We start from the raw sequence: 53,964 nt of genomic DNA on the forward strand, positions 1-53,964 counted from the left end.
AACCCACGAGGAGCGGAGGCCCCGCTCCTTCATCGCATCAAGAGTCGGAACTTGTTCCGATCCCGAAGCGCGATCTTCGTCCGATGGAAGTGCCGCAAGCCTTTGACAATCTGCCGCATGATCACGGAGTCGCCGGCCGCCAACCGCCTTGTCCAGCGTGGCAGACGCGCCTCGTCCCGGCCGGCCGGCCGGGACGACTTTTGCACCAGCGGCCAGCAACGCGACCACCGTCGCATAGGCCATTCCGCTGCCACGCCCGACCACGAGGACCGAGCGGTCTTGCAAGGAGGCGGTCAGCGGACTGGCGCCACTTCGTCGATGTCGAGGCCGCGGTCGATGCCGTGCGGGCGGACCTGCTGGCCTGGTTCGAGCTTCAGGGTCACGCCATCGAGGGAGACCTGAACCTTGTCCGGCTCGAAGGAGACCAGGTCGGACACCCGGTCGACCTCCGTGTAGGCGTCGCGGTAGGACCAGGCCGCGCGACCCGCAGTACCGACGTCGTAGTAGTCAGCCAGCCCCTTGTAGGGGCAGAACGTCTGACCGCTGACGGCAGTCATCGCGTCGCCGGCGATGTCAGCTCGCCGCACGTACCACCGCGGCGCGAAGCCCGACTCGTAGAGCACCAGTGGCCTCTTCGTATCCGCCACGACCTGCCCACCGGCCCGTACTGCGAGGTGGCGCGAGGTCTGCCGGATGTCGATCCGGTGGTACGCGTCCGCCGCATGTCCGAGGATGCGCTCGTCCTCTTCGTAGAAGCCGTCCATCGCGCGCCAAGCAAAGGCGACCCGCCCGGCCAGCTCACCGGCGTACGCCGGGAGGTCGACGTGCTCCCAGGCGGCGCGTTCCGCCTGGCGGTCGTCGAGGCCCACCGTGAACCACGCGGTGGCACCGAGGTCACGGTGCCGGGTCTGCCGGTCACCGCCGGAGAGTGCGTCCAGCCGGACGTCCTTCCGCGGGAAGTACGCCACCGGGTAGCGGCCGGGCTCATGCAGGAGCAGCACATCCTCGCTGTCGGCGATCCACTCGCCGGCGAATTTCACCCGCATCCGGCGCCGCAGGCGCTCGGCGTACAGCAACCGCTCGGGCAGTGGCTCGGGCGTCAGGAACCTTCCCACCGAGCTGCCGCTCAGCGGACCTTGTTGCCAGGACAGACCCATGATCGTTCTCCTTCACCAGAGGTTCTAACGGATAAATGGAGATTAAAAGCATTAGTCAAACTTTGGCAAGGCCTTGTGTTCTCCGTCTCCTAATGCTTAGGGTGACGCCATGACCATGAGCCCGAGTATCGATGAACTGCTGGCGGCCGGCTTCGCGATGGGCGGGGAGCGGCTGGTGGCGATCGATCTGGTCGACACCCTGATGCTGGCGGTCGATCCGCCTGTGGACCTGCTCGAATCATCCGAACAGCAGGCGGCGTGGTGGGGGCTGCAGGCGCCCCGGCTCCCCGCAGGGCCGGTGCCTGAGGAAACGGCTGTGCGCAGGTTGCGGGCCGCGATCCGCGACGTCCTGGACGCGCGGCTCGAACAGCGGAGCCCCGCGCGGAGCTCGATCGACGACATCAACGCCGCCTCGGCGGCGGCGCCTTCGAGCCTGCGCCTGCTACCGGAGGGCGAGGTCGAGACCCGCTGGCACACGGAGTACGGCGGGAACGCGGCGCTGGCGGCGATTGCCCGCGAGGTGATCGAGCTGATGGGTGACGCCGAGCGGCTGAGCACGCTGCGCAGGTGCGCGAATCCCAACTGCTCCATGCTCTTCCTGGCTGAGCGCTCGCGCCGGCAGTGGTGTATCGGGAGCGTCTGTGGGAACAGGACCAGGGTTGCCCGGCACTACGAGAAGACGAGGCGGTCATGAGCGCCATCGGGTTCCACGAGGGTGAGCTGAGCGTGCAGCGCAAGGCCGGCGTCTCGCACGACGCGGCCAGGCTGGAAGGGATGTTGCGGCCCGCGCTGCTCGAAGGTGGCGCGAAGAAGTTCCTGGGCCAGCGCGAGTTCGCCGCGATCACCGCGCGGGATGCGGACGGCCGGATGTGGACGACGGCGCTGACCGGCCAACCGGGCTTCCTCGACGCCGCGGGCACGACGTTGACCGTGCACACGGCGCCGGGCACGGGCGACCCGCTGCACGGACTTCCTCCTCACCAGCAGGTCGGACTACTCGTCATCGAGCTGGCGATCCGCCGGCGGGTGCGGATCAACGGCGAGCTCGTCAGGTCCGCGAGCGCCGAGCTCGAGATCGCCGCGGAGCAGGCGTACGGGAACTGCCCTCAATACATCCACCCGCACACGATCACGCAGCCCGCGTCCAGCCTCCCAGTGGTCACCGACGGGACGCTCGGCGAAGTGGAGATCGCCCTGATCGAGTCAGCGGACACCTTCTTCCTCGGTACCTCGCACCCGACGCGCGGCGCCGACACGTCGCACAAGGGCGGCGAGCCGGGGTTCGTGCGGATCGACGGCCCGGACCTGTGGTGGCCGGACTTCCCGGGCAACAACATGTTCAACAGCATGGGCAACATCGCCGTTGACCCGACCACCTCGCTGCTCTTCCTCGACTTCGGGACCGGCACCGCGCTGCATCTCTCCGGCACGGCGACCCTCGAATGGGACGCCCCGGGCGAGACCGGCCGGGCGGTCCGCTTCCACCCGACCCGCGCCGTACTGAACAGGTGGGCCTGACTATGGCGACGCTCCGCTCACTCAACGTCGGAATGCCGAAGGACCTGGACTGGCACGGCCGGACCGTGCACACCGGGATCTGGAAGGCACCGGTCGACGGACCGCGGATGGTCCGCCGGCTCAACATCGACGGCGACGGCCAGGGCGACCTGAACGGCCATGGCGGCGAGATGCGGGCGGTCCTCGTCTACCAGCTCGATTCCTACGACTATTGGCAGCGGCACTTCGGCCGCGACGACTTCACCTACGGTCAGTTCGGCGAGAACTTCACGGTCGACGGACTGCCGGACGACGAGGTCTGCGTCGGCGACCGGTACCGAATCGGTGAGGCGGAGTTCGAGGTCACCCAGCCGCGGGTCACGTGCTACCGCGTTGGGATGCGGATGGGCGAGCCCGAGCTGCCCTCGCTGCTGGTGGCGCATCGCCGCCCCGGCTTCTACCTGCGCGTCATCAAAGAGGGCCGCGTCGAGGCCGGCGACGAGATCGTCCGCACGCGCGTCGGCCCGGAAGAGCTGTCGGTCGCGGACATCGACGCCCTGCTCTACCTCCCCGACCGCGACGCGGCCAAGCTCCGCGCCAGCCTCAACATCCCCGCCCTCAGCCCCGGCTGGCAACAATCCTTCCGCGAACTGGTGGAAGCGCTCGAGACCGGTACGCCAACCGCCGACGGCCGAAACGCCAGCCCGTACTCCGAGCCGCAGCCCGGCCCGTCCTCCGGCGCAGCTGAGGGCGACGGCCAGGCGGCGGGCGTGGTCGCCGCCTGGCCGGGATTCCGTCCGCTCACGGTGAGCGCGGTGACCCGCGAGAGCGACACGGTCCGCTCGGTCTACCTCGAGTCCGCAGACGGAGAGCCGCTGCCGGCCGCGCGTCCCGGGCAATACCTGGTGATCCGCTTCGGAGACCAGGGCATCCGGAGCTACTCGCTCTCCTCGGCACCCGGCTCGTCGACGTACCGGATCAGCGTCAAGCGCGACGGCGTGGTGAGCCGCTACATCCACGAGCACCTCACCGCGGGGATGACAGTCGAGGCGGCCGCGCCGCGCGGGGAATTCGTGCTGACGGACGAGCCCGGGCCCGTAGTACTGGTCTCCGCGGGGATCGGCATCACACCGGTCATGGCGATGCTCCACCGACTCGCGGATGAGCGGAGTCAACGGCCGGTCTGGTGGATCCACATCGCGCGGAGCCCGGAGCAGCAGGCGTTCGCGACGGAGGCAGCTGGGCTGATCGAATCGCTGACGGACGTCCATCCGCAGGTCTTCTTCACGGCAGGCGGTCACCGGCCCGGCAAGGAACAGCTCGCCCGGTTGGGGATCCCGCGGGGCGCATCGGCGTACGTCTGTGGGCCGGCCGGTTTCATGGAGGAGATGCGCGTGGAGCTCACGGAGCTCGGAGTCGGCGAGGTCCGGACGGAGTTGTTCGGCGCGCTCCCCTCGATCAACCCGGGTCTGACGGATGCTCGCGCAGTACAGCCTCATCCGCCTGCTGGAGAGCCGGGGACTGGGCCGCTGATCACCTTCTCGCGGAGCGGTCTGTCGGTGCCGTGGTCGGACCAGCACTCGTCGCTGCTGGAGCTCGCGGACGCGTGCGACGTACCGACGCGGTGGTCCTGCCGGACGGGCGTCTGTCACACCTGCGTGACGCCGTTGATCTCCGGCGACGTCAGCTATCGGCCCCAGCCGCTGGAGGTTCCGGCCGCCGGCGAGGTGCTGCCTTGTTGTTCGCGCCCCGTCGGCGACCTTGTGCTCGATCTCTGAGCTCTACCTGGCGTTCTACTTGGCGATCTCCCAGATGTGGCCGGCCGGGTCGGCGAAGGCCGCGGTACGGATTCCCCACGGCCGGTCCATCGGGCCGTTCACGAACTCGACGCCGCGGCCGGTGAGCTCGGCATACAGGGCGTCGACGTCATCCACCTCGACGGTGAGCTGGAACCTTCGGCCTGCGTCGGCGCCACCGACCGGGGCCGGTGCGATCAACCCGGGCGCCGAGGCGACGTCCAGCAGGTTCACCATCAGATCGCCGAACTTGAAGACCGCCGAAGCGTCGTCCTCGTACGCCACCGGCAGCCCGAACGTCTCCCGGTAGAACTGCTTGCAGCCCGCCAGGTCCTCCACGAACAACGTGATCGCGGTGACGCCTCGCGGCCATCCACCCTGCTCACTCATCACTGTCTCCTCTTGAGCCGACTATCGCTTGCGCAAGCCACGTCGGACCGGGCCTGGCGACCTCGACATTCTGCCCCGGCGGCCGCGAGGCATGATGGAAGCGTGAGTGACGAACTGACGCCGGACCTGGCCGCGACCATCGAAGAGGCGTTCGCCCGGCGGGACCGGTCGAACATGCAGCCGACGATCGACTTCTTCGAGAACCTGCTGGCCGAGCATCCCGGCAACCCGTACGTGCTGTACGAGGTAGGCGGTTCGTACGACACCGCCGGGCAGGAGGAGAAGGCCCTCGGGTACTACGAGCAGGCACTCCCGGGGCTCAGTGGTCAGACCAAGCGGAAGTGCCTGCTGCAATACGGGAGCACTCTGCGCAACCTCGACCGGTTCGACGAGTCGCTCGAGGTGTTCAAGCAGGCGTGCAAGGAGTTCCCGGAGTCGGACTCGCTGCGCGTGTTCAAAGCGCTGACCCTGCAGGCCTCCGGCCGCGGGGACAAGGCACTCGCCACGCTGCTGCTACTCGTTGCCGACCGCATCGATACCGCCGAGATCAAGCGCTACGAGGCAGCGATCCGCGGCAATGCCGAATACCTAGCAACCCGCGAACCCTAAGCCCAGCAATCCGGCCACAGCTGGAGCCAGGCCAGGACGTTGCTGCCCCTCCCAGCCGAGTGATGAGGGCGGCGGCGGTTGTGGCGGCGGCGGTTGTTGGGGGTGTCCGAACTCCCCGTTTCCGTCCAACTCCCCGCTTCTTGTCCGAGGTCCCGGATGGTGTTCGGACCCACCACAGGGGCTCGGCCGAGCAGGACCCGGACGGGGGGCTGGGTAGCCCGGACCGCCAGCACTCACCAAGCTCGCCCGACCCGCTGGCGCGGCGTCTGGCGACGCTGGGCGCGTGAGTGATCGGCGAGGTTGGTGAGTGGTGGGCGTCCGCTGGATTACCCCAGCCTGCGTTGGCGGCGGGGTCAGGCGCGGTAGTGGAGGGCTACTGCTCCGTGGTCGAGGGTGGTGGTCTCGGCGAGACGCCACTTCGACTCGGGTAGGTCGTCGGTGAACAGGCGCAACCCGCCGCCCACGATCGTCGGCACCACGGCGACGCGGAGGTCGTCGACGAGCCCCGCGCGGAGCAGCGCCTGGATGATGCTGGCGCTGTTGATCGCGAGGATGTCGCGCCCCGGCGCCGCCTTCAACTCCCGCACTGTCCCTTCCAGATCGTCCGAGACCCGGGAGTTCTCCCACTTCGTGTCGGTCAGCGTCCGCGAGAACACCACCTTCTCCACGGCATCGAGCCACTGACCGAGCGCTCGGGTCCGGTCGTCCGTGGCCGGATCGCGGGTGATCCCCGGCCAGACGGAGAAGAACCCTTCGTAGTTCGTCCGCCCGAGTAGTGCCGTGTCGGCGCCGCGCCAGATCGACTCGAAGTACGCGATGGTCTGTTCCTGCATCGCGTGCTCGTACAGCCAGGTGTCGTGCTCTGTTCCCTTGGGTCCGCTGGTGTACCCGTCCAGCGAAAGGCTTGTCCACGCGACCAGCCGGCGTCCTGCTGTCTTGTCAGACATCCCGATTCCCTTCTCTCGACACCGGTGTACGTCGGAGCCGCTTCGGGTTTCTCGACACGCCAGTGCCCGGCGACGCAGGGAGCTAACCGTGAGGAGGGCTCGACTCAGCAGGCGCAGGCGATGCCGGTGGGCGCAGTCAGCGGGTCTGATGGACGGCGGGTGACACCTTCGGACGTCTCGACGGGCAGACCTTCGCGGGACCAGTATTCGAACCCGCCGATCATCTCCTTGACGGGATAACCCAGCTTCGCGAACTCGAGAGCCGCCCTGGTCCCGCCATTGCACCCAGGACCCCAGCAATACGTCACCACCGCGGTGCCGGCCGGTACTACGGACGCGGCGCGGGCGGCGATCTCGCTGGTCGGCAGGTGGATCGCGCCGGCCACGTGACCCTGGTCCCAACTCTCCTGGCTGCGGCTGTCCACCAGCACCCAGCCGACGACACCGGCCCCGATGTCGGCAGCCACGTCGGACGGGTCGGTCTCGAACGCCAGGCGTCCGGACAAGTGCGCGATCGCCTGGTCCTGGGCGGCGGGCAGGGTGTTCAGCACCGTCGACATACTCGGATCTCCTTCACGGTCAGGTCGGAGATCCCAGCCTCACGGAGCGCACCCCAACCCCACCAGTGGCAGAAACGACCTACTACAACAAGATCATGCCAATGCTGGCTGGGCCTCGGCACTCGGCGACAGCGATCGCCAGAGGAGGGCCGCCGCGTAACTCCGGTATGGCGCCCAGGGAACCGCGAGTGCCTCGACTTCCTTGATACCGGGCAGCTCGGCCAGCCCCCAGGCCTTCTCGACAGCACGGCGGATGCCGACGTCACCCGCGGGCAGGATGTCCGTCCGGTGCAGCTGGGCCAGCAGGAACATCTGCGCCGACCACAGGCCGATCCCCCGGACCGCCGTCAATGCCGTGATCGCCTCGGCGTCATCGAGACCGGTCATGTTCTCCAGGTCGATCCTGCCGTCGGCCTGACGTTGCGCGAGATCCAGCAGATACGACGCCTTCGCGCGGGACAAGCCGCATTCGCGGAGTTGGTCCGGAGTCAACGCCAGCAGCGATTCCGGGACCACCTTGCCGCCGGCCGCGGCGAGGACCCGGTCGAAGAGGACGAAGGCGACCTTCGTGGAGATCTGCTGGCCGACGATGTGCAGCACCATCGCGGCGAAGTTGCTCGCCTCCATCCGCTCGTCGGACCACCCGAACGGGTCGACCTCGCCATACTCCTCGATCAGTCGGGCGAGCACCGGCTCACGCCCGGCCAACTCCTGGTACGCAGCCGTCACCTGGATCGTCATGTCGGATCTCCGGCTCGGGTGCCGCGGCGGCGAATCAGCGGGCCGAGGTCCTCGGTCTTGATGGCGGCGCGGGCGCGTGCCACCTTGATCGCCGTGGTCAGGGTGTCGACGTCGTACGCGCCGTAGTGGCGTTGCCCGTTGATGAAGAAGGTCGGCGTCCCGGAGACGCCACTGAGGTCCGCCGTCTCGACGTCCCGCGCGACCCGGCCGGCAGCTACGTGCCGCTGCACGTCGTCATGGAGTCGCTCGCGGTCGAGGCCCAAGTCATCCGCATAGCCCATCAGGTCGGCAGGCTGGAGCTTCTGCTGGTTCGCGAGGAGCACGTCGTGCATCTCCCAGAACTTCCCTTGCGTCCCCGCGGCCTCGGCCACCTCCGCCGCGATCTGCGCGCGGGGGTGGACGTCGACCAGCGGGAGATGACGCCACACGTAGCGGAGGTCGTCGTCGTGCAGCAGGTCCCGCACCACGGGCTCCGCCATTCCGCAGTACGGGCACTCGAAGTCGCCGTACTCGACCAGGGTCACCGAGGCGGACTCCGGGCCACGGATGTGGTCGAGCTCGGGATCGACCGGATCGCTGAGATCCACGAGTTGGTCGGCATCACCAAGCATGGCGACGGCCTTGCGGGCCGGCGAGAGCAGCGCGGCGGTGCGGAACACGATCCAGGTCACGAACGACGCCACGATCACCGCCGACAGCAGCCCGAGCTTCGCCTCGATGAGGGCAGGCCCTTCGAAGGCCAAGGTTGCTATCAGCAACGACACGGTGAAGCCGATACCGGCGATCGTGCCACTGCCGACCACCGCGGCCCAGCCGACGCCCGGGCTGAGCCGGCCACCGCTGAAGCGGGTCAGCGCCCAGGACGCGGTCGTCACGGCGATCGGCTTGCCCACCACGTAGCCGACCAGGATGCCGAGGGTGATCGGCGAGGTGTAGGCCGTCGCCAGGAACCCCATGTCGATGGTGATGCCGGCGTTGGCCAGGCCGAACAGCGGGACGATCAGATAGCTCGTCCACGGGTGGTAGAAGTGCTGCAGTCTCGCGTTCGGCGAGAGCGTCGAGGTCAGCCCGACCGTCGCCGACCGGGCCAGCTCGGGGGTCGGCTGCTCGCGGAAGAGCCGGAACAGGCCGGTCGCCTGCTCGAGCTCGTCCCGCCCGGGCGAGTACGCCGAGGCAGTCAGGCCGATCGCCAGCCCGGCGACCACCGGATCGACGCCACTGGTCAGCAGCGCGGCCCAGGTGATGATGCCGAAGGCAACGTAAACTCCAGCCTGCTTGACCCGCAGCAGGGCCGCGACGAGGAGACCCGCGAAGGCCACCAGTGCGACCATCAGTGGCATGAGTTCGATGTTCTCGCTGTAGACGATCGCGATCACCAGCAGCGCGATCAGGTCGTCGACGACGAACACGGTCAGCAGGAAGACCCGGACCCGATCCGGCACTCCACGGCCGACGAGCGCGAGCAGGCCGAGCGCCAGCGCGGTATCCGTGGACATCGCGACACCCCAACCGTGCGCGCCCTCGCCGCCGTGGTTGAAGGCCAGGTAGATCAGCACCGGCGCCACCATGCCGGCGACGCCCGCCACCAGCGGCAGCACGAACCGGCGCCGCTCCCGCAGATCGCCGAGGTCGAACTCCCGTCGCGCCTCCAGCCCGACCACCAGGAAGAACAGCGTCATCAGCCCGCTGTTGATCCACTCCTGCAGGTCAAGGCTCAGCTCGCGATGGCCGAGACTGATGGTGAGATCGGTGTGCCAGAACGACTCGTACGACTCCGGGGCGACGTTCGCCCAGAGCAGCGCCAGCACGATCGCGGCCGCGAGCACCCCCGAACTCCCTGACTCGGTCTGCAGGAACGCCCGCAACGGAGCCGCGAACTCCCGTGTCCGGGTCCAGGTGGTCCGCCCACTCAACGCAGAGAAATCAGCCATCCCTCTCGCACCGCCCGCCCGGCTCGGAGTCGACAGAGGCTGCTGCGGCGGACGTTGGCGGGGTGGCGCCTGGGGAGACTGGAGTGGAGGCGAAGGACTCGATGTAGGTGAGGGTGGAGTCGAGGGCGGTGGCGAGGGGGGCCGGGTCGCGCTTGGTCTGGGTCAGCAACAGTCCTCCTTGCAGAGTGGCGAGCAAGGTCGTCGCCAGCTTCCCCGGGTCGGCCTCCGGGCGGAGGTCACCTCGGTCGTACATCGCCTGCAGACCTTCGCGCAGGACGCCTTCCCACCGGTCGAAACCACTCGCCAACTGCCGGCGCGTATCGCCGTCCGACTCGACCAGTTCCCCGGCGAGCGAACCGAAATCGCACCCGCCGGTGCACCCGCGCTCGATCTGCCGCTGGACGTGCAGGTCGGCCCAGTGCCGCAGATCGGCGAAGCTGTCGAGCCTGCCCATCTCCGGCTGCCGGTGCAGCCGGACCACGACGTCGGCCTGGTGACCCACGACGTCGATCACCAGGTGCCGCTTGTCGTGGAAATAGTGCGCCATCTGCGAACCACTGACCCCGGCGGCCCTGCGGACGTCCTCGATGCTGGTGCCGGCCACGCCGTACTCGAAGATCAGGTCGGCCGCCGCGTTGACGATCCGCTCCTTGGTCGCGCGGCCCTTCTTGGTCAGCCGCGCCGCCTCGACAGTCTCGGTCATGGCGTCAGCCTACCTGCAAAACTGGGATCGACAACCCAGAACATCAGGTCTACGCTCAGGGCATGACAGCAGGCGACTACATCGCGCGGATCGTCGACGTGCCCGATCACGGCCTCCGGCTCGAGCCGGCGCCGGACTCGGCCACCCCCGAGCAGGCGAACGAGGTCAACCTCCTCGGCCTGGCGGTCGCGCTCGCCCTGGGCAGCGCCGGATACCACCACCACCCGGAGCCCCGCGATCCGGAGTTGCAGACGCTCGACGCCCTGCTGGCGGGCGAGGTGACGATGCCCTGGCTGAGCGAGACGCCGGCCGGCGACAACACCTACATCGTCTGCGAGTTCGCCTCGACCGGCGCCCCGAAGTGCCGCGTCGAGCAACGCCCGGTCTGACGGCTCCCAGGCCTTCGTACTACGCCTGAACCCCGCTCCAGTTCCCATGCGGGCCAGCACCCGCCTCCTCCCGCCGGACTCGCCGACGGGGAGGCCGGCGGGGGTTGGATCACGACACGGACACGGTGGGGCTGGATCGGCTAACGCAAAGGCGGGGCGAGGTTGCATGATGTCCGCTGAAGGACCACTCCAGCCACGGGGTGCCCTGACTGTGACGTATGTCTGGAGCTCCCGGTATGGCTGATTTCCACCTTGCCGCGCCGACCTCGGCCGACGCGTTCGCGCGGCTCGCGATCGAACTGCACGACGCCCCCTCCGTCGAGGAGACGGTCGATGCGGTCGTCCAGTTCGCGCTGCAGGCCCTGACCTGTACGTACGCCGGGATCGCCCTCAACGTCCGGGGGCCGCGGGCCGAGATCGCGGCGGTCACGGACCCGGTGGTCGCCGACGTCTACCAACTCCAGATCAGTACCGAGAACGGCCCGCTGGTGACCGCGATGAAGGAACGCACCCCGATCCTGATCCGCGACACCGCCACGGACGACCGGTGGCCGCAGTGGGCCGCGAAGGTCTCCGGGCTCGGCGTACGCAGCGTGCTGGACGTCCCCCTGACGACAGGCGACGGCTCCCGCGCCGCGATCGGCGTACTGGGGTTGTACAGCCCCAAGGCGGACGCGTTCGACGAGGACGACGAGGCGATCGCCCACATCCTCGCCCGGCACGCCTCGGTCGCGGTGGCGTCCGCGCGGCACGAGGAGACGATGGCGAAGGCGGTCGACGCCCGCAAGCTGGTCGGCCTGGCGATGGGCATCCTGATGGAGCGCTTCGACGTGGACGACGACCGCGCCTTCGCCATCCTCAAGCGCTACTCCCAGGACACCAACACCAAGCTCCGGGACGTGGCCCAGCAACTCGTCGACACCCGCAGGCTCCCCCACTGACCTGTCCGCGCTGGAATCGATCGGGCCGGAGCGCGCGGCGTAAGCTCAACGCGATGTCGTCGGGGAAGGAGACCCGGGTGGGTGCAGGCACCTGGCAGCCGCTGACCGGGCCGTCGCACCAACTTGCCCTGGAGATCCTGCTCGACGGGCCGCTCTCGCGGGCTGAGCTCGCCCGGCGGGTCGACCTGTCGGCCGGAAGCCTGACCCGCCTGACCAAGCCGATGCTCGAGTCCGGCCTGCTCGTCGAGGTGTCCGGCGGCCCCACCGATCCCCGCGTCGGACGCCCTTCCCAGCCGCTCGACATCGTGCCCACCTCGCACCACTTCGTCGGCGTGAAGCTCACCGCGGACGCCGCGCTCGGGGTCGTGACAACCCTTCGGGCCGAGGTGATCGCGACCGAGGAGCGCCCGCTGCCGGACCACTCCCCCGAGGTCGTCGCGGACGTGGTCGTCGATCTCGCCCGGTCGCTCGCAGCCGGGATCCCCGGCATCACCGGGCTCGGGGTGAGCCTGGGCGGCCACATCACCGGTGCCGGCGATGTACTGCGGGGCGACTTCCTCGCGTGGTTCGACGTACCGTTCCGGCGGCTCCTCACCGAGCGGACCGACGCCCAGGTGGTCGTGGCGAACGACGTCACCGCGGTGACCGAGGCGATCCACTGGTTCGGCGCGGGGCGTGGGGTGAGCCGCTTCTGCCTGCTCACGATCGGCGCCGGGATCGGGTATGGCCTGGTCGTCCACGACAAACTGGTCGACGCCACCGACGTCGGACTCGGCCTGGTCGGACACGTCCAGGTCGATCCGGACGGGCCGCTGTGCGATCGCGGCCACCACGGTTGCGCGAGCGCGATGCTCACCACCGAAGCCGTCACCAGCCAGGTCGGTACCGCGCTGGGCCGCCGAGTCGAGTACGACGAATGCCTCGACCTCGCCAAGAACGGCGTACCGGAAGCGCGCCGGGTGATCAGCACCGCCGGGCACGCGTTGGGGCGGCTGATCGCGGCGGCGACCAACTTCACCATGCCCGAGGCGGTGATGCTCGGCGGCGAGGGCGTCCGGCTCGCCTCGGTCGCCCACGAGCAGGTGCTCGCCGGCATCCGATCCGACCGCCACCCCGAAGCCGCCATTCCGCCGCTCGTCCTGCAAGACCCCACCTTCACCCAATGGGCGCGAGGCGCCGCCGTCATCGCCATCCAGACCTTCGTCCTCGGCCGCTGACGTCCTCGATCCCTGAAGATATGTAACTGACTATCTCTAGATAAGCAGTTACCATCGTTTCCGTGGATGAGCTTGGTCTGGTGAAGGACTTGGTACGGCGGTGGGAGCGGGGCTGGGGTCTGTGCCGAGGGCTTCCGGAGGCGACCACTCGAACGGCGAGTGACGCGCTGGAGGTTGTGCTGGGGTTGCCCGGCCGGGAGTGGGAGTTGTTCGTGGTGGACGCGGACAACGGGGTGGTTCGGGCGCTCGCCGAGGAGGTGCTGGGGGCTCCGGGGTGGTTGACGGTTACCACCCGGCGGGCCGATGAGGTTGCCGCGCTGCTCGAGGACGCCGGGCTGGAGGTCTTCGCCGAGCGGAAGTCGCTGATGTCCATTGACCTGCGGAACCACCCGACGCCGGCCGCACCACCCGCGGAGTACAGGCAGGAAATGAGCGGCAACGGGGCGATTCGAACCGCGCAATTGCTCGACGTTCAGGGCAAGGTCGCGGCGCGGGGAATGGTGGCGGTGGTGGGGACGGACGCGGTGATGCATGACATCCACACGGATCCTGGGCATCGGCGGCGCGGGCTCGGCAGTGTGGTGATGGGGATGCTCAGCCGTCACGCGATCCAGCGAGGCGCTACCTCTGGCCTATTGATGGCGACAGTGGATGGAGCCCATCTGTACCGAAGCCTCGGCTGGCTGCCGGAAGCGACGATGGTGACAGCCACTGATCGCACGGCGACGAACAGGTCGACAGCCGCGTAGAAGGTCAGGCTCCGCGGGCGCGGAAGGCGGCCACCTTGGTCCGGTTCTGGCACGCCGTGGAGCAGAAGCGTTGAGTGTGGTTGCGGGTGGCGTCCAGGAAAAGGTTGTCGCAGCGTTCGGCAGTGCAGACGCGGAGGAGTTGGTGATCGGAACTGCCGAGGAGCATCGCGGCGGCCGTGGTGAATTCGGCGAGCCAGCCGGTGGCTTCCGAGACTCCAGGCGCTGAGAAATGCAAATGCCATGGCGAGCCCTTCTGCCGCAGTAGTTGCGGTGCTGCGCTGGTCGCCAGTAGTAGCTCGTTCAACTCCTGTGCGCTCTCATCGACCGAACCATCGGCGAGCAGGTTCAGCGCTCCATACAGCCGCTTCCCGCCCTCGGCGAACTCCGCCAGCGCCGCGTCGTCGACGACCACCGCCCGGTTCGTGGTCAGCCGGAGCGCCACCTCGACCACCGCGGCATCTCCCGCGAGCTGACGTCGCCCCTGGCTCCACTCGGCGCCGAAGCTGTTCGCCAACGCGATCCCGGCCGCCAGCGATGCCTCCAGGTGCTCGGTCGCGTCCACCCGCCCAGTATCTCTGACGTCGACCGGCTGATCCGCCCGGCGGTCCGCGCGCGTAGTGCCCTGAGCGAAGGGATGAGGGAGGCGCGGGTGGGGTCGTTCGAAAGGACCAGACGGCACGAGGTCACGTGCTACCAGGGTCGTACACGTGCGGCGGGCAACATCCGACCGCGCACCGATGTGCCGGACCGTTGCCGGAAACAACAATGACGGACATGAACCTGGTCCAGAGTCCGGCGCGGAGCTGCGTGGGGTTGGCAGAGGCCGTCATCGACCTGTCCGTTGTCAGGGACAACGTACAAACCATCCACAAACACCTCCGGCCGGGCACCGAGGTGCTCGCCGTGGTCAAGGCGGACGCCTTCGGCCACGGAGCCGTCCAGGTCGCCCGGGCAGCCGTCGAGGCCGGGGCCACTTGGCTGGGCGTCGCCCGCGCCGACGAGGCTCTCCAACTCCGTGCCGCCGGGCTGACCGTCCCGATCCTCACCTGGTTGTACGACGCCACCGAGCTGCTGCTGCTCGCCGACATCGATGTGAGTGTGTCCACTGTCGCCGAGCTGCATCAGGTGGTCTCAGCGCCGAACGTCCACAACGTCCAGCTCAAGCTGGACACAGGGCTGCATCGCGGCGGCAGCGCCCCGGACCAGTGGATCGAGCTCACGCGCGCGGCCGCGTACTACGAGGCGCTCGGCGCGGTCCGCGTGCGTGGCATCTGGTCCCACCTCTCGCACGGCGACGAGCTCGACGCCTCGCACAGCCGCCGCCAGCTCGAGCTCCTGCGCATCGGCGTCACTCTCGCCCGGCGGGCCGGCCTCGTGCCCGAGGTCGTACACCTGGCGAACTCCTCCGGCGCGATCACCCTGGACGCCCCCGACTGCAATCTGGTCCGGATCGGCGCGGCCCTGTTCGGCATCGACGAGGTCGACGCCGGCGTCCGCCCACCGATGCGGTTGGTGACGAAGGTCGCGCAGGTACGGCGAATCCGTGCCGGCGAAGGCGTTTCCTACGGCCACGACCACGTGGCACCCCGCGACGCCACGATCGCGCTGATCCCGCTCGGCTACGCGGACGGGATCCCCAGGATCGCCGCCGGCCAGGCGAGTGTGCTCTGCCGAGGCGTGCGGATGCCGGTGCTCGGGCGAATCACCATGGACCAGTTCGTCGTGGACGCGGGCGAGCTGCCCATCGAACCAGGGGAACCGGTGACCGTCTTCGGTGACGGCTCGGACGGCGAGCCGACGGCCGCGGACTGAGCCGACTGGTCCGGAACCATCCCCCACGAGATCTACTGCGGCCTCGGACCCCGGGTGCCGCGACGCTACGTCGAAGGAGTGCAGCGGTGAAGGTGGTCGTGATCAGTGGTGGCGCGAGCCCGGAGCGCGAGGTGTCACTCGCCAGCGGGCAAGGGATCGCAGATGCCGCCACCACCCTTGGGCACAACGTCGTCCCGCTCGTTATCGATGCCGAGGGCAACTGGCAGGACGGGCAACACGAAGCGATCGCGCTGATGCAGGACGCCGACGTCGTGGTACCGGCGCTGCACGGCGAGGGTGGCGAGGACGGCATCATCCAGGGATTCCTTCAGCAGTTGGGCATCCGGTACGTCGGGAGCGGCGTGGCGGCGAGTGCAGTCGGCCTCGACAAACACCTGACCAAGGCCGTCCTCAAGGCGCACGGCATCCGGGTCACACCGGGAATCACCCTCCGAGGCGAGGAGCTCCGTGACACCGAGTCCGCCATGCAGCAACTGAAGGCGGCCAGGCTCGACTTCCCGGTGTTCGTCAAACCCGGCAGCGGTGGTTCGAGCTTCGGCGTCACCCGCGCGACGGACCTCCCGTCACTGGCGACCGCGCTGGCCGAGGCGGCGGCGCTGGACCCGCATGTCCTGGTGGAGCAGGAGATGCGCGGCCGCGAGATCGACCTGGCCGTGATGGAGTTCCCGAACGGCCGGGTCGACGTGGCGCCAGCGCTCGAGATCCACCCGGACCCGGACCAGCCGTTCTTCAACGCGACCGCCAAGTACGACAACGCGGCCACCCGCTTCGTCGTACCGGCGCCGTTGGAGAGAACGCTGGCCGAGCGACTCCGGCGTACTGCGGTCGAGGTGTTCGAGACGCTCGGGTGCTCCGGACTGGCAAGGGTGGACTTCCTCGTGTCGGCGGACGGGGAGCCGGCGGTCAACGAGATCAACACGTTCCCCGGGTTCACCCCGACCTCGCAGTTCCCGCGGATGTGGGCGGCCGCCGGGCTCTCCTACACCGACGTGGTCCAGAACCTGCTCGAAACGGCGGTGAGCAGGCGATGACCGTGTTGCTGAGCGACGAGCGGATCGCCCGCATCCCGGCGCTCGAGGCCGGTGATCCCCTGGTGGATCTCTACACCTATGGCATCTCCTCCAACGGCCTGCAGTGGATCCGCCAAGGTCTGGCAGACCGACTGGCCGTGGCGAACAGTTTCCTGCCGGTGGGAGTCCGGCTGCACGTGGTCGAAGGGCTGCGGGCGATCGAGCGCCAGCGGGAGATCTACGACGGCTACAAGGTGGAGATCCACCGGCTGAACCCGGGGATCTCCGATGCCGAGGCGCACGTGCTGACCAGCCGGTTCGTGTCACCGGTCGAGGTCGCCCCGCATGTGGCCGGCGCCGCGGTCGACCTGACGCTGATCGGCGAGCACGGGCCGTTCGACCTCGGGACTCCCATCGACGCCACTCCCGAGCAGAGCAATGGCGCCTGCTTCTTCGACGCCGCCAACATCAGCCGCGAGGCCCGGACGAACCGCGTGCTGCTGGCCGACGTACTGACAGCTTCCGGGCTGGTGAACTACCCGACCGAGTGGTGGCACTGGTCCTTCGGCGACCGTTACTGGGCCTACCTCGAACAGCGGGACCACGCCCTCTACGGCCCGGCCACCGCGCCGCAACTGTCGACCTCCGCCTGAGCCTCACCCGCACCAGCCGGAAAATAGCACGGAAATGACTCTGGCATTCGGCAAGGAGAATGTGCACTAATTGTCCCACGGTGATTCCCGGGAATTGATAGAAGCCGCCTATCACGTCATAGGCAGGTTTACTTTGACCTGTGGGTAATGCCCCGCGACAGTCGTTGTATGACGTCCGAGGTCATCACCCCCGTCCCGGCTCCCGGGCGCGCCGATCGCGTCCGCGAGCTCGCCACCGAGCTGCGCGGTCTGCGTGGCGCGCTGATCCCGATCCTGCACGCGGTCCAGGCGGATCTCGGGTACGTCGACCAGACCGACATACCGGTGATCGCCGACGTGCTGAACCTCGCGGTCGCCGAGGTGCACGGGGTGGTCACCTTCTACAAGGATTTCCGCCGCGAACCCGCGGGCCGGACCACCGTACGGATCTGCCAGGCGGAGGCCTGCCGCTCCGTCGGCGCCGAGGAACTCGCCGAGCACGCGAAGCGGCGTACCGGGGTCGGCTTCGGGGAGACCACGTACGACGGCCGGGTGACCGTGGACGAGGTGTTCTGTCTCGGCAACTGTGCTCTCGGCCCGGCCGTCCAGGTCGGCCACAAACTGCATGGCCGGGTCACGCCGGCCCGGCTGGACGCGATCCTCGGGGAGGCACGATGACGCCGATCGGCCGCAGCATCAAGGTCTTCGTACCGCGGGACGCGGCCGCGCGATCCGTCGGGGCCGACCAGGTCGCCGAGCGGATCGAAGCGGCGGTTAAGGCGACCGGTCAGTCGATTGAGGTGGTCCGCAACGGATCCCGCGGCATGCTCTGGCTCGAACCGCTCGTCGAGGTGGAGACGCCGCAGGGCCGGGTGGGCTACGGGCCGGTCGCGCCCGAGGACGTGGACGGGCTCGTCGCTGCCGGGATGCTCGACGGGGCCGCGCTCACCGTCGGCGCCTACCTCGGCCTGGTCGAGGAACTGCCCTGGATGAAGCGCCAGCAGCGGCTCACCTTCGCCCGGGTCGGCGTGATCGACCCGCGCTCGGCGGACGACCACGCGGAGTACGAGGGCAACGCGGGGCTGCGCAAGGCGCTGAGCATGACGCCGGCCGAGGTGGTCGAGGAGGTGGTCGACTCCGGTCTCCGCGGCCGCGGCGGAGCCGGGTTCCCGACCGGGATCAAGTGGCGCACGGTGCTCGGCGCGGAGTCCGACCTGAAGTTCGTCTGCTGCAACGCGGACGAGGGCGACTCCGGCACCTTCGCGGACCGGATGCTGATCGAGGGCGACCCGTTCACCCTGATCGAGGGCATGACGATCGCGGCGTATGCCGTCGGCGCCACCGAAGGCTACGTGTACCTGCGGTCGGAGTACCCGGATGCCGTGGAGACGCTGAACGCGGCGATCCGGACGGCCCGCGACCGCGGCTGGCTCGGCCGGAACATCCTCGGCTCGGGCCTGGACTTCGACCTGCACGTGCGGGTCGGCGCCGGGGCCTACATCTGCGGCGAAGAGACCTCGATGCTGGAGAGCCTCGAAGGCAAGCGCGGCATGGTCCGGGCGAAACCCCCGATCCCCGCGCTGGAAGGGCTTTTCGGCCGCCCGACCGTGGTGAACAACGTGTTGTCGCTGGCAACGATCCCGACGATCCTGGCGAACGGCGCGGCGACGTACGCGGGGTACGGGATGGGCCGGTCGCTCGGGACCAACGTCTTCCAGCTCGGCGGCAACATCGCCCGCGGCGGGATCGTCGAGACCGCGTTCGGCATCACCCTCGGCGAGCTCGTCAACGACCTCGGCGGCGGAACGGCCAGCGGGAGACCGACCCGGGCCGTCCAGGTGGGTGGGCCACTGGGGGCCTACCTACCGGTCGAGCAGTTCGACCTGCCGATGGACTACGAGGCGTTCGCGGCCGTCGGCGCGATGGTCGGGCACGGCGGCGTCGTGGTGTTCGACGAGACCGTGGACATGTCCGCGATGGCCCGGTTCGCCTTCGAGTTCTGCGCCGAGGAGTCCTGCGGCAAGTGCACACCCTGCCGGGTGGGCGCAGTCCGCGGGGTCGAGACGATCGACCGGATCCGCAACGGCGAGGACCGGAAGAAGAACCTGGTGCTGCTCGACGACCTGTGCGACCTGATGACCGACGGCTCGCTCTGCGCGATGGGTGGGCTGACACCGCTGCCGGTGCGCAGCGCCGTCCGCCACTTCGGAAAGGACTTCGGAGCATGACCCTGCTCAAGGAACCCGACTTCGGTACTCCGGCCCGCGACGGCGAGGCAACCGTCGAGCTGACCATCGACGGGGTGAGCGTCACCGTGCCACCTGGTACCTCGGTGATGCGTGCCGCCAAGCACGCGGGGCTCGACATCCCCAAGCTCTGCGCCACTGACAACCTCGAGGCGTTCGGGTCCTGCCGGCTGTGCATCGTCGAGATCGACGGTGCTCGCGGTACACCAGCCTCCTGTACTACGCCCGTCGCGCCCGGGATGGTGGTCCGCACCCAGAACGAGAAGCTGGGCAAGCTCCGCCGTGGCGTCATGGAGCTCTATATCTCCGACCATCCGCTCGACTGTCTCACCTGCTCCGCCAACGGCGACTGCGAGCTGCAGGACATGGCAGGCGTCACCGGCCTGCGCGAAGTACGGTACGGCTCCGGCGTCGAGGCCGGTGCTAACCATCTGGACGCCCCGACCGACAGCTCCAACCCGTACTTCGACTTCGACGCCTCCAAGTGCATCGCGTGTTCGCGGTGCGTCCGGGCCTGCGACGAGGTCCAGGGCACGCTGGCTCTGACGATCGAGGGCCGCGGCTTCGACTCCAAGGTCGCCGCGGGCGCGGGTGTCTCGTTCATGGAGTCGGACTGCGTCTCCTGCGGCGCCTGCGTCCAGGCCTGCCCGACCGCCACCCTGCAGGAGAAGTCGGTGATCGAGCTCGGCATGCCGACCCGTTCGGTGATCACCACCTGCGCGTACTGCGGCGTCGGCTGCTCGTTCAAGGCGGAGCTCCGCGGCGACGAGCTGGTCCGGATGGTGCCGTACAAGGACGGCGGCGCGAACGAAGGCCACTCGTGCGTAAAGGGCCGGTTCGCGTTCGGGTACGCGAGCCACCCGGACCGGGTGATGGAGCCGATGGTGCGCGACGCGATCACGGACCCGTGGCGGAAGGTGTCCTGGGAGGAGGCGATCGGCTTCACGGCTCGCCGCCTGCGCGAGATCCAGGCGAAGTACGGGCAGGGGTCGATCGGTGGGATCACGTCGTCGCGGACGACCAACGAAGAGGTCTACGTCGTGCAGAAGATGGTTCGCGCCGTCTTCGGCAACAACAACGTCGACACCTGCGCGCGGGTCTGCCACTCGCCCACGGGGTACGGGCTGAAGCAGACCTTCGGCGAATCGGCCGGCACCCAGGACTTCAGTTCGGTGGACGAGGCCGACGTGATCCTGGTGATCGGGGCGAACCCGACCGACGCGCACCCGGTGTTCGGTTCGCGGATGAAGCAGCGTCTGCGCAGGGGCGCGAAGCTGATCGTGGTCGATCCGCGCCAGATCGACCTGGTCCGGTCACCGCACATCGAGGCGGCCCACCACCTGGCGCTGGCGCCGGGCACGAACGTCGCCATCGTCAACGCTTTCTCCCACGTGATCGTGACCGAGGGACTGGTCGACCGCGCGTTCGTCGAAGAGCGGTGCGAGGATTTCGACCAGTGGGAGACGTTCATCTCGGGCCCCGAGCACAGCCCCGAGGCAGTCGCCGAGCTGACCGGAGTACCGGCTGAGGAGGTGCGGGCCGCCGCGCGGCTCTACGCGACCGGGGGCAACGGCGCGATCTACTACGGACTCGGCGTGACCGAGCACAGCCAGGGTTCGACCACGGTGATGGGGATGGCGAACCTGGCGATGGCCACGGGCAACATCGGCCGCCGCGGCGTCGGCGTGAACCCGCTGCGCGGCCAGAACAACGTGCAGGGCTCCTGCGACATGGGCTCGTTTCCGCACGAGCTGCCTGGCTACCGGCACGTGTCCGACGACGACGTCCGCGACGTCTACGAGAAGCTGTGGGGCACGCCGCTGCTGAACGAGCCGGGCCTGCGGATCCCGAACATGTTCGACTCCGCGATCGACGGTTCCTTCCGGGCGCTGTTCGTGCAGGGCGAGGACATCGCCCAGTCCGACCCGAACACCGCGCACGTGTTCGCCGCGCTCGGCGCGCTCGACCTGCTCGTCGTCCAGGACCTGTTCGAGAACGAGACGGCGAAGTGGGCGCACGTGCTGCTGCCCGGCACCTCGTTCCTGGAGAAGGACGGCACCTTCACCAACGCCGAACGCCGGATCAACCGGGTCCGGCCGGTGATGGCGCCGCAGACCGGTAAGCACGAGTGGCAGATCATCTGCGAGATCTCCCAGGCGATGGGCTATCCGATGCACTACGACTCGGCCGCTCAGATCATGGACGAGATCGCCATCACCACGCCGACGTTCGCCGGGGTGTCGTTCGCTCACCTCGACAAGGTCGGTTCGGTGCAGTGGCCCTGCAACCTCGACGCCCCCAACGGCACGCCGATCATGCACACCGACGAGTTCACCCGGGGCAAGGGCCGGTTCATGGAGACCGTGTACGTGCCGACGACCGAGCGGTCGACGCGGAAGTACCCGTTGATCCTGACCACCGGGCGGATCCTGTCGCAGTACAACGTCGGCGCGCAGACCCGCCGTACGGCGAACGTCGCCTGGCATCCCGAGGACATCCTCGAGCTGCACCCGCACGACGCGGAGGTCCGCGGCATCGAGGACGGCTCCACGGTCGCGCTGTCGAGCCGGGTCGGGCGGACCACATTGCGGGCGAAGCTGTCGGAGCGGATGCCGGTCGGAGTCTGCTACACCACGTTCCACCACCCGGTGACCGGGGCAAACGTGATCACGACGGACAACTCGGACTGGGCGACGAACTGCCCGGAGTACAAGGTGACCGCGGTCCAGGTGGATCTGCTGGTGGAGCCGGTGAACGCGCAGACCGCCGAGAACCTCGAGCCCGTCGTCGCGGGCCACTGATGAGCGCGACAGGACTCCCGCCGCACGTCCGGCTGGCCAACGAGATCGCCCGCCAGTTCGCCCACCGGGAACCGGCCGACGCGGCGACCCGGATCGCCAACCACATCAAGGCGGTCTGGGATCCGCGGATGAAGGCGGCGCTCATCGCTCAGCTGGACTCCGGCGGAGATGACCTCGATCCGGTCGCGGCTCTCGCGGCTGCGCAGCTCCGCCCTGTCGAAACCCGAGGAGCCCGGTAGTGCAGACTGCGGGGATGCGTCGTCACGCCACGTCGGCGCTCCCCTGGGATGCTGCCCGAGCACTCGCCCACGCTGCTGCGACACCGCTGGCACCATGCTCGCTCCCATTGGCCGATGCCATTGGCAGCGTGCTCGCGACCCCGCTGGTCGCCCTGTCCGCGGTGCCGCCTGTGGACCGCTCAGCCATGGACGGGTACGCCGTCTGTGGTCCCGGTCCGTGGCGGGTGGTTGGCGTGATGAAGGCGGCCTCGGGTCTGGCGAGGCCGCTCCAGGACGGGCAAGCCTGCACCATCGTCACCGGTGCCGCCATCCCAGCGGGCACCACCGCAGTCCTGCCGGACGAAGACGCGGTCGTGTCGGCAGCCGGGCGCGCCGGGATGGTCGCGGGGCAGGTCTCCCCCGGCAGACACATCCGGCGGGCCGGCGAGGAGTGTGCCGCTGGTGAGACGTTGCTGCCTGCAGGCGTGGTGGTTGAGCCGCTGGTGCTCGGGTTGGCGGCTTCGCTCGGGCTCGACCGGCTGACGGTGATTCCCAAGCCCCTGGTCGCTTCTCTAGTCACGGGTGACGAACTGGTTCATCAGGGTCCGTCAGGGCCTGGCCGGGTGCGTGATGCGATCGGCCCGATGCTCCCTGGCCTCATCAGCCGTGCAGGCGCCACTCCTGCTCCGGTAGTGCACCTGCCGGACTCCCGCACGGCACTGGTCGACGCCCTGGCGAACACTGACGCGCACCTGATCCTGGTGTCTGGTTCGTCCGCGTCCGGCCCGGCCGATCACCTGCGGGCCGCGTTGGACGCGCTCGGCGCCGAGTTGATCATCGACGGAGTCGCCTGCCGGCCGGGGCATCCGCAGGCGCTCGCCCGCTTCGCCGACGGCCGGCTCGTGCTTGGGCTGCCGGGGAATCCCCTTGCTGCGTTGACCGCATTCCTCACCTTGGGAGTTGCCACGCTGCAGCGACTCCGGGGCCAGGGGCTGCCGACTCTGCCGGTGGCGCCGGTACCTGGTGGGCTGGCGTGTCACCCGCACAGCACTCGGCTGGTCCCCGTCCGCGTGGACCCGCAGGGCGTAGTACCGGTCGGGCATGGTGGGTCGGCGATGCTGCGAGGTGCGGCAGGAGCGGACGCGTTGGCCGTGGTCGATCCGGGTCCGGCCGCGGCGATCGCGGCGCGGTTGTTACCGCTCGATCCGGGAGCGCGGCCATGGGGCGTCTGATCGCTCGCAAGTTACATCGCTTACGGGACACTAACTTCCGCTGAGGCCGGAGGTGCGGGCGCGGATGATGGCTTCGGCGCGGGTGGACACCTGGAGCTTGGCGAAGATGCTGGTGATGTGGTTGCCGACGGTAGCGGTGGCCAGGCTGAGCCGGGTGGCGATGGCGGCGTTGCCGAGGCCGTCAGCGATCAGGCCGAGGACCTCGCGTTCGCGTGGCGTCAGCTCGGGGAAGAGGGTCTCGTCCGTGCGAGGACGGGACAGGTAGGCGAGCGTCCGGCGGGCAACACCCGGCCCGAAGATCGCCTCTCCCTCGGCGACGGCCGCGATCGCGCGGACCACGGTGTCGCCGACCGCGCCCTTCAGCACATACCCGCGAGCACCCGCCCGCATCGCCGCGAAGACCGACTCGTCATCGTCGAACATCGTCAGCATCAGTACTGCGACGTCGGGCGCGACCCGGCCGATCTCGCGAGTCGCCTCGATCCCGCTCAGGTCGGGCATCTGGATGTCCATCACCAGGACATCCGGCTTCAGAGTCACCGCCGCCCGGACCGCCTCCGCACCGGTGGCGGCGGTACCGACGAGCTCGTACCCGTCGCGGCCGGACAGCAACGCTCCCAGCCCTTCTCGGATGATGCCGTGGTCATCGGCGACCACGATGCGGATCGTCATGACTCTGCTCCCGTCTCGACCCCGGCCGCTCGCCCTGTCTGCGTTGGCACGGTCTCCGGTGGCACGGTCGCTGGTGACACTAGTGGCAATGACACCCGCACCTGGCCGCCGGTGCGGTCGTAGCGGATCTCGCTCGCGCCACCGAGTTCCGCCGTACGCTCGCGGATCGAGGTCAGTCCGACACCCGGCTGCCAACTGTCCTCAGCATTGACGCCGTTGTCCCGCACCTCCAGTCGAAGGGCGGTCTCTTCGACGGTGAGCGTGACGACGGCGCGAGTGGCTGTGGAATGCCGGATCACGTTGGTGAGCGCTTCGGTGACGATGCGATACGCGGCCACCTCGACCGCCGCGGGAAGGTCCTCGATCGCGGTCGGCGCCTCGACGCTGACCGTGAGCGCCCCATCGCCGGCTAGCACCGCCGCATGCTCGCGAAGCGCACCGATCAGTCCCATCCCGTCCAGCACCGGCGGCCGCAGGTCGTAGGCGAGCCGGCGGATCTCCTCGATCGCGCTGATGGTCTGGTCCCGCAAGGTCTCCAGCAGTTCGGCACTCCGGGCCCGGTCGGCCTCGAGCAGGCGCAGAGCCGCATCGGCGTTGAGGACCACCCCGGTGAGCACCGGCCCGAGGCCGTCGTGGAGATCCCGGCGGATGCGGCGGCGTTCCTCCTCGCGACCGGTGATGACTCGCTGCCGCGAGAACTGGAGCTCATCGGCCAGCCGTCCTGCCTGCACCGCCACCGTCAACGGAGCGGCCATCAACGACAGCACTCGCTCGTCTGCCGGGTCCAGCCGATGCTCGCCAGACCGCAGCCCGACCACCAGTTCGCCGATCCGCTCCTCCCCCGAGTGCAACGTGATCGCCTGCCGAGCAGCCGGCAGTTCCCCGTACCCGGCGACTTGACGCTCGCCGACCACCAGAACCGCTGCTGGGAAGTGCATCACCCGGCAGAGCGCCTCCAGTACTCCGTCCAGCCCGGCGCCGGCCGCAGTACCGGTTCCGACCTCGCCGAGTCGCTCACCGATCGCGGCGATCGCGCGCACCGGGTCGCGCCGGGCGCCGTAGAACGCCCGATGGATCAAGCGCTGCAACCACAGCCGAACCGGGTTGAACGCCAGCGCGATCAGCAGCGTGGCCAGTACCGACGAGCCGAGCGACACCTGGCGCCGTACGGCCTGATCCAGCAGGGCCACCAGGCCCAGGTACGCACCGATCACCCCGCCGGTGAGCAGCAGATAGAGCAGGGACCGGGACACCACCAGGCGGATGTCGAGCACCTGGTGGCGCAGTACGGCGATCGTGATCGACAAGGGGATCAGGACGATCGGCAGGATTCCCAGCAGCAGGGACTCGGTCCGCAGTACGGCCTCGAGGGTGAACGCGGTGACCACCATGACCATCGCCATCAGGAGCCAGAGCACCCGGCGGCGGACCACGTCGCTGCCTCGGCGATAGGTGATCACCAGAGCCGCGAACGCGCCCAGGTAACTCGCGACGAGGCCGACCTCCCAGATGACGTGCAACCACATCGGCTGCCCTGGCCAGGGACTAGCCGGATAGGCCTGAATACCCAGCTCTGCAGACATTCCGCCCTTGGGATCGAGGACGCCGGCCGCGGTCAGGAGAACCGTGTTCACCACTAGCAGGCCGACGAACCATCGCCACCGGCGACTCGGCAGCCGCCCTTCGGGGAACAGCACCAGCGTCAGCGGGATGAACAACGCCAGCGCCCAGTTCCAGCCGACCCCGTTCACGACCGTCGCGAACACCCGCCAGGACCAGGAGTCGTCGGCGGCCCAGGCGAGCACCGCCATACCGGTCCCGGTGAACGCGTAGAAGCAGCCGCCGAGCAGGAGGCTCCACCCGATCAGGTTGCGCGGACGGTAGTAGGCGATCGGCCAGCCGGCCACAGCCAGCGCCAGACCGCTGATCGTGTTGCTGACGACCAGCAGGTCCACCAGCCGTGACCAGGGCAATCCGGACAGCACCGAGGCGATGACGGTCAGTACAGCCTCCGCCAGCACCACCCCGAGCAGCACCGTGGCCACCACGCTGCGGCGGCGGTCGTACTGCGCTTCGGGGGCTACGGTCACTTCCTCATCATCAAGACAGCAGGCCACACCCGCATAGGGGCCTGCCCCCAGGCGAGCCAGGAAATTCTCACGAGTCCCGGTGAAGCAGCGCCCTGCGAACCAGGGGTCCGCCGGCCGGACGCTGAAGCCGCAAGCAACCACCGATTCGAGGAGTTCCCATGTCGACCACCCGTACCGAGGCGTCCGCCGAGACCCGGAAACCGCTCCGCGACGTGCGCGGATTCTGGCGGATCCTGCTCGCGGTCATCGCCCCGCTGCCGATGCTGTCCAACGGCATCTACTACCTGCTCAGCCCGACCGAGGGCAACGCGACGTTCGAGGAGAGCGTCGCCGCGGTGATCGCCCACGGCGACCGGATGTCGGCGCTGGAGTGGATCCAGGTGCCGTTCGTGACTCTGCTCATCCCGGCCGCGTTCGCCGTGGCCTGGGTGGCGCGACGCGGCGCACCGAGGTTGACGACCGCAGGCGCTTTGATCGCCCTGATCGGCTTCTGCGCGGGCTTCGGCAACCTGCCCGGCACCGTGTCGTTGGCGAACCTCACGGTCAAGGAAGGCCTGGACCCGGGCACGGTGTCGAAGCTGTCCACGGCGCTGGAGGAGCACCCGATCATGCAACTGTCCGGACTGCTCTTCATCCTCGGGATCACGTTTGGCCTGCTGCTGCTCGGGATCGCGTTGTGGCGCAGCCGGGTCGCGCCGGCCTGGATGGGGATCGCGCTGGCGGTCGGTGGCTTCACCCACCCGTTCCTGCCCAACCACGTGATCGCGGGGATCGGCCTGCTGGTGGCGGCCGTCGGCTTCACCGGGGCGACCTACGCCCTGCTCCGGATGCGCAACGACGACTTCGACCTGCCGGCGAAGTGAGAGACCGCCAGACCTCAGACGGCTTGGCCGGCCCGGGCTTCAGACAGCCTGGCCGGCCTCGTCGGCTGGGGTCTGCGGCAGGGTGGACGGGGCCACCCAGAGGCATTCGGCGGTACCGCGGGCCAGGTGCTCCTGGTAGACCTCGACCTTGTGGCTGATCACGTTCAGGCACTCGGTGAGTTCCTGGATCTGGGCGGTGACGGACTCCTGGTGGCTGCGCAGCAGGGCCAGCCGGTCCTGCTCGTTACCCGGACCCTGCCGGACCAGATCGGTGTACCGGCGGATGGTGTCGAGCGGCATCCCGGACGAGCGGAACTTGATGCACATGTCCAGCCACTCCACGTCGTCCTCGCTGTACACGCGGCGGCCGTTGGACTCCCGGCGGACCGGGTCCGCGAGGATGCCCTCCCGCTCGTAGAAGCGCAGCGCGTGCACGCTCAGCCCGGTGCGCTCGGCGACCTGCCCGATACTCAGACCCGCGGTGACCTGTGACATGCCGGCCACCCTAACCCGCGGGCTAGAGCCGACTCTAGATGTTTTTCAGGGCGTTCAGCGCCAGGTTGACGTCCGCGATGGTCGAGTAGATGTGGAACGAGGCCCGCAGCCTGCCACCTCGTACCGCGGCCCGGATGCCGGCGGCCGCGAAGGCCTCCTCGGCGCCGGGGATGTCCGCGCTGACGATCGCCGAGTCGCCCGGCGGCATTCCGAGTCCGGCGCGGAACTCGTTCGCCAGGTCGACGTTGTGACGGTTGATCACGTCGACGCCGATCTGCTCGATCAACTCGAGGGCGGGAGCCGCCCCGACGAAGCTGAACCAGGCCGGCGACTGGTCGAACCTGCGGGCGCTCCGAGCCAGGTCCATCTGCGTCCCGTAGTACGAGGTGTGCACGTTCTCACCGGCGTACCAGCCGGCTTCGAGCGGGCGGCAGCGCTCCTGCAGGCGGGGTGAGAGGTAGCCGAGAGTGGCGCCGCGCGGTGACATCAACCACTTGTAGGTGTGGGCGATCAGCGCGTCCACGCCAATGACGTCGAGCGGCAGCCAGCCAGCCGCCTGGCTGGCGTCGACTACCAGGAGTGCGCCGATTTCCTTGCTGGCGGCAACCACTGCCGCAAGGTCGAGCACGGTACCGGTGGAGGACTGGACCGCGCTGACGGCGACCAGGTCGATGCCCGGCTGGATCGCCTCGACGAACTTGTCCGTCGCGGCCGCGATCACCTCGACACCCCGGTCGCCGTGCACCATCCACGGGTAGACGTTCGAGGTGAACTCGACCTCGTCGACGAGCACCTTCGACCCGTCAGGTAGGGCGGCCGCGATCGGCGCGATCGCCGCCGAGACGGTGCTGCCGACGAAGACGTCCGCGGGATCGGCGCCCACCAGCCGGGCGAAGGATTCGCGCGACCGGGTCGTCGACTCGTCCCACGGCTCCCAGCTGGTGGCTCCGACCCGCCAGTCGCTGAGCACCGTCTGCAGCGCCTCCCAACCGGGCTTGGGCGGGAGACCGTACGAGGCGGTGTTCAGCCACCCCGGCTGCGGATCCCAGAGCTGCGAGAAAGATTCGGCCACCGCGGTCATCCGTGCACTCCCTTGCTTGCGTACTGTCGGACCAGACCATTCGATCACGGGAGGGTGGATGCGGTTTCCGAAAGACGTACCGGTACTGACCGACCAGGGGATCCGGCTGCGCGCGCCGCGACTGGAGGACGTCGAGGCGATGGTGGAGATGTACCGCGACCCGGACACGCAGTACTGGGGTGGCAGTCCGCCCACCTACGACAGTGAGGAGGCCGAGCTGGATGTCACCGAGCGGATCCCGAAGGGCTGGCGGGCGCGCACTCGCCGAACCTGGGCGATCGAGTACGGCGGTGAGTACGCCGGAGCGATCACGCTCAGCAGCAGGGAGAGCGGTGTCGGCTCGGTGGGGTTCACCGGCCACCCGGCTTACCGCGGCAAGGGGCTCGCCACCCGCGCGGTCCGGCTGGTCCTCGCCCACGCCTTCGACGACCTCGGCTGGTACCGGGTCACCTGGGGCGCCTTCGTCGGCAACTGGGCAGCCCGCCGGGTCGCCTGGCGGACGGGATTCGGCAACTTCTTCACGGCCCACGGCGCGGAGCCGGCCGACGGCGAACGCCGCGACGAGTGGATCGCGTCGATCGGCTGGGACGACGAGCGCGAACCGCAGAACCACTGGTGGCAGATGCCGGTGATCGAGACCGAGCGCTTCCGGCTGCGCGAGTACCGGGACAGCGATGTGGAGCGCGCGGCCGAGATGAGCAACGACGAGCGCACCCTGCACTGGCTCGCGAACCTCCCGAAGCCGTTCGGCCGGCAGGACGCTGAGCAGTACCTCGCGCGCGGTCGGGAGGGCCAGGCCAGCGGCGAACGGGTGGGCTGGGTGGTGGCGGATCCCGACACCGACGAGCTACTCGGCGACGTCGGCGTGTTCGGTCTGCACAGCAGGTCCGACCGGACCAGCGGGGAGCTCGGCTACAGCGCGCATCCCGAGGCGCGAGGCCGCGGTCTGATCACGGCCGCCGTGGGCCGGGTGATCGAGCAGGCGTTCCTGCCGATCGACGAGGGCGGACTAGGGCGGCTGCGGCTGGAAATCCGTGCGGCCAAAGGGAATTCGGCCTCGATTCAAGTTGCCGAGGCCAACGGCTTCACCCAGGCGGGGGTGCTCCGGGCCGCGGATCACCGACGAGACGGGAGCTACGACGACCTGGTGATCTTCGACCTGCTGATCAGTGACCGCGGCTGAGGAACAGTTTCAGCGCGGACCCGGTCTTCCAGGTCCGGTGGGAGCTCGGCCCAGATGTCGGGGTCGGCGCAGCAGGTCCTCGAGGTCGTCCGTCTACTTCACCACCCGTTTGCCTTGTGGGCTGATCGCGTGCCAGGTTCCCTTGACGCCCTCACCCAGCACGTCACCGGGCTTGGTGTCCTTGGCGAACCGGTACAGCGGCCAGCCGCCGAGCGTCGCCTGCACATCCTTGTCCGGGCGGACGACCGTGCCGACCCTGGCCTCGCTCACGCCGGCACCGGCGAGGACCCCTGCCTTGGTGACGTACACCGGCTTCCAGGCGGCCAGGCAGGTCTTGCTCACGCAAACGGACCTCGGCGGATCGGTGCCATCGAGGACCGACAGATAGAGGGTGAACCCGTCCGCGTCGACCGCCGTCGGGCCGAGCTTCGTAGTACCGGCTTTGATCACCACAGGACCGGCAGGCTGGCCTACCGGGGTGGCAGGAGTTGACGGCTTCGGTGTAGCTGACGGTTTGGCTGCAGGCGGCGGTTGACTGGCTGCGGGCGCGGGAGCCGGGGCCGGTGCAGGGGCCGTCGTGGCGACATTGCCGACGGCCGGGCTCAGCGCCGCCACCGCGACGGTCGCGCCGATCACCCAGAGCATGGTGGGCAGACTCTTCAACATGGCGAACCCCTAAGCCGGGAAGACCGCGCCGTCGCGCTGCTGCACGGCTACCGGGGGCAGCGGGTCCTTGGCAGGCCCAGCCACCCGTTCACCCGTCGCGGCGTCGAACTTGCTGCCGTGGCATGGGCAGTCGATCGTGCCGCCGCCGACGCCGGTCACCACGCAGCCCTGATGCGTGCAGATCGCCGAGAACGCCGAGACCTTGCCGCTCGCGTCCTTGGTCAGCACCACGTTCTGTTCCTTCAGGATGACCCCGCCGCCCGCCGGGATGTCCGCCAACTGCGCGAGCGGAGGTTTGCCCGGATCGGCGCTTGCCGTCCCCTGTGAGGCAGGCGCCGATCCGGCCGGCGAGGGCGGAGCTTTGGTGGCGGGCTGGGTGGACTGTGTGGGCTGGGTGCTAGCGGCCGGCGGAGCCGCCTGCTGCACGATGCACCCGGTCAGGACTGCGGTCGTGGCAGCGCCTCCCGCCAGCAGGACTGTCCGGCGTTCCACCACGCTCTTGTTTTCGGTCATAGGTCTAACTCCTGTTCGCGAGGAAGGTGTCAGTCAGCGCAGCGGAACGCCGGGTTGGGCGAAGTACCAGAGCGAGGCAGTTGCCCAGGCTCCGACCAGCAGGGCGAACAGCAGCCCGCCGGCGACCGGCAGTGCCCAGCCCGGCATCCGGTTGGCCCGCAGCGCGAGCATCTTGGTCGTGAACGCCCCGTAGAAGGCACACCCGAACAAGGAGTGCAGCGTGGTCCGGGTGTCGAAGGTGCTGAATCCCAAGCTCCACAGGCAGTGGTAGGCCACCGGCAGCGTCGCCACGAAAGCCACGGCACCACTCCACCGGTGCACCTGCGACAACGCCGGAGGCGCCTTCCGCTTGACCGGCAGCCGCCCGTACATCCACAGGGCCGACACCACCTGGAAGATCCCCAGCGCTACCGCCGCCGTACCCAGCCAGGCCTTCATCGGGGTCAGCCCGGTGAAGCCGACCAGCAGGGCCAGCGGCCTCCCGGTCGGGGTGTGCGTCCGCCCGTAGTACCCCAGCGACAAGGACACCAACGCACCCACCACCGCGAACACCAGGAGCAGCGCGATCCCCTTGCGCGCGGGACCTTTGCCCGCGGTACCGGCCGGGTCCTTGCCCGCCGATCCCTGGTCCGGCGGCTCTGTCGCCAGGCCCCCGGTCGCGTCCACGTCCGCATTCATGGCGGTTCCACCCCTCCGCAGCGACAACTTGTTGAGCCCTATACGTGGCTCACGACCCCTCGGTTCAACGCCCCAGGTCCAGCCTCCGCCGCGCGTCCCCTTCCTCGGCTCCCACTCTGGCGGCTCCACCCACCCCCGGCAACCGCCCAGCCACCCTTTCCTCGGGCAGATCCGGAGCCTGCGCATCTACAGCCGGCGACCGGGGGATCACCCCTGGAAGTGATCCCGACGAGGTCGATCCGTTCCGGGGATTCGCTGCGACAGTGAGGGTATGGGGACGCCGACGGACGCGGAACTGCTGCGGGACATCGCCGCAGGGGACGAAGCCGCGCTGCGGATGCTCTACGAAAGGCACGCCGGCTGGCTGTTGCTCCGGCTGAACCGGCGCTGCGGCAACAGCGAACTGGTGGCCGGCGCGCTGCAGGACACGTTCGTCGCGGTGTGGCAGTCAGCCGGTCGCTGGCGGGGTGAAGGCGAGGTGGCGGCCTGGCTCTGGGGGATCTCGATCCGCCGCCTCGTCTCCGAGCTCCGCGGTCGTCCGGCCGCCGATCCGCTCGGCGACCACGTGGTCGACGCCGCCTCGCCGCTGGTCCAGAGCGCCGAGGACGAACTACTGCTCGGCGTCGAGTACGGCGACGTCGGCCGGGCCCTGCGGTCATTGCCGCCGGAGCTCCGGGCGACAGTCCAGGCGACCGTGATCGACGGTCTCAGCACCAAGGAGGCGGCCAAGTTGCTCGGACTTCCGCAAGGCACCGTGAAGAGCCGCCTCCGGGTGGCCAAGGTCCGGCTCCGGCGAAGCCTGATGCCGGCCCGGGACGGGTGGATCTGATGGCCACCGGATGGCACCTCAGCCCTGAACTGCTCGGCCGGTACGCCGCCGGCACGCTCGATCTCGGTCCGCAGGCGGCGGTCGAGGCCCACATCATCGTCTGCCCGGACTGCCTCGGACTGGCGTCGGCGGCCGCACCGCGGGACACCCTCGACCAGGTCTGGCAAAGTGTGGTGACCGCGACAGCGCGGCCGAGGATGCCGTGGCCGCTCCGCGTTCTGCAGCGCATCGGACTGGCGGAGACGGACGCGGTGATCCTCCGCGCTTCCAGCTCGCTCTATCGTCCGTGGCTGCTCTCGGTGGTGGGGGCGTTCGTCTTCGGCGTGGCCGGGAGCATGCTGCCGGCCGCGGAGCAGCGAGCCTTCTACCTGCTGATCGCTCCGTTGCTACCGGCAATCACCGTGGCGGCTGCCTACGACTCCACCGACCCGATCCGTGAGCTCGCGGTGGCGACTCCGTACAGCAAGCTCCGAATCGCCCTGCTGCGCACGGTTTTCGCCGTCGCGGTCGCCCTGCCCGTCGTACTGGTCGGCGGGCTCGTGCTGCCTTTCGTGGGTGCCGAGGCGTTCGCCTGGTTGCTGCCGGCCCTGACTCTGACCCTGCTCGCTCTCACCCTGCTGACCTGGTGGACCGCCAGCGCGGCTGCCGGGACCGTGGCCGCAGTCTGGCTCTTGGTCGTCGGCCTGCTCCGGACGGCCGACCAGCTCTCAGCGGTCGACACCCCCGTTGCCCAACTGGCCTTCGCTACCGCAGTCCTCCTGGCGCTGGCCGTACTCACCATCCGCATCACCTCGTACCGCGCACCAGGAGGCTACGCATGAGCGACCGCATCGCCGTCCTCGACGGCGTCACCAAGTCCTACAGCGGCACTGAGGCGCTGCACCCGACCGACCTCGAGTTCGGCTCCGGCGTGATCGGCCTGCTCGGTCCGAACGGCGCCGGCAAGTCCACCATGCTGCGGCTGCTGGCCACCGCGATGCCACCCACCGCGGGCCGGATCGTGGTCGGCGGCCACGAGGTCACCGGCAGTGTCTCCGAACGCACCGCCGCGCGCCGCAGGCTGAGCTACCTGCCCCAGGAGGTCGGCATCCCCCGCCGGATGACCGCCTTCGCCTTCCTCGACTACATCGCCGTGCTGAAGGAGTGGAAGGACCGTGAGGCCAGGCACCGCGAGGTGATCCGGGTGCTCGGTCTGGTCAACCTCGAGGATCGCCGCACCAAGCGGGTGTCAGCGCTGTCCGGTGGTCAGCGCCGCCGGCTCGCCCTGGCGCAGGCGCTGATGGGCGATCCCGACCTGATCATCCTGGACGAACCGACCACCGGTCTCGACCCCGAGCAACGCGCCTCCCTGCGCGGCATCCTCTCGTCGTACTCCGAGCGCGGATCCGTGCTGCTGGCGACCCACCAGACCGAGGACGTCTCGGCGCTGTGCGACCGGGTGATCATCCTCGACGAGGGGCGGATCCGCTTCGACGGAACGGTTCCCGACCTGGTCGCTCTCGCGGACGGCCAGGTCTGGGTCGGCGCCGAGGCGAACTCCGGGGCCCTGTCGTCCTGGCGCACCGGCAACGGCGAGATCCGTTCACTCGGTGGTGCGCCGGCGCCAGGCAGTCGCCTCGCGGATCCAGCGGTGGAGGACGCCTATCTGCTGGTCCGCAACACCACTGACGCCGACGCGTCGACCGCCGGCAGCACCTCTGGTGGCAGCACCGGCGCCGGGGCGAGCAGGATCGGAGAGGGACGATGAGTGCCGTCTCAGTTCCGCTGCGGACCGCGGCGGGGGAATCGATGCTCGCCCAACTCGCCCGGAAGGAGATCGGCCGGTACCTCCGGCACCCGCTGTTCGGGGTCGGCGTCGTACTCGTCGCGCTGACCTCGATCGGCGAACCCGACGGCAACATGTCCTCGCTGGGCAACGTGATCGCTCCCGCCGCCGGACTGGGCGTGATCGGGTTGCTGGTGATGGCCTCGCTCACCCGCGGCTCCGACCAGATCGCCGAGTCCGCCGGCACCGTGGTGGTCAGCGAACGCACCCGCACCCTCGGACTGGTCACCGCTCTGATCGTCCCGTTCACCGCCGGCCTGATCTGGCTGGCCTGGGCGATCTGGGCGTACCAGCACTGGCCACCGGCCCCGAACGGCGCGCCTTTCGGTGCCGTGGGCAATGACTGGGCCTACGCGAACCTGATCGCCCTCGGCCTGCTGCCATCCCTCGGCGGCCCGATTCTCGGCCTGATCATCGGCCGCTGGGTACAGCGCCGCGGTGCTGCTCCGCTGTTCGCCGTACTGCTGGTGGCCGAAACCATCATCATGCAAGGCATTTTCGAGCCGCTGCGCTATCTCCGCCCGATCGCGCCCTGGGTGTACTTCGGCGGCCCGACCGGCATCCCCGAGGACCCCGAGCGCACCGCGATCATGACCGGATCACCCCAGTGGTACTCCGTCTATCTGTTCGTACTGTGCGCGCTGGGCGTCGTCATCGCACTCCTGCACGACCGCGAGCAGCCCCGGAGGAAGCTGGTGATCGCCCTGGCGGTGCTCGCCGTCGTTGCCGTGGTGACCTGCACGCTCGCCATCACCACCGGCGTCCAGGAAACGATGATCAACCCGCTGCCGTCAGGACAGCCGTGATCTCGTACGCCGCCCGTGCCGTGCCCTGGGGAGTCCTCGGCACCGGCGCGGGCCTGATGGTCGGGCTGCTGCTCCTCGTCGAGTACCGCCCGTACACGTTGTGGCCGCTCCAGGGAGCTGCCGTCGGCCTTCTCGCCGGCATGGCGGTCTGGTGCTACCAAGAACCGGCCGCGGTGCTCGTCGACACGCTGCCCCGCGGCATGGCCTGGCGAACCATCGCGCGATCGGCCGGAGCGGTCGGTCTGCTGGCGATCTGGCTGGTGGCGGTAAAGGAGACTGACACCAGCTACTTCGGCCACGCCGGCGACGTCGCCTGGCAAGGAGTCGCCGCCTTGATCGCAGCCACCGGCTTCATGACGTGGCGCCGCTCGCGAGGGTCCACCGGCCCGGCCGCAGCCGCCTCCGGGGGCATCGTGGCTGTCACCCTCTTCATCGCCCTGGCGAGACCCTTCGCCGAGCAGATCCCCCTCTTCCCCTACACCGCCGCCGACGACTGGACCACCAGCCGGATTCTGTGGACGGGCCTCGGCCTGGCCGGGGTGGGAATCCCCTTCCTCCTCCGCGCGAACCGACCCGCACCACCCCGCCGTACCGGTGCTTGACCTAGACAGCGGTCTAGCTCCTAGGTTCGGGAGCCCACGACCTGAACCTAGGAGCCACACCCATGCGCTACCGCACACTCGGCGGGACCGGTATCGAGGTGAGCGTGCACTGCCTCGGCACGATGATGTTCGGTGCGGTCGGCAACCCCGACCACACCGACAGTGCCCGGATCATCCACGCCGCCCTCGATCAGGGCATCAACTTCGTCGACACCGCCGACATGTACTCCGCCGGCGAGTCCGAGCAGATCGTCGGCAAGGCCCTCAAGGGCCGGCGTGACGACGTCGTACTCGCCACCAAGGTGCACTTCGCGATGGGCGAGGGCCCGAACCGCGGCGGCAACTCGCGGCGCTGGATCACCCACGAGGTCGAGCAGAGCCTGCGCCGCCTGGACACCGACTGGATCGACCTCTACCAGGTGCACCGGCCGGACCACACCACCGACCTCGAGGAAACCCTGTCGGTGCTGACGGATCTGGTCAGTCAGGGCAAGATCCGCGCCTTCGGCTGCTCGACCTTCCCGGCCGAGGAGATCGTCGAGGCGTACCACGTGTCCGAGCGCCGCGGTCTCGGCAAGTTCCGCACCGAGCAGCCGCCGTACTCGCTGATCTCCCGGGGCATCGAGCGTTCGCTGCTGCCGACCTGCCGGCGGCTGGGGATGGGGGTGCTGACCTGGAGTCCGCTCGCGTCGGGATTCCTGTCCGGCAAGGTGCGCAAGAACCAGCCCGTCGACCTCACCACCGGCCGCGCCGCGCTGACGCCGTTCCGCTTCGACCCGTCGATCCCGTCCAACGCGGCGAAGTTCGACGCCCTCGAGCAGTTGGTAGAAGTTGCCGACGGCATCGGTTGCTCGTTGCCCGAACTCGCGCTCGCCTTCGTCGTCTCGCACCCGGCCGTCACCTCGGTGATCAGCGGACCGCGCACGATGGAGCAACTGGAAGGTCTCCTCAAGCGAGCCGATCTCACCCTCGACGACGAAACCCTCGACCGCATCGACGAGATCGTCCCACCCGGCACCGACCTCTACCACCCCGACGGCGCCTGGCAACCCGCCAGCCTCACCGACCCCACCAACCGCCGCCGCCCCCTCGCCGACCGCTCCGCCGCCTGACCCAGGCCGCGCAGTCTGTGGGGTAACGCCCAAGGTGCAGGGTGGCCCCCGGATTCTCGGGAGGCCACCCCGCCTCCGCGGAGTCACGACAGTTAGCCGATCCTCCCGGGACGACTCGTCGGCGTGGCAGAAGCGCTCGCCGCGTGGATCTCCTTGGTGAGATCGAGGATCTCGTTGGACTGGCGGAGCAGCCTCTCGTTGTGTTGGTCCTCCTCCTGGACTGTCCGCCAAGGCTTCGTCCGCGATCACGTGGCGCTTGTCGTCGGCGCGGTTCTGGCTGATCATGACGAATGTCGACAGGAAGATGGCCTCCAGCGACACGATCATCGTCAGCAGTCCGAAGGGGTAGTCCTCGACCCCGAGGGCGATCCACAAGCTGAACCAGATGGCATGGATGTAGACGAACGTCATCGAGCCTGTGAACAGCGTGATCTGGTCGGCAACCCGGTTCTCCCCGCGCTTGCTGCGCTCGCGGAGATGCCGCACCAGCGCCGGGCTGACCGGTTCCGGGTGGGTCATCGCAAACTTCCTGTAGCTGATGCCGCCGCGGGCAGGTCATTGACCATTCCTGCCCGCGGCAACGGGCGTGCTCCAAGGAGGACTGGGGCTTGCTGACCATCAGTCCGACTGGACGACTACGCGTTGACTTCGGCCTTCGCCAGCTGGTCCGCGTAGGCGCGGGCGTGGATTGCGTCGAGGACGGTCAGCTGCGCGCTCTCGACCGCCCAGTTGGCGAAGTCGAGAGATTCGGCCGCGTCGGATTCCGCCCAGTCCGCGTCCTTCGCTGCGACCTTGGCATCGACGTGGCGGGCCCGCTTGTCGGCGTTTGCCTTGGCGTCGCTCATCTTGGCCGCGGTGTCAGCCTTCAGCTGCGCCCATTTCGCCCGAGCACTGTCGGCGCTCTGCGAGACCTCCTGCCGTGCATTCTGGACCGACTGGTCCAAGTCGGCCTGAGCCCGACCGATCCGCTCCTTGAGCTTCGCATCGGACTCGGTCGCGGCCGCCCGCACCGCCGACCTGGCCGTCTCGACCCGCTTCTGCAGTTCATCCAGCCGTGTTGAGAAGTTCGTGTGCTGAGTCATGCGTTTCCACCTGTCTTGGATTCCGGCCCGGCAAGGGCCACTTGTTATACACCTACAACACTGACGATATCGTCAGTTGTGTAGACATGGCAAGGGCTCATCGAGAAGATCTGACGAAATCTTCAGTCTGCTGCCTCACGACGAGCGCCCGTCAGACGTGAGAGAGACGCCTGCGGGTGCCCTTCCGGAGCACCATCACCTGCGTTGTCCGCGATGGGCGAGACATACGGCTCCGACGGAGGTCGGAGACAGGCGAACCGAAGCCGGCCAGAGTCTGGCACCGGGTCGACTCAGGCCACCGACGTCAGGGTCGAGTGGTCGCGGCAGCTCGTGCCCGACCAGCGGCCGGCGAGCCGGCCCGCCGAGTCAGCCGCAATCACGCCCAGCCCGGAGGTGACTTCGCCGCGGTGCGGCAGCCGCGGGACGCGCTACTGATCGGATCCCGCCAAACGCTGGGCAGAAGCGATCTGTCAGGCCGCCGAGCCGTTGCCGGGGACGGCGTCGATCTCCGGCAGCGGGAGCGTGCAGATCCGCCGTGCCGATCGCCGCGGTACGCCGAACATGCGCAGCAGGTCCTCGGTCACCCGGTCGGTAGTCTCCTCGACGTCGCGGTTCGGCTGGTCGTGCAGCAGGTGACCGAGGGCGAGCAGGGCTCCGGCAGACATCGTGACGGCGACGTCGAGATCCTCGACGTCGAAGCGGCCGGCATCCACGGCGGCCGCGATGTCCCGCCGGACGCGTGGCGCCAGGCCGTTGTCGGCGCTGAGCAACCGCAGCATGTTGTTGAGCAGGACGCGGCTGAGTTCCGGCTCCCTGCGGTGCAGCCGCCCAGTGAGCCGGAAGCTACAGGCGAACACCTCCGCGGGGTCCTCGATGTCGGCCGTCAATTTGTCGAGCAGCTGACCGTAGGCGTCCATCACTGCCTCGACAGCCGCCTCGAACAGTTGCTCCTTGGTCTCGAAGTGGTTGTAGAAGGAGCCCAGCCCGACGTCGGCGGCCTGGGTGATCTCCAGGATCGGCACGTTCGTCCTGCCCTCGGCGATGAGCGTCTGCGCAGCCCGGACGAGAGCCGCTCGCGTCTGGGCCTTGCGCCGGCCCAGGCGGTTGGCCTGCTGCGTGGGTGCGTTGCTCAAGACCGCTCCTCTGCGTCTTCGTCCCGGTTGCGTGTGCCCATCCTAGCGTGGCCAGTCAGAAATGACGAAAACCTCAAAGACCACTTGACTGAGCATATACTCATAAGTGACGATACCGTCATCTACTATCCAAGGAGCGGCAATGAGCGGTCACCACGGGACGCACAACGACCTGCACAGCGGGCATGGCGCGCTGCCCGCCGAGCACCCGGGACGTGCGAAGAACCCCGTCGTCAAGGTGCTCGACCTGGCCTGGCTCGAGTTCGTCAAGCCCGACTTGGTCGCCTCGGAGCGCTTCGCGCACGCGTTCGGGTTCACCACGGTGAGCCGGACGGCGGACGAGCTGCAGCTCCGCGGGACCGACGCCGGCGCGCCCTGTGTGATCGTCCGGCGTGGTCCGCGCTCGAGGTATCTCGGTGCGGCCTTCCGGGCCGCGGACTCCACCGACGTGGCGCGGCTCGCCGACGCCACCGGGACGAAGGTCCGAAAGCTGCCGGAGCATCTGGGCGGTGTCACCGCGGACCTGACCGACCCGGGTGGGGTCATGGTCCGGGTTGTCGCCGACACCCACGAGCTCCCGACACTGCCGCCCCAGCCGACGCAGGTGTTCAACTGGGGGCACGATGTGCATCGCGCCAACTCCACGCAGCGCCCGCCGCGTGCCCCCGCGAAGATCCTGCGATTGGGCCACGTCGTGCTCCAGACAACGAGGTACATCGAGTCCCTGAACTGGTACCTGGAGCACCTCGGTCTCATCGTCAGCGACTTCAAGTACTTCGAGGGGCAGCGCGAGCGTGGCCCCACGATGAGCTTCATCCGCTGCGACCGCGGCATGACTCCCACCGACCACCACACGCTGGCGATGATGCTCGGTCCCAGCAACCGGTACGTGCACTCGGCGTACCAGGTGGGAGACCTCGACGCGATGGCCGCCGGTGGCGCGTACCTCCGCGAGCTCGGTTTCTACCGCTCTTGGGGGATCGGTCGTCACGTCGAGGGTAGCCAGATCTTCGACTACTGGCGCGACCCGGACGGGCTGCTGGTCGAGCACTTCGCGGACGGTGACCTGTTCGACAGCACCCTCGAGCCTGGTTGGTCGCCGATGACGACGTCCGGGCTGGCCCAGTGGGGACCGCAGGCCACCAAGGACTTCCTGGGTCTCACACCAGGACGAGACGCGTTGCGCGAGCTGGTGTCGATGGCTCGCTCACTTCGTGAAGACAACGAGTTCGACCTGACCCGCCTGCGCGGCCTCCTGAAAGTGACGAGTTCATGAGCATCACGATCCTTCGTACGCCCGACGCCTGGTGGGTCCGCACTCCCGGCGGCGCCGCACGCATCACCACAGAGGCCACGACCACCGGCGGGCTGCTCGCCGAGCACGAGCAGATCGAGGCCGCCCGCGGTAGTCGGACGACCGTCGACCCGGCCACCCTCGACGTGGTGACCCCGGTGACGGCGCCGTGCCGGGTGGTGGCGCAGATGACGAACTTCGCCAGCCATGTGAAGGACTCAGGACTCGACCCGGACACCATCCCGCTGACGTTCTTCCGCAAGACGTCGGGCTCGCTCAGCGGTCCTTTCGACGACATCGTCCGCCCGGGTCACGTGCGCTACCTCGACTACGAGGTCGAGATCGGCCTCGTGATCGGCCGGGAGCTGCCGGTGGGCACACAGGTCACCGCGGACAACTGGACCTCGTTCGTGGCCGGCCTGGTGGTGACCAACGACGTCTCGGCCCGAGATGTGCAGCTGCCGAAGACCCAGTTCTTCGAGTCCAAGTCGTACCCGACCTTCACGCCGGTCGGGCCGTCGCTGGTCCTGCTCGACGACGACGAGCTCAAGCGGTTCGGCCACCTGCGCCTGCGCCTCTGGGTCAACGGCGAGCTGCGCCAGGAGTCGGTGGTCGACGACGACATGATCTACTCACCTCTCGAGGCCCTGCAGGCGCTGAGCCGGTTCCAGCGGCTGGACGCCGGTGACCTGCTCCTGACCGGGACCCCGGAAGGCACCGCCCTCAGCGCACCGCCGAAGCCGGTCGAGATCATCGCCGCGCTCCTGCCCCCCGCGCTGAAATGGAAGATCTTCTTCCAGCGGCAGGCCCAGAACCCCAAGTACCTCAAGCACGGCGACGTCGTCGAGGTCGCCGTCGGCACTGACGACGGTGCGATCGACCTCGGTCGGCAGCGCACCGTCGTGAGGACAGCCTGATGGGCGACCTGCTCTGGCCGACGTACGACGGGCCCGGCGACGTCGCTGCGATCGAGGCCGTGCCGCTCGCCGACCGTGGCCTTCCGGGTACGACGTACGAGCTCCTCGTGCGGGCCGCGGGCCTCTGGCCGGACCGCGTCGCCCTGTCCGTGCTCCCGGACGGCGAACGGTGGGAGCAGCCGGCGGAGCGATCGTACGCCGAGCTGCTGATGGACGTGCATCGCTACGCCAACGTGCTCCACACGCTTGGAGTGCGTCGAAGCGACGGGGTCGCCCTCTTCGCCCCGAACTGCGACGAGCTCGTCACCGCAACCCTGGCCGCCCAGCTCGCCGGCATCGCGGCGCCGATCAACACCGGGCTCTCCGCGGAGCACATCGCCGAACTCCTGCGCAGGTCAGGCGCCCGGGTCCTCGTGGCTGCCGGTCCCGAACTCGCACCGGAGGTGTGGGAGAGCGCCCGGCAGCTCGCCGTCGAGGCCGGCATGGAAGCCCTCCTCGCCCTGGGTCCGACGCGGGCCGCGCCGGCCGAGGCAGAGCTACATCCGCTAGAGATGGTACGCATCGGCGACCTGTCCGCCCTCGCGGCGGAGCAGCCACACGACGCCTTCGTGGGTGAAACACCCTCGGCCACCGACCTCGCGGCTCTCTTCCACACCGGAGGCACGACCGGCACGCCGAAAGTCGCCACACACACCCACGCCAACGAGGTCAGCGACGCCTGGATGATCGCTGCCAGCAACCTGCTGCACGACGATGCAGTGGTGTTCGCGGCGCTGCCGCTCTTCCACGTCAACGCCCTCCTCGTGACCGTTCTGGCCCCGCTGTTCAGGGGCCTCCAGGTCATCTGGGCAGGCCCCGAGGGCTACCGCGACCAAGCGCTCCACACGCACTTCTGGAAGCTCGTCGAGCGCTACGGGGTCACCACGATGAGCGCCGTGCCCACCGTGTACTCCGTCCTGGCCGGCTATCCCATCGACGCCGACATCAGCAGCCTCCGCTTCGCCGTCGTCGGCGCTTCACCCCTTCCGCAGGCAGTCCGGGACGGCTTTGAATCCGCCACCGGCATCCGGCTGGTCGAGGGCTACGGCCTCACCGAGGCCACGTGCGTCAGCGCACTGAGCTTTCCCCACCATCCGCGTCCCGGGTCCGTCGGCCAGCGCCTGCCGTACCAGCACGTTCGGGCGGTCCAGATCACCGCCGATGGTGAGTGGGTCGACCTGCCTGCCGGTCAGGTCGGGGTGCTCGCCATCAGCGGGCCGACCGTGTTCCCCGGCTACGTCACCCGCAGGACTCCCGACGGGCCTGTGCTGGACGGCATGGGCAAGCTGCGCGACGGCTGGCTGGACACCGGGGACCTGGCCTGGGTCGACCCGGACGGCTTCATCCACCTCGCCGGCCGAGCCAAGGATCTGATCATCCGCGGCGGTCACAACATCGACCCGGCGGTCATCGAGAGCGTGCTGCTGGCACACCCGGCGGTCGCGGCCGCGCAGGCGGTGGGTCGTCCGGACCTGCACGCCGGCGAAGTGCCCGTCGCATTCGTCACGCTCAACCCCAGCGCCAGCGCGACCCCCGAAGAACTACGTGCCTGGGCCGGCGACCACGTGCCCGAGCAAGCGGCGGCGCCCAAGGCCGTCACCGTGCTGGACGCACTCCCCGTCACCCTCGTCGGCAAGCCGTTCAAACCCGCCTTGCGCGCCAAGGCCACCCGAGACGCCGTCGCCGACGCGCTCCGCGACATCCCCTCGGTCACCGGAGTCCGAGCAACGGCCGAGGACGGCGCGGTCCTCGTCGTCGTCGGTCTCGCCCACGGCGCCGACGAGACCCCAATCAGGAAAACACTCGACCGCTTCACCATCACCTGGAGATTGGAACTGTCATGAACCCCACATCGATTCTTGCGGGCATCCTCGTCGTAGCCTTCGCGGCCCTCGGCTCGGCCAAGCTCGCCGCGGTACCCGCTATGCGTGCAAAGGCCGAACACGTGGGCTTCAGCGTCGCGGCCTACCGACGGATCGGCCTCCTCGAGGTCCTCGCCGTGGTCGGCCTGCTCGTCGGCGCGTTCGTCCCGGTGATCGGCGCCCTGGCCGCCGCGGGACTCCTGATGCTCCTCGGTGGGGCAGTCGTGGCACACCTCCGCAACGGCGACCGCGCGCGTGTGATCGCACCGGCCGTGGTCCTCAGCCTGGTGACGCTCAGCTTCCTCCTTCTCGTGGTCGCAGACCTGCGATGAACCGTTCTCAGCGGACCAGCGCCGACCCGGTTCCCGTCGTGATCGTGGGGGCCGGCCCCGTCGGCGTCACCGCCGCCACCCTTCTCGGGCAGTACGGCGTCGACTGCCTCGTCCTGGACCGCTGGGACGGCGTCTACCCCCAGCCGCGGGCCGTCCACCTCGACGACGAGACCTATCGGATCCTCGTGCGACTCGGCATAGCCAAACAGTTCGCAGCCGTGTCCCGGCCCACTCGCGGACTGCAGCTGATCGACCGGAACCACCGTGTGTTCGCGGTGCTCGACCGGGCCGACGATCACGGCCGACACGGACACCCCAAGGCCAACATGTTCGACCAGCCCGAGCTCGAGCACCTGATGCGCACCAACCTCAAGGACCAGACCACAGTCAGTCTGCGCGGGAACGTCGAAGTCACCGACGTTGCCCAGGACGGCCGGAATCGGGTCCGGGTGGACTTTACCGACCGGCTCACCGGCGAGCACGAGTCCGTGTTGGCCACCTACGTCCTGGGCTGCGACGGAGCCAACAGCGTGGTGCGCACGGCGATCGGCTCGACGATGGAGGATCTCAAGTTCGAGCAGCGCTGGCTTGTGGTCGACGTGGCCTGCACGGTCGAGCTCGACCAGTGGGAAGGCGTGCACCAGGTCTGCGACCCCGAGCGCGCGGCGACGTACATGCGCATCAGCGACGCCCGCTACCGCTGGGAGTTCCGGCTGCTGGCGGGCGAGACCGCCGCTGACTTCGAATCCATCCGAGCCCTCCAAACCCTCATCGGACCGTGGGTCGAGGGCATCCCCAGCGACCGGCTCGAGCTGGTGCGCGTCGCGGAGTACACCTTCCGCGCTCAGTTGGCGGACCGCTGGCGAGACGGCAATGTGTTCCTCCTCGGCGACGCCGCCCACCTCACGCCCCCCTTCATCGGACAGGGGTTGTGCGCTGGACTCCGCGACTCGATGAACCTCAGCTGGAAGATCGCGGGCGTCCTCTCCAAAGATCTGCCCGAGTCGGTGCTCGACACCTACGAGGTGGAGCGCAAACCACACGCCCGGGCCCTCATCCAGCTCGCCAAGCTCGTCGGCGTCTCCATGACTCAGGGCGGCAGGGCGGGTGGCCTGCTCCGCGGCGCTATCGCCCCGCGGCTGCACTGGGTACCCGGCCTCCGCGCCCGCCTCCTCGACAGCGAGACCCCACCGCTGCGCCGGTCCGATCTGGTGGATCGTCCTAGGCTCCGCAAGTCTCTCAACGGACGGCTGTGTCCGAACGCGTCCCTGACGAATGGCATCCGATACGACGACGTGGCCAGTCGCGGGTTCGTGTTCGTGAGCCGCGTACCGCTATCACCCGCGCAGCGGGCGGTGCTGGCGGGCCGCGGGACGGAGGTGCTCGAGGTGGCACCCGGCTCAGCCCTGTACAAGTGGCTCGCAGACGGCAAGGCTGCGGCCGCACTGGTACGACCGGACTTCACGGTGCTGCGGGTCGGCCGCGACATCGCAGCGCTCTGCGATGCAGCACCGAGGTTCCTGGTTGCCTGAGGGTCGCGTCGTCAACAACCTCCCCGGTCACGACCAACCCCTCAGAGGCCGCCGTAGATCCTGGCCACCAGGTCGTGCAAGGTGGCGCGCTCGGTCGCCGACAACGGCGCCAGGGTCGTTTTCTCGACCTCCTGTACGACGGATCGCCCGGTGGCGAGTGCTCGGCGGCCCTTGGCGGTCATGGTGATCTGGTAGCGCCGCCGGTCGGCCGGGTCGCGGTCGCGCGCCACGAGGCGGTCCTCGATCAGCTCGTCCATCAGCCGGACCATGTCGCTCGGGTCGATCCCCAGGCCCGCGGCCAGTGCGTGCTGCGCGATGGGGCCGTGGTCGTCGAGTTCCGCCAGCGCGGCGAACTGCCACAGCGTGATTCCGGGCTTGTGCGCCAGCCGCTCCGCGATCACCCGGCGTCCCGCGACGGCCACCTTGTGCAGCACGAAGGTGGTGATCCCCGCGAGGGTCGACTCGTCCATCGGCTTATTGTAGGCTCGAACCAATCGTTGGTAATTCCCCACTATCTTTCGGAGCTCGAGATGGACGCGCTCTACCCGCGGCTGCTGGTCCGCGATTTCCATGCCACCGTTGAGTTCTACCGCGGCGTGCTGGACGAGCTGTTCGGCGTACAGCCGGTCAAGGTGATCGCCGAGGCGAGCTACGCGAACTGGGATCTCGAGAGGCAGGCTGGACTGGTGATCTTCGGCCGGTCGATGATCGCCGGCACCGTCGGGACGGACTCGTTGCCTGCCGAAGCACCGGCCCAGGACAAGGCGATGCTGGTCTTCAAGGTCGCGGACGTCGACGCCGCGACGAAGTCCTTCGAGAAGTTCGGCGCCACGCTCGTGACGGGACCGCAGGACCGGCCGCAGTGGGGACCGAACCTGCGCACCGCGCACCTCCGCGACCCCGAAGGCACTCTGCTCGAGCTGCAGTCCTACTGAGTGACCAGGCTGTCGACGGGGAGACGGCGGGTCTCGGTGAGGAGGAGAGCGACCTCGCGGAGCTTGACGTTGTGCTCCTGCGAGTAGCGGCGCAGTACTCCGAACGCCTGCCGGCCGTCGATCCCGAGCCGCTCCATCAGGATTCCCTGCGCCTGACCGACCAGCTTGTGCGCGTCGGCCGCCTGCCAGAGCGAGGCCTGGTCCTGCGCACTGGCCACCGCGACCGAGGCGTGCCGGGCCAGCACATACGCGACTTCCTCGTCCGCCGGCTGGAAGGCGTGCGGCCGCCGGTCGAACAATTGCAGGACCCCGAGCGCGCCGCCGTTCACGGCGAGCCGCACGGTCAGCACACTGCGCAGCCCCAGTTGGGCGATCCCGGTCGACCACGCCGGCCAGCGGATCTCCTGGCAACTGTCGGGCACCAGCAGGAGCTCGGCACCGTCGGCGACGGTCGCGTACGCGGGACCGACGCCGCTGTCCAGTTGCAGTTGGTCCGACAGCTCGATCAGCGGGTCGGTCGCCACGGCAGTCCGCAGCGTTCCGTTCCCGCCGGCCAGCACCAGCCCGGCGTACCCACACCCGACTGCGCTCAGGGCGAACTGCAACACGGCCTCGACCGTTTCGGTGACCCCGTGCTCACCGTGCAGTTCCTGAGCCAGCCGAGCGAAGGCCTCGGCGTTCGCAGTGTCCTCCAGCATTTCCGTCGCACCTCTCTCGCCCTGCTCCGGCCTCATGATGCGCCTGCGCACACCGCGGCGCACAACTTCCTCCGCCGAACTTATGCAGCACGCTCGGTGATGCCGTGACTCCGCACTTTTCGATCGGGGCTCGCCGGGGAACCGGAGAGCGAACTCTTCCGACCGAGAAGAAAGCTGAGATCGATGGGACTACCCGAGTCCATCCGCAACGCCGGCGAGCCCTGGACCGACCGCGACCTGGCCCGCCTCGAGGAACTCGCGGCCGAGAACATCCCGCCGTCGGTGATCGGCCTCCGGCTGGGCCGCCCGGAGGAGGCCATCCAGTACAAGGCCACCCAGGCCGGCATCACCCTCAGCCCGGACAACAGACCCCCATACGGCCTCTAGGGGCGCGCTCCGGCGATTTTGGGGGCGGAACGCGGTTAACTGGTGGGGCAGCAACCCGAGCGCACCCGCCGAGGGCGCCGGGCAGGCCGGAGGAGGACCACCGATGAGCTTCGACAGACCTGGCTTGCCGCACCCCGGACGCCCTGGGAACGAGCCCGATATCGACGACCTCTTCGAGGAGGAAGGCGTCGAGCTGGACGAGGACGGCGACCTGGACGGTCTGGACCACCCGGGCGCCAAGTCGGCCGGCCCCCAGCCGTACGTACCCCGCCACCCGGCCCACGAGGAACCGCCCAGCCCCGGAAACTGATCTGCGGGGACATCTGTTTGGACTACCGTGTGCTGATCACCGATCCACCGACCAGGGGTGGATCGGTCATCGGCAGACCAGTCATCGGCAGACGGGGAGGTGGCACGGCGTGGCTGTGACGATGCGGGATGTCGCGCTGCATGCCGGGGTGTCGCCGAAGACGGTCTCGAACGTGATGAACGGCTACCCGTACATCCGCGAGGCGACCCGGCTGAAGGTGCTCGCCTCGATCGACGCCCTCGGATACCAGATGAACCTGTCCGCCCGGAACCTGAAGTCCGGCCGGACCGGCATCATCGGCCTCGCCGTGCCCGAGCTGAGCCTGCCGTACTTCGCCGAGCTCGCCGACGCCGTCATCGACGCGGCCGAGGAACACGGCCTGACGGTGATGATCGAGCAGACCGGCGCCGACCGGCAACGCGAGCTGGCGGCGCTCGCCCGGCCGCGCGGTCACCTGGTCGACGGGTTGCTCTTCAGCCCGCTCGGTCTCGGCCACGACGACGCCGAGCACCTGCGCGTCTCGACCCCGATGGTGCTGCTCGGCGAACGGATCTTCCACGGACCGGTGGACCACGTGATGATCGACAACGTCACCGGCACCCGCGCGGCGGTCCAGCACCTGATCGAGCTGGGCCGGCGCCGGATCGCCGTGATCGGCACCCACCCCGGCGAGGTCGTCGGCACCGCCGTGATCCGGTACGACGCGGCCGCCAGCGCGATGACCGAAGCCGGCCTCGAACCGCTGCCACAGCTCGCCGTGCCGGCCGGTCCCTGGCATCGGGCCGACGGCGCGGCGGCGATGGAGAACCTGCTGGCCACGGGCGAGAAGTTCGACGCCGTGCTCGGGCTGAACGACACGCTCGCCCTCGGCGCCATCCGGGTACTGGCCAAGCACGGGATCCGGATCCCCGACGACGTGGCGGTGGTCGGCTTCGACGACATCGACGAGGCGCAGTACAGCACCCCGACGCTGACCACGGTCGACCCCGGCCGCGCCCAGATCGCCACCACCGCGGTCGAACTGCTGGTCGACCGGATGAACGGCGACGACTCCGACCACCGCGAGATCGTCGCCCCCTACGAGCTCCACCGCCGCGAATCCACCCTCGGCTGACCCCGAACCGCCCCCGCCGGCCGACGAGGTCTTGACGGTCCTCAGGTAGCCGGGCATCATCCTTCTACACCGATGTAGAAACACGCACCGGAGGTCCTGACCAGGGAGCCGGTGCGGCGCTGGAGCCTGCTCTCGTACTTGATCCACCACCGCCCCCACCCGTGATCCACCACCGCCAGGAGGACACGAAGATGACATCGATCAAGCCGTCCCGTCGCAGCCTGCTCGCCGGCACGCTCGGCCTGGCCGGCGGCCTCGCGCTCCCGGGCTGCGGCAGTCTCAGCCGCGACGCCCGGGTGCGGGAGTGGAACCTGTTCGGCGGCGGCGACGGCGCCCGGCTGCTGCAGATCCACGACAAGTTCGTTGCCGAGCACAAGGACATCGCCTTCGAGGCGCACACGCTCGCCTGGGGTCCGCCGTTCTACACCAAGCTCGCGATGTCCGCGGCCGGTGGACGGGCACCGGAGGTGGCGACGCTGCACCTGTCGCGCCTGAAGGGGTTCAGCCCGACCACGATGCTCGACCCGATCCCGGTCGACCTGCTCGCCAAGGCCGGCATCACCGAGCAGGACTTCCTGCCCGAGACGTGGAAGCGCTGCCTGGTCGACGGCACCCTGTACGCCGTACCGCTGGACCAGCATCCGTTCGTCCTCTACTACAACCTCGAGATCTGCAAGAAGGCCGGACTGCTCGGGCCGGACAACCGGATCAAACCGGTCAAGGGCATGGACGCGTTCCTCGAGATGCTCCAGGCGGTCAAGGAGACCACCGGCAAGTTCGCCGCGTCGGTCGAGACGACCAACCCGTGGCGCCTGTGGTGGACCCTGTACGGCCAACTCGAAGGCGAGTTCTTCGACGAGACCGGCACCCGGTTCGTCCTCGACGACGCGAAGGCGCTGGAAGCCCTGCAGTTGATGGGGAAACTCGCCGCCGACGGGTTGACGCCGAAGTCCTCCGACTATCCGTCGCTGGTCGCGCAGTTCACCAACGGGGACGCCGGGCTGAGCTTCAACGGCGAGTGGGAGGTGACCACCTACCAGACCGCGAAGATGCCGTTCAGCATGGCGCCGTTCCCGGTCGTGTACGACGTCCCGAAGTACGCCGGGGACGCGCACACGTTCGTGATGCCGCACCAGGCGTCGAGGAACTCCGACGACACCGCGGCCACGGTCGAGTACATCGCCTGGATGCTCAAGCACAGCGCCGAATGGGCGGCGGGCGGCCATATCCCGGCGTACCAGCCGGTGGTGGCGAGCCAGGAGTACCTGAACCTCAAGCCGCAGGCCGAGTACCGCTCGGTCGCGCCGGACGTGCTGTTCGACCCGGACGCGTGGTTCAGCGGCTCGGGTGCGCAGTTGCAGAACGAAGCGGGGGCTGCTTTCGCGGGGGTCTTCTCGGGCCGGACGACGCCACGCCAGGCGCTCGACCAGTTCAAGGCCGCCACCCAGAAGCTGCTCGACACCCCCTCCCCGGTCTGACAGGAGTGACCCGATGGCTGTGCAGACACCGACCCGAGACCAAGCCGGTACGCCGGACGCCGTGCGCCAGGCCGGCCCACCCGGCAACGGGAAACCCTGGACCGAGAAGTGGGGCGGGTTGTTCTTCGTCGCGCCGTTCGGCGTGCTCTTCGCCTTCTTCCTGCTCTGGCCGACGTTCTCCGGCCTCTGGAACAGCTTCTTCAACACCAGTCTCGCCGGAGTGAAGCAGGAGTTCCTCGGCCTGCAGAACTGGCGTGACATGTTCGGCGATCCGGCGGTCTGGGACTCGCTGAAGAACACCCTCGTCTTCACCGCGATGAGCACGCCGCCGCTGGTGATCATCGCCCTGGTGATGGCACTGCTCGCCAATCGCAAAGGGCTGCTCGGCTGGCTGCTGAGATTCTCGTACTTCGCGCCGTTCGTGCTGCCGGCGACGGTGGTCACGCTGATCTGGGTGTGGATCTACCAACCCGGCTTCGGCCTGGTGAACGGGCTGCTCACCGCCGGCGGGTTCGCCGAGATCGACTGGCTGAACGACGAGAACCGGGCGATGCTGGCCGTTGTGATCACCACGGTCTGGTGGACCGTGGGGTTCAACTTCCTGCTCTATCTCGCCGCCCTGCAGGGGATTCCCGACCAGGTCTACGAGGCCGCCGCGATCGACGGCGCGAACGGCCGGCAGAAGCTCTTCCGGATCACCCTGCCGCTGATGAGCCGGACCACCGGCCTGATCGTCGTGCTGCAACTGGTCGCGTCGCTGAAGATCTTCGACCAGATCTACCTGATGACCGATGGCGGTCCGAACTACGCGACCCGGCCGATCATCCAGTACATCTACGAGAGCGGCTTCACCAGCTACCGGATCGGCTACGCGTCCGCGATCTCGTACATGTTCTTCGTCGTCATCGTGATCGTCTCGGTGGCCCAGTTCAAGCTGTTCTCCAGCCGCAAGGAGGCCGGCCGATGACCACTCTCACGTTGCCCAGGGCCACAAAAGCCAACAAGGCCAGCGGACCGGTGGAGCCTCGGTTCACCTACCCCAAGGTCGCGATCGCCGTCGGCGCGGTGCTGCTGGCGATCCTCTGGCTCGTTCCGTTGCTGTGGGCCATCGACACGTCCCTGAAGCCTGAGCCGGAGACGACCCAGACACCGATCACCTGGTTGCCGACAGCACCCAGTGCCGAGGCGTACCGGCTGGTGCTCGACCAGGGTTCGATCCTGCGCTGGTTCCTGAACAGCACGATCGTGGCGGTCCTGGTGACCGCCCTGACCCTGCTGGTCTCCGTCCTCGCCGCCTACGGCTTCTCCCGTACTACGTTCCCCGGGCGGAGGGTGCTCTTCGGTCTGCTGATCGCGGGGATCCTGGTGCCGCCGCAGGTGCTGATCGTGCCGCTGTTCCAGGAGATGACCAGCCTCGGCCTGGTCGACACCTACTGGGGTGTGGTGCTGCCGCAGGTGGTCGCGCCGGTGATGGTGTTCGTGCTGAAGAAGTTCTTCGACGGCGTCTCGCGGGACTTCGAGGACGCGGCCCGGGTGGATGGCGCGACCCGGCTGCGGATCGTCTGGTCGGTGATGGTGCCGATGTCGCGCCCGATCCTCGTCGCCGTCGGCATCTTCACCTTCATCGGCGCCTGGAACAACTTCCTCTGGCCGTTCATCGTGACCACCGACCCGTCGATGATGACGATCCCGGTCGGCCTCGCCAACGTGCAGGGCTCCTACGGCCTGCGCTACGCCCAGATCATGGCTTCGGCCGTTCTCGGCGGACTCCCGCTGCTCGTCGTCTACGCCCTCTTCCAACGCCACGTGGTCCGCGGTGTCGGCGACGCCGGCATCAAGGGCTGAGCAGATGCCTTCCCCATCCCACCGCCCCGGTCATTCACCTACGACAGGAGCCACCTCGTGACCTCTGCTTCACTCGTCCTCGACCCCAGCTTCATCGTTGCCCCGGTCAACCGCCGGACGTTCGGCACCTTCGTGGAACACATGGGCCGCTGCGTCTACACCGGGATCTACGAGCCCGGCCACGCGACCGCTGACGAGGACGGCTTCCGCAAGGACGTGCTGGAGCTGACCCGTGAGCTCGGCGTCTCCCTGGTCCGGTACCCGGGCGGCAACTTCGTCTCCGGCTACCGCTGGGAGGACGGCGTCGGTCCCCGGGAGCACCGGCCCCGGCGGCTCGAGCTCGCCTGGCACAGCGTCGAGACGAACCAGTTCGGCCTCGACGAGTTCGTCCGCTGGTGCGCCAAGGCAGGGGTCGAACCGATGATGGCGATCAACCTCGGCACCCGCGGAGTACAGGAGGCACTCGACCTGCAGGAGTACGCGAACCACCCGGGCGGCACCGCGTGGTCCGACCTGCGCGCCGAGCATGGCGCCAGTTCGCCGTACGGGCTCAAGTTGTGGTGTCTGGGCAACGAGCTGGACGGGCCGTGGCAGATCGGGCACAAGACCGCCGCCGAGTACGGGCGGCTCGCAGCGGAGACCGCCCGGGCGATGCGGATGGTCGAGCCCGACCTGGAACTCGTTGCCTGTGGCTCCTCCGGCTCCGGGATGCCGACCTTCGGCAGCTGGGAGCGCGAGGTGCTGCGCGAGTGCTACGACCTGGTCGACCACATCTCCTGCCACGCGTACTACGGCGACGACAACGGCGACGTGGCGTCGTTCCTGGCCTCGGCCGTGGACATGGACCGCTTCATCGACTCGGTGGTCGCGAGCGCGGACCACGTCGGCGCGGAGCTGAAGAGCCGCAAGCGGATCGACATCTCCTTCGACGAGTGGAACGTCTGGTACAAGGACCGCTCGCGGCTGACCGACGGCCCGGGCGACCAGTGGGAGGTGGCACCGCGGCGGATCGAGGACGAGTACAACCTCGCCGACGCCGTTGTCGTCGGCAACCTGCTGATCTCGCTGCTCCGCCACAGTGACCGGGTCGCCGTCGCTTGCCTCGCGCAACTGGCGAACGTGATCGCCCCGATCATGACCGAGCCCGGCGGCCCGGCCTGGCGCCAGCCGACCTTCCACCCCTTCGCGATCACGTCCCGCCTCGCGGCCGGCTCCGTACTGCGGGTCGAGACATCCTCGCCGCTCGTCTCCACCGACAAGTTCGGGGAGGTCCCGGCCGTCGACGCGGTCGCGACGTACGACGAGGGCAAGCTCGCGGTCTTCCTGGTCAACCGCTCGGTGGACGAGGCCGTCGAGGTCACCGTGGACACCAGCCGCACACCGGTCACCGAAGTACTGGAAGCGCTGAGCATGTACGGCGACGACCGGCTGGCCGTGAACTCCGCCGAACACCCCGACCGGGTGGCCCCGCGGCCGAACGAGTCGGTGAAGCTGGAAGACGGGACCCTGACCGTCACCCTGCCCCCGATCTCGTGGACCGCCCTGAGCCTGCGGTGACCTGAGGCCGGGCCGCCCCGCCGGACTCCACGTTCAGCCAGTGGCGAACGAGGATCGCGGGGCGGCCCCCCGCGGTGCGACACTCGCGGCGTGACCACCCAGTCCGGCCCCACCCAGTCCGACCTCACCGACACAGGCCGAATCGAGGCGTTCAGCGACGGCGTCTTCGCGATCGCGATCACCTTGCTCGTGCTCGAGCTGCACGTTCCCGAGCTGGAGCCGGGTGAGGGGCTCTGGCCTGCGCTGCTGCACGAGTGGCCGCAGTTCGCCGCCTACCTGACCAGCTTCGCCATCATCGGCATCATGTGGGTCAACCACCACTCGATGTTCCGGCAGATCCAGCGGGCCGACCGCGGGTTGATGTTCCTGAATCTGGGGTTGTTGCTCTGGACCGCGCTGCTGCCCTTCCCGACCAGCCTGTTCGCCGAGTACCTG

57 protein-coding genes and 1 pseudogene (1 of these 58 only partly in view) are annotated in these 53,964 nt (G+C 68.9%); 38 read left to right on the forward strand and 20 right to left on the reverse strand.

Going from position 1 to position 53,964, the window contains the following annotated elements:
• Positions 1–293: 293 nt before the first annotated feature.
• Positions 294–1,157 (reverse strand): DUF427 domain-containing protein, encoded by an 864-nt coding sequence (locus tag ACFPJ1_RS22510; RefSeq protein ID WP_380106710.1) that lies wholly within the window; start codon positions 1,155–1,157, stop codon positions 294–296.
• Positions 1,158–1,266: 109 nt separating this feature from the next.
• On the opposite strand from ACFPJ1_RS22510, the gene ACFPJ1_RS22515 reads away from it, so the two are divergent.
• From ACFPJ1_RS22515 to ACFPJ1_RS22525, 3 genes are read left to right on the forward strand one after another with little or no spacing between them, the layout of a single operon-like run.
• Entirely contained in the window at positions 1,267–1,851 is a 585-nt protein-coding gene (locus ACFPJ1_RS22515) for a CGNR zinc finger domain-containing protein (RefSeq protein ID WP_380106712.1), read from the forward strand.
• Positions 1,848–2,675, forward strand: a complete 828-nt coding sequence (locus tag ACFPJ1_RS22520) for a pyridoxamine 5'-phosphate oxidase family protein (protein WP_380106714.1) — start codon at positions 1,848–1,850, stop codon at positions 2,673–2,675. The genes ACFPJ1_RS22515 and ACFPJ1_RS22520 overlap by 4 nt, the downstream gene beginning before the upstream one ends.
• 2 nt (positions 2,676–2,677) lie before the next feature.
• Positions 2,678–4,432 (forward strand): MOSC domain-containing protein, encoded by a 1,755-nt coding sequence (locus ACFPJ1_RS22525; protein WP_380106716.1) that lies wholly within the window; start codon positions 2,678–2,680, stop codon positions 4,430–4,432.
• A 15-nt stretch (positions 4,433–4,447) separates the two neighbouring features.
• On the opposite strand, the gene ACFPJ1_RS22530 is transcribed toward ACFPJ1_RS22525, so the two are convergent.
• Positions 4,448–4,840 carry a VOC family protein gene (locus tag ACFPJ1_RS22530; RefSeq protein WP_380106718.1) on the reverse strand — a complete coding sequence of 131 codons (393 nt, stop codon included), beginning with the start codon at positions 4,838–4,840 and terminating at the stop codon, positions 4,448–4,450.
• A 102-nt stretch (positions 4,841–4,942) separates the two neighbouring features.
• Here ACFPJ1_RS22530 and ACFPJ1_RS22535 point away from each other — a divergent pair, with 102 nt between their 5' ends.
• Positions 4,943–5,449, forward strand: coding sequence for a tetratricopeptide repeat protein (locus ACFPJ1_RS22535; protein WP_380106720.1), 507 nt, complete (start codon positions 4,943–4,945; stop codon positions 5,447–5,449).
• A 353-nt stretch (positions 5,450–5,802) separates the two neighbouring features.
• Here the strand turns inward: ACFPJ1_RS22535 and ACFPJ1_RS22540 are convergent, their stop codons facing one another.
• The 5 genes from ACFPJ1_RS22540 to ACFPJ1_RS22560 all read right to left on the reverse strand — a co-directional run bounded on the left by ACFPJ1_RS22540 (position 5,803) and on the right by ACFPJ1_RS22560 (position 10,331).
• Entirely contained in the window at positions 5,803–6,396 is a 594-nt protein-coding gene (locus tag ACFPJ1_RS22540) for a dihydrofolate reductase family protein (protein WP_380106722.1), read from the reverse strand.
• A gap of 104 nt (positions 6,397–6,500) precedes the next feature.
• Positions 6,501–6,956 (reverse strand): rhodanese-like domain-containing protein, encoded by a 456-nt coding sequence (locus tag ACFPJ1_RS22545; protein WP_380106723.1) that lies wholly within the window; start codon positions 6,954–6,956, stop codon positions 6,501–6,503.
• Between the two features lie 93 nt (positions 6,957–7,049).
• Entirely contained in the window at positions 7,050–7,697 is a 648-nt protein-coding gene (locus ACFPJ1_RS22550; RefSeq protein ID WP_380106725.1) for a DNA-3-methyladenine glycosylase family protein, read from the reverse strand.
• A complete protein-coding gene (gene nhaA, locus ACFPJ1_RS22555) occupies positions 7,694–9,628 on the reverse strand; it encodes a Na+/H+ antiporter NhaA (RefSeq protein WP_380106726.1) in 1,935 nt (644 codons plus the stop codon). Before nhaA ends, ACFPJ1_RS22550 begins: the two co-directional genes overlap by 4 nt.
• Positions 9,621–10,331, reverse strand: a complete 711-nt coding sequence (locus ACFPJ1_RS22560) for a TetR/AcrR family transcriptional regulator (protein WP_380106728.1) — start codon at positions 10,329–10,331, stop codon at positions 9,621–9,623. Before ACFPJ1_RS22560 ends, nhaA begins: the two co-directional genes overlap by 8 nt.
• A gap of 62 nt (positions 10,332–10,393) precedes the next feature.
• Between ACFPJ1_RS22560 and ACFPJ1_RS22565 the strand changes: the two genes are divergently transcribed.
• The 4 genes from ACFPJ1_RS22565 (at position 10,394) to ACFPJ1_RS22580 (ending at position 13,627) form a co-directional block, all read left to right on the forward strand.
• Positions 10,394–10,720, forward strand: coding sequence for a hypothetical protein (locus ACFPJ1_RS22565; RefSeq protein ID WP_380106730.1), 327 nt, complete (start codon positions 10,394–10,396; stop codon positions 10,718–10,720).
• A 236-nt stretch (positions 10,721–10,956) separates the two neighbouring features.
• A complete protein-coding gene (locus ACFPJ1_RS22570; protein WP_380106731.1) occupies positions 10,957–11,661 on the forward strand; it encodes a GAF and ANTAR domain-containing protein in 705 nt (234 codons plus the stop codon).
• 53 nt (positions 11,662–11,714) lie between these two features.
• Positions 11,715–12,878: an ROK family transcriptional regulator gene (locus ACFPJ1_RS22575; RefSeq protein ID WP_380106733.1), complete on the forward strand. Its 1,164-nt coding sequence runs from the start codon at positions 11,715–11,717 to the stop codon at positions 12,876–12,878.
• 62 nt (positions 12,879–12,940) lie between these two features.
• Positions 12,941–13,627 carry a GNAT family N-acetyltransferase gene (locus ACFPJ1_RS22580; RefSeq protein WP_380106735.1) on the forward strand — a complete coding sequence of 229 codons (687 nt, stop codon included), beginning with the start codon at positions 12,941–12,943 and terminating at the stop codon, positions 13,625–13,627.
• 4 nt (positions 13,628–13,631) lie between these two features.
• On the opposite strand, the gene ACFPJ1_RS22585 is transcribed toward ACFPJ1_RS22580, so the two are convergent.
• Entirely contained in the window at positions 13,632–14,189 is a 558-nt protein-coding gene (locus tag ACFPJ1_RS22585; protein ID WP_380106736.1) for a CGNR zinc finger domain-containing protein, read from the reverse strand.
• Between the two features lie 212 nt (positions 14,190–14,401).
• Between ACFPJ1_RS22585 and alr the strand changes: the two genes are divergently transcribed.
• From alr to ACFPJ1_RS22625, 8 genes are all read left to right on the forward strand, one after another.
• Positions 14,402–15,439: an alanine racemase gene (gene alr, locus ACFPJ1_RS22590; RefSeq protein ID WP_380106737.1), complete on the forward strand. Its 1,038-nt coding sequence runs from the start codon at positions 14,402–14,404 to the stop codon at positions 15,437–15,439.
• A gap of 86 nt (positions 15,440–15,525) precedes the next feature.
• Positions 15,526–16,491, forward strand: coding sequence for a D-alanine--D-alanine ligase family protein (locus tag ACFPJ1_RS22595; RefSeq protein WP_380106739.1), 966 nt, complete (start codon positions 15,526–15,528; stop codon positions 16,489–16,491).
• Positions 16,488–17,123, forward strand: coding sequence for a M15 family metallopeptidase (locus tag ACFPJ1_RS22600; protein WP_380106740.1), 636 nt, complete (start codon positions 16,488–16,490; stop codon positions 17,121–17,123). The genes ACFPJ1_RS22595 and ACFPJ1_RS22600 overlap by 4 nt, the downstream gene beginning before the upstream one ends.
• A gap of 168 nt (positions 17,124–17,291) precedes the next feature.
• Positions 17,292–17,780 carry an NAD(P)H-dependent oxidoreductase subunit E gene (locus tag ACFPJ1_RS22605; protein WP_380106742.1) on the forward strand — a complete coding sequence of 163 codons (489 nt, stop codon included), beginning with the start codon at positions 17,292–17,294 and terminating at the stop codon, positions 17,778–17,780.
• The gene (locus ACFPJ1_RS22610; RefSeq protein ID WP_380106743.1) at positions 17,777–19,330 is read left to right on the forward strand and encodes a formate dehydrogenase beta subunit; all 1,554 of its coding nucleotides are present in this window, start codon (positions 17,777–17,779) and stop codon (positions 19,328–19,330) included. The genes ACFPJ1_RS22605 and ACFPJ1_RS22610 overlap by 4 nt, the downstream gene beginning before the upstream one ends.
• The gene (gene fdhF / locus ACFPJ1_RS22615; RefSeq protein WP_380106745.1) at positions 19,327–22,149 is read left to right on the forward strand and encodes a formate dehydrogenase subunit alpha; all 2,823 of its coding nucleotides are present in this window, start codon (positions 19,327–19,329) and stop codon (positions 22,147–22,149) included. Before ACFPJ1_RS22610 ends, fdhF begins: the two co-directional genes overlap by 4 nt.
• Positions 22,149–22,388: a formate dehydrogenase subunit delta gene (locus tag ACFPJ1_RS22620; RefSeq protein ID WP_380106746.1), complete on the forward strand. Its 240-nt coding sequence runs from the start codon at positions 22,149–22,151 to the stop codon at positions 22,386–22,388. The genes fdhF and ACFPJ1_RS22620 overlap by 1 nt, the downstream gene beginning before the upstream one ends.
• A gap of 14 nt (positions 22,389–22,402) precedes the next feature.
• A complete protein-coding gene (locus ACFPJ1_RS22625; protein WP_380106748.1) occupies positions 22,403–23,599 on the forward strand; it encodes a molybdopterin molybdotransferase MoeA in 1,197 nt (398 codons plus the stop codon).
• 30 nt (positions 23,600–23,629) lie between these two features.
• Here the strand turns inward: ACFPJ1_RS22625 and ACFPJ1_RS22630 are convergent, their stop codons facing one another.
• On the reverse strand, positions 23,630–24,271 hold the full coding sequence (locus ACFPJ1_RS22630; RefSeq protein WP_380106750.1) for a response regulator transcription factor: 642 nt from the start codon (positions 24,269–24,271) through the stop codon (positions 23,630–23,632).
• The gene (locus tag ACFPJ1_RS22635; protein WP_380106752.1) at positions 24,268–26,361 is read right to left on the reverse strand and encodes a sensor histidine kinase; all 2,094 of its coding nucleotides are present in this window, start codon (positions 26,359–26,361) and stop codon (positions 24,268–24,270) included. Before ACFPJ1_RS22635 ends, ACFPJ1_RS22630 begins: the two co-directional genes overlap by 4 nt.
• Positions 26,362–26,519: 158 nt before the next feature.
• Between ACFPJ1_RS22635 and ACFPJ1_RS22640 the strand changes: the two genes are divergently transcribed.
• Positions 26,520–27,224, forward strand: coding sequence for a hypothetical protein (locus tag ACFPJ1_RS22640; protein WP_380106753.1), 705 nt, complete (start codon positions 26,520–26,522; stop codon positions 27,222–27,224).
• A gap of 39 nt (positions 27,225–27,263) precedes the next feature.
• On the opposite strand, the gene ACFPJ1_RS22645 is transcribed toward ACFPJ1_RS22640, so the two are convergent.
• Both ACFPJ1_RS22645 and ACFPJ1_RS22650 read right to left on the reverse strand, forming a co-directional pair.
• A complete protein-coding gene (locus ACFPJ1_RS22645; protein ID WP_380106755.1) occupies positions 27,264–27,719 on the reverse strand; it encodes a MerR family transcriptional regulator in 456 nt (151 codons plus the stop codon).
• A gap of 34 nt (positions 27,720–27,753) precedes the next feature.
• A complete protein-coding gene (locus ACFPJ1_RS22650) occupies positions 27,754–28,800 on the reverse strand; it encodes an aminotransferase class V-fold PLP-dependent enzyme (protein ID WP_380106757.1) in 1,047 nt (348 codons plus the stop codon).
• A gap of 58 nt (positions 28,801–28,858) precedes the next feature.
• Here ACFPJ1_RS22650 and ACFPJ1_RS22655 point away from each other — a divergent pair, with 58 nt between their 5' ends.
• The gene (locus ACFPJ1_RS22655) at positions 28,859–29,983 is read left to right on the forward strand and encodes a GNAT family N-acetyltransferase (RefSeq protein WP_380106758.1); all 1,125 of its coding nucleotides are present in this window, start codon (positions 28,859–28,861) and stop codon (positions 29,981–29,983) included.
• A gap of 93 nt (positions 29,984–30,076) precedes the next feature.
• Here ACFPJ1_RS22655 and ACFPJ1_RS22660 read toward each other — a convergent pair whose 3' ends face one another.
• From ACFPJ1_RS22660 to ACFPJ1_RS22670, 3 genes are read right to left on the reverse strand one after another with little or no spacing between them, the layout of a single operon-like run.
• Positions 30,077–30,649 (reverse strand): COG4315 family predicted lipoprotein, encoded by a 573-nt coding sequence (locus tag ACFPJ1_RS22660; protein ID WP_380106760.1) that lies wholly within the window; start codon positions 30,647–30,649, stop codon positions 30,077–30,079.
• 9 nt (positions 30,650–30,658) lie between these two features.
• Positions 30,659–31,162: a Rieske (2Fe-2S) protein gene (locus ACFPJ1_RS22665; protein ID WP_380106761.1), complete on the reverse strand. Its 504-nt coding sequence runs from the start codon at positions 31,160–31,162 to the stop codon at positions 30,659–30,661.
• A 33-nt stretch (positions 31,163–31,195) separates the two neighbouring features.
• On the reverse strand, positions 31,196–31,840 hold the full coding sequence (locus ACFPJ1_RS22670; protein WP_380106763.1) for a DUF6529 family protein: 645 nt from the start codon (positions 31,838–31,840) through the stop codon (positions 31,196–31,198).
• 271 nt (positions 31,841–32,111) lie between these two features.
• Between ACFPJ1_RS22670 and ACFPJ1_RS22675 the strand changes: the two genes are divergently transcribed.
• The 6 genes from ACFPJ1_RS22675 to ACFPJ1_RS22700 all read left to right on the forward strand — a co-directional run bounded on the left by ACFPJ1_RS22675 (position 32,112) and on the right by ACFPJ1_RS22700 (position 37,014).
• Positions 32,112–32,669 (forward strand): RNA polymerase sigma factor, encoded by a 558-nt coding sequence (locus ACFPJ1_RS22675; RefSeq protein ID WP_380106764.1) that lies wholly within the window; start codon positions 32,112–32,114, stop codon positions 32,667–32,669.
• Complete coding sequence (locus ACFPJ1_RS22680; protein WP_380106766.1) at positions 32,669–33,490, forward strand: zf-HC2 domain-containing protein; 822 nt, start codon at positions 32,669–32,671, stop codon at positions 33,488–33,490. Before ACFPJ1_RS22675 ends, ACFPJ1_RS22680 begins: the two co-directional genes overlap by 1 nt.
• Complete coding sequence (locus ACFPJ1_RS22685) at positions 33,487–34,416, forward strand: ATP-binding cassette domain-containing protein (RefSeq protein WP_380106767.1); 930 nt, start codon at positions 33,487–33,489, stop codon at positions 34,414–34,416. Before ACFPJ1_RS22680 ends, ACFPJ1_RS22685 begins: the two co-directional genes overlap by 4 nt.
• Positions 34,413–35,300, forward strand: coding sequence for a hypothetical protein (locus ACFPJ1_RS22690; protein ID WP_380106769.1), 888 nt, complete (start codon positions 34,413–34,415; stop codon positions 35,298–35,300). The genes ACFPJ1_RS22685 and ACFPJ1_RS22690 overlap by 4 nt, the downstream gene beginning before the upstream one ends.
• A complete protein-coding gene (locus ACFPJ1_RS22695) occupies positions 35,297–35,902 on the forward strand; it encodes a hypothetical protein (protein ID WP_380106770.1) in 606 nt (201 codons plus the stop codon). Before ACFPJ1_RS22690 ends, ACFPJ1_RS22695 begins: the two co-directional genes overlap by 4 nt.
• A gap of 62 nt (positions 35,903–35,964) precedes the next feature.
• The gene (locus tag ACFPJ1_RS22700; protein WP_380106772.1) at positions 35,965–37,014 is read left to right on the forward strand and encodes an aldo/keto reductase; all 1,050 of its coding nucleotides are present in this window, start codon (positions 35,965–35,967) and stop codon (positions 37,012–37,014) included.
• A 246-nt stretch (positions 37,015–37,260) separates the two neighbouring features.
• On the opposite strand, the pseudogene ACFPJ1_RS22705 reads toward ACFPJ1_RS22700, so the two are convergent.
• The 3 genes and pseudogenes from ACFPJ1_RS22705 to ACFPJ1_RS22715 all read right to left on the reverse strand — a co-directional run.
• Positions 37,261–37,533: pseudogene (locus tag ACFPJ1_RS22705) on the reverse strand (DUF1003 domain-containing protein); the annotation flags it as partial.
• 116 nt (positions 37,534–37,649) lie between these two features.
• A complete protein-coding gene (locus ACFPJ1_RS22710; RefSeq protein ID WP_380106774.1) occupies positions 37,650–38,096 on the reverse strand; it encodes a hypothetical protein in 447 nt (148 codons plus the stop codon).
• 470 nt (positions 38,097–38,566) lie between these two features.
• Positions 38,567–39,229, reverse strand: coding sequence for a TetR/AcrR family transcriptional regulator (locus ACFPJ1_RS22715; RefSeq protein ID WP_380106776.1), 663 nt, complete (start codon positions 39,227–39,229; stop codon positions 38,567–38,569).
• A 142-nt stretch (positions 39,230–39,371) separates the two neighbouring features.
• Here ACFPJ1_RS22715 and ACFPJ1_RS22720 point away from each other — a divergent pair, with 142 nt between their 5' ends.
• Genes ACFPJ1_RS22720 through mhpA form a run of 5 tightly spaced genes read left to right on the forward strand, consistent with a single transcriptional unit; the run spans position 39,372 to position 45,205 of the window.
• Entirely contained in the window at positions 39,372–40,505 is a 1,134-nt protein-coding gene (locus ACFPJ1_RS22720; RefSeq protein WP_380106778.1) for a VOC family protein, read from the forward strand.
• Positions 40,502–41,440 (forward strand): fumarylacetoacetate hydrolase family protein, encoded by a 939-nt coding sequence (locus ACFPJ1_RS22725; RefSeq protein WP_380106780.1) that lies wholly within the window; start codon positions 40,502–40,504, stop codon positions 41,438–41,440. The genes ACFPJ1_RS22720 and ACFPJ1_RS22725 overlap by 4 nt, the downstream gene beginning before the upstream one ends.
• Positions 41,440–43,323, forward strand: a complete 1,884-nt coding sequence (locus ACFPJ1_RS22730) for an acyl-CoA synthetase (protein ID WP_380106782.1) — start codon at positions 41,440–41,442, stop codon at positions 43,321–43,323. The genes ACFPJ1_RS22725 and ACFPJ1_RS22730 overlap by 1 nt, the downstream gene beginning before the upstream one ends.
• Positions 43,320–43,673 (forward strand): DoxX family protein, encoded by a 354-nt coding sequence (locus ACFPJ1_RS22735; protein WP_132189266.1) that lies wholly within the window; start codon positions 43,320–43,322, stop codon positions 43,671–43,673. The genes ACFPJ1_RS22730 and ACFPJ1_RS22735 overlap by 4 nt, the downstream gene beginning before the upstream one ends.
• On the forward strand, positions 43,670–45,205 hold the full coding sequence (gene mhpA / locus ACFPJ1_RS22740) for a bifunctional 3-(3-hydroxy-phenyl)propionate/3-hydroxycinnamic acid hydroxylase MhpA (RefSeq protein WP_380106783.1): 1,536 nt from the start codon (positions 43,670–43,672) through the stop codon (positions 45,203–45,205). The genes ACFPJ1_RS22735 and mhpA overlap by 4 nt, the downstream gene beginning before the upstream one ends.
• Before the next feature lie 41 nt (positions 45,206–45,246).
• On the opposite strand, the gene ACFPJ1_RS22745 is transcribed toward mhpA, so the two are convergent.
• Complete coding sequence (locus ACFPJ1_RS22745; protein WP_380106785.1) at positions 45,247–45,675, reverse strand: MarR family winged helix-turn-helix transcriptional regulator; 429 nt, start codon at positions 45,673–45,675, stop codon at positions 45,247–45,249.
• A 60-nt stretch (positions 45,676–45,735) separates the two neighbouring features.
• On the opposite strand from ACFPJ1_RS22745, the gene ACFPJ1_RS22750 reads away from it, so the two are divergent.
• Positions 45,736–46,140 carry a VOC family protein gene (locus ACFPJ1_RS22750; protein ID WP_380106787.1) on the forward strand — a complete coding sequence of 135 codons (405 nt, stop codon included), beginning with the start codon at positions 45,736–45,738 and terminating at the stop codon, positions 46,138–46,140.
• Here the strand turns inward: ACFPJ1_RS22750 and ACFPJ1_RS22755 are convergent.
• Positions 46,134–46,838: an ANTAR domain-containing protein gene (locus tag ACFPJ1_RS22755; RefSeq protein ID WP_380106789.1), complete on the reverse strand. Its 705-nt coding sequence runs from the start codon at positions 46,836–46,838 to the stop codon at positions 46,134–46,136. The genes ACFPJ1_RS22750 and ACFPJ1_RS22755 overlap by 7 nt on opposite strands.
• 183 nt (positions 46,839–47,021) lie before the next feature.
• Here ACFPJ1_RS22755 and ACFPJ1_RS22760 point away from each other — a divergent pair, with 183 nt between their 5' ends.
• The 8 genes from ACFPJ1_RS22760 to ACFPJ1_RS22795 all read left to right on the forward strand — a co-directional run.
• Positions 47,022–47,225 carry a hypothetical protein gene (locus ACFPJ1_RS22760; protein ID WP_380106790.1) on the forward strand — a complete coding sequence of 68 codons (204 nt, stop codon included), beginning with the start codon at positions 47,022–47,024 and terminating at the stop codon, positions 47,223–47,225.
• A 103-nt stretch (positions 47,226–47,328) separates the two neighbouring features.
• Positions 47,329–47,535, forward strand: a complete 207-nt coding sequence (locus ACFPJ1_RS22765) for a hypothetical protein (RefSeq protein ID WP_380106792.1) — start codon at positions 47,329–47,331, stop codon at positions 47,533–47,535.
• A 109-nt stretch (positions 47,536–47,644) separates the two neighbouring features.
• Positions 47,645–48,649 carry a LacI family DNA-binding transcriptional regulator gene (locus ACFPJ1_RS22770; protein WP_380106794.1) on the forward strand — a complete coding sequence of 335 codons (1,005 nt, stop codon included), beginning with the start codon at positions 47,645–47,647 and terminating at the stop codon, positions 48,647–48,649.
• A 191-nt stretch (positions 48,650–48,840) separates the two neighbouring features.
• The gene (locus ACFPJ1_RS22775; protein ID WP_380106796.1) at positions 48,841–50,127 is read left to right on the forward strand and encodes an extracellular solute-binding protein; all 1,287 of its coding nucleotides are present in this window, start codon (positions 48,841–48,843) and stop codon (positions 50,125–50,127) included.
• Between the two features lie 13 nt (positions 50,128–50,140).
• Positions 50,141–51,094, forward strand: a complete 954-nt coding sequence (locus ACFPJ1_RS22780; protein WP_380106798.1) for a carbohydrate ABC transporter permease — start codon at positions 50,141–50,143, stop codon at positions 51,092–51,094.
• Entirely contained in the window at positions 51,091–51,972 is an 882-nt protein-coding gene (locus ACFPJ1_RS22785; RefSeq protein ID WP_380106800.1) for a carbohydrate ABC transporter permease, read from the forward strand. Before ACFPJ1_RS22780 ends, ACFPJ1_RS22785 begins: the two co-directional genes overlap by 4 nt.
• 57 nt (positions 51,973–52,029) lie before the next feature.
• The gene (gene arfA, locus ACFPJ1_RS22790; RefSeq protein WP_380106802.1) at positions 52,030–53,529 is read left to right on the forward strand and encodes an arabinosylfuranosidase ArfA; all 1,500 of its coding nucleotides are present in this window, start codon (positions 52,030–52,032) and stop codon (positions 53,527–53,529) included.
• 90 nt (positions 53,530–53,619) lie between these two features.
• Positions 53,620–53,964: the 5' portion of a TMEM175 family protein gene (locus tag ACFPJ1_RS22795; RefSeq protein ID WP_380106803.1), read on the forward strand. It continues 288 nt past the right edge of the window; only the first 345 of its 633 coding nucleotides appear in the window; it begins with the start codon at positions 53,620–53,622; its stop codon lies off the right edge, out of view.

The organism is Kribbella qitaiheensis (genome assembly GCF_042657745.1).
Lineage (GTDB): Bacteria > Actinomycetota > Actinomycetes > Propionibacteriales > Kribbellaceae > Kribbella > Kribbella qitaiheensis.

Excerpts from the sequence above, each read along its gene's own strand:
- ACFPJ1_RS22710 (WP_380106774.1), bottom strand. The coding sequence starts at position 38,096 with ATGACTCAGCACACGAACTTCTCAACACGGCTGGATGAACTGCAGAAG.
- ACFPJ1_RS22610 (WP_380106743.1), top strand. The coding sequence starts at position 17,777 with ATGACGCCGATCGGCCGCAGCATCAAGGTCTTCGTACCGCGGGACGCG.
- ACFPJ1_RS22680 (WP_380106766.1), top strand. The coding sequence starts at position 32,669 with ATGGCCACCGGATGGCACCTCAGCCCTGAACTGCTCGGCCGGTACGCC.
- ACFPJ1_RS22700 (WP_380106772.1), top strand. The coding sequence starts at position 35,965 with ATGCGCTACCGCACACTCGGCGGGACCGGTATCGAGGTGAGCGTGCAC.
- ACFPJ1_RS22625 (WP_380106748.1), top strand. The coding sequence starts at position 22,403 with ATGCGTCGTCACGCCACGTCGGCGCTCCCCTGGGATGCTGCCCGAGCA.
- ACFPJ1_RS22750 (WP_380106787.1), top strand. The coding sequence starts at position 45,736 with ATGGACGCGCTCTACCCGCGGCTGCTGGTCCGCGATTTCCATGCCACC.
- ACFPJ1_RS22565 (WP_380106730.1), top strand. The coding sequence starts at position 10,394 with ATGACAGCAGGCGACTACATCGCGCGGATCGTCGACGTGCCCGATCAC.
- ACFPJ1_RS22675 (WP_380106764.1), top strand. The coding sequence starts at position 32,112 with ATGGGGACGCCGACGGACGCGGAACTGCTGCGGGACATCGCCGCAGGG.
- ACFPJ1_RS22735 (WP_132189266.1), top strand. The coding sequence starts at position 43,320 with ATGAACCCCACATCGATTCTTGCGGGCATCCTCGTCGTAGCCTTCGCG.
- fdhF (WP_380106745.1), top strand. The coding sequence starts at position 19,327 with ATGACCCTGCTCAAGGAACCCGACTTCGGTACTCCGGCCCGCGACGGC.
- ACFPJ1_RS22510 (WP_380106710.1), bottom strand. The coding sequence starts at position 1,157 with ATGGGTCTGTCCTGGCAACAAGGTCCGCTGAGCGGCAGCTCGGTGGGA.
- ACFPJ1_RS22780 (WP_380106798.1), top strand. The coding sequence starts at position 50,141 with ATGGCTGTGCAGACACCGACCCGAGACCAAGCCGGTACGCCGGACGCC.
- ACFPJ1_RS22775 (WP_380106796.1), top strand. The coding sequence starts at position 48,841 with ATGACATCGATCAAGCCGTCCCGTCGCAGCCTGCTCGCCGGCACGCTC.
- ACFPJ1_RS22550 (WP_380106725.1), bottom strand. The coding sequence starts at position 7,697 with ATGACGATCCAGGTGACGGCTGCGTACCAGGAGTTGGCCGGGCGTGAG.
- ACFPJ1_RS22530 (WP_380106718.1), bottom strand. The coding sequence starts at position 4,840 with ATGAGTGAGCAGGGTGGATGGCCGCGAGGCGTCACCGCGATCACGTTG.
- ACFPJ1_RS22665 (WP_380106761.1), bottom strand. The coding sequence starts at position 31,162 with ATGACCGAAAACAAGAGCGTGGTGGAACGCCGGACAGTCCTGCTGGCG.
- ACFPJ1_RS22650 (WP_380106757.1), bottom strand. The coding sequence starts at position 28,800 with ATGACCGCGGTGGCCGAATCTTTCTCGCAGCTCTGGGATCCGCAGCCG.
- ACFPJ1_RS22760 (WP_380106790.1), top strand. The coding sequence starts at position 47,022 with ATGGGACTACCCGAGTCCATCCGCAACGCCGGCGAGCCCTGGACCGAC.
- ACFPJ1_RS22525 (WP_380106716.1), top strand. The coding sequence starts at position 2,678 with ATGGCGACGCTCCGCTCACTCAACGTCGGAATGCCGAAGGACCTGGAC.
- ACFPJ1_RS22690 (WP_380106769.1), top strand. The coding sequence starts at position 34,413 with ATGAGTGCCGTCTCAGTTCCGCTGCGGACCGCGGCGGGGGAATCGATG.
- ACFPJ1_RS22725 (WP_380106780.1), top strand. The coding sequence starts at position 40,502 with ATGAGCATCACGATCCTTCGTACGCCCGACGCCTGGTGGGTCCGCACT.
- ACFPJ1_RS22540 (WP_380106722.1), bottom strand. The coding sequence starts at position 6,396 with ATGTCTGACAAGACAGCAGGACGCCGGCTGGTCGCGTGGACAAGCCTT.
- ACFPJ1_RS22765 (WP_380106792.1), top strand. The coding sequence starts at position 47,329 with ATGAGCTTCGACAGACCTGGCTTGCCGCACCCCGGACGCCCTGGGAAC.
- ACFPJ1_RS22785 (WP_380106800.1), top strand. The coding sequence starts at position 51,091 with ATGACCACTCTCACGTTGCCCAGGGCCACAAAAGCCAACAAGGCCAGC.
- ACFPJ1_RS22685 (WP_380106767.1), top strand. The coding sequence starts at position 33,487 with ATGAGCGACCGCATCGCCGTCCTCGACGGCGTCACCAAGTCCTACAGC.
- ACFPJ1_RS22745 (WP_380106785.1), bottom strand. The coding sequence starts at position 45,675 with ATGGACGAGTCGACCCTCGCGGGGATCACCACCTTCGTGCTGCACAAG.
- ACFPJ1_RS22660 (WP_380106760.1), bottom strand. The coding sequence starts at position 30,649 with ATGTTGAAGAGTCTGCCCACCATGCTCTGGGTGATCGGCGCGACCGTC.
- ACFPJ1_RS22575 (WP_380106733.1), top strand. The coding sequence starts at position 11,715 with ATGTCGTCGGGGAAGGAGACCCGGGTGGGTGCAGGCACCTGGCAGCCG.
- nhaA (WP_380106726.1), bottom strand. The coding sequence starts at position 9,628 with ATGGCTGATTTCTCTGCGTTGAGTGGGCGGACCACCTGGACCCGGACA.
- ACFPJ1_RS22645 (WP_380106755.1), bottom strand. The coding sequence starts at position 27,719 with ATGTCACAGGTCACCGCGGGTCTGAGTATCGGGCAGGTCGCCGAGCGC.
- alr (WP_380106737.1), top strand. The coding sequence starts at position 14,402 with ATGAACCTGGTCCAGAGTCCGGCGCGGAGCTGCGTGGGGTTGGCAGAG.
- ACFPJ1_RS22560 (WP_380106728.1), bottom strand. The coding sequence starts at position 10,331 with ATGACCGAGACTGTCGAGGCGGCGCGGCTGACCAAGAAGGGCCGCGCG.
- ACFPJ1_RS22630 (WP_380106750.1), bottom strand. The coding sequence starts at position 24,271 with ATGACGATCCGCATCGTGGTCGCCGATGACCACGGCATCATCCGAGAA.
- ACFPJ1_RS22570 (WP_380106731.1), top strand. The coding sequence starts at position 10,957 with ATGGCTGATTTCCACCTTGCCGCGCCGACCTCGGCCGACGCGTTCGCG.
- ACFPJ1_RS22670 (WP_380106763.1), bottom strand. The coding sequence starts at position 31,840 with ATGAATGCGGACGTGGACGCGACCGGGGGCCTGGCGACAGAGCCGCCG.
- mhpA (WP_380106783.1), top strand. The coding sequence starts at position 43,670 with ATGAACCGTTCTCAGCGGACCAGCGCCGACCCGGTTCCCGTCGTGATC.
- ACFPJ1_RS22620 (WP_380106746.1), top strand. The coding sequence starts at position 22,149 with ATGAGCGCGACAGGACTCCCGCCGCACGTCCGGCTGGCCAACGAGATC.
- ACFPJ1_RS22600 (WP_380106740.1), top strand. The coding sequence starts at position 16,488 with ATGACCGTGTTGCTGAGCGACGAGCGGATCGCCCGCATCCCGGCGCTC.
- ACFPJ1_RS22755 (WP_380106789.1), bottom strand. The coding sequence starts at position 46,838 with ATGCTGGAGGACACTGCGAACGCCGAGGCCTTCGCTCGGCTGGCTCAG.
- ACFPJ1_RS22720 (WP_380106778.1), top strand. The coding sequence starts at position 39,372 with ATGAGCGGTCACCACGGGACGCACAACGACCTGCACAGCGGGCATGGC.
- ACFPJ1_RS22515 (WP_380106712.1), top strand. The coding sequence starts at position 1,267 with ATGACCATGAGCCCGAGTATCGATGAACTGCTGGCGGCCGGCTTCGCG.
- ACFPJ1_RS22605 (WP_380106742.1), top strand. The coding sequence starts at position 17,292 with ATGACGTCCGAGGTCATCACCCCCGTCCCGGCTCCCGGGCGCGCCGAT.
- ACFPJ1_RS22520 (WP_380106714.1), top strand. The coding sequence starts at position 1,848 with ATGAGCGCCATCGGGTTCCACGAGGGTGAGCTGAGCGTGCAGCGCAAG.
- ACFPJ1_RS22730 (WP_380106782.1), top strand. The coding sequence starts at position 41,440 with ATGGGCGACCTGCTCTGGCCGACGTACGACGGGCCCGGCGACGTCGCT.
- ACFPJ1_RS22545 (WP_380106723.1), bottom strand. The coding sequence starts at position 6,956 with ATGTCGACGGTGCTGAACACCCTGCCCGCCGCCCAGGACCAGGCGATC.
- ACFPJ1_RS22640 (WP_380106753.1), top strand. The coding sequence starts at position 26,520 with ATGTCGACCACCCGTACCGAGGCGTCCGCCGAGACCCGGAAACCGCTC.
- ACFPJ1_RS22655 (WP_380106758.1), top strand. The coding sequence starts at position 28,859 with ATGCGGTTTCCGAAAGACGTACCGGTACTGACCGACCAGGGGATCCGG.